This is a genomic window from Variovorax beijingensis (genome assembly GCF_003951285.1).
GTDB classification, from domain to species: Bacteria; Pseudomonadota; Gammaproteobacteria; order Burkholderiales; family Burkholderiaceae_C; genus Variovorax; species Variovorax beijingensis.
Window position 1 is genome coordinate 222285 of sequence record NZ_RXFQ01000009.1, and the last position, 40503, is coordinate 262787.

The window sequence follows — 40503 nt, forward strand, 5'->3', positions numbered from 1 at the left end:
AACGTGACCGGCGACGACAGCTGGATCCTGGAGATTGCGGTCATCGACGTGAGCCATCTCGATGCGGTGGTCACCAAGTTCTGCATCCTCACCGAGACGGCCACCTCGATCATCCTGAACCCGGCGCGCGAGCACCAGCCGATGTTGCCGCCTCAGCGCTCGGACGTGAAGCCGCCGATCAGGAAGGTGCTCAACGCGTAGCCGGCTTCCGTTCGCGCACCAGGTAGGCCATGACCAGATCGACGAGCTGCCGGCGAAACGCGGCTGAAGCGACCAGCCCGGCGCGAGCCGCTGCGTGAATCGCGCCCTCCACGGCGCCCGACAGCACCAGCGCCATGGCCTGCGCCCGCGTTGCAGACTGCCGCCCCCGCAACGCCTTCACGACCTCCACATAGGCATCGGCGTACGCCTGCTCGAAACCGTCGGCCGCCTGCGCCCCGGCCGCGTGCGCAGGCGCAAGCTCCAGCAGCGCGCGATGCAGGCCCGGCTTGCCCGCGTGCACCGCGACCAGGCCATCGACCAGCGTCTCGGCGCACGTCCTTGGCGCACCCCGGCATGCGCTGGCGGCGCGCAGCGCAGCAAGCACTTCGTCGAGATGCTGTCTTCGGATGGCCTCGACGATGGCATGCTTGTCGGGAAAGTACTGGTAGAGCGAGCCGATGCCCACGCCCGCGGCCTGCGCCACCTGGTTGGTCGAGAAGCCGGCCGCGCCACCGGTCGCAAGAATGCGAGCAGCCGCCTCCACGATGGCATCCACCATGGCCTTCGAGCGCGCCTGGCGCGGCGCTTTGCGCAGGGCGGCTCGGGGTCTGGCAATGCGAGTAGACATGATGCACGGGCGAAGCGACGATGCGGGCAGATTACTCGCATTTCAATTCAGCACCAGGAAGGAGCTTCCCCATATGCCGTCCCGCACGCTTCTCCAGCGGCTCTTCGCCTATCGGCGCTGGGCAGACAACGAACTCCTGGCCTGCCTCGAAGGCCTGGACGCGCAAACGCATGGCGTCACCAGGGACGCATCGCTGCGCCTGGTTCACCACAACCACCTGGTGGACCGCGTCTTCGCCGCCCATCTGGCCGGCGAGCCGCACGGCCTGGCTTCGGTCGGCGCCACCGGCACGCCCCTGCTGCACGAGCTGCGCGAGCGCAACGATGCCAGCCTGGACTGGTACCAAGGCTACGTCGACACCGCCTCGCCCGAAGCGCTGGCCGAGGCCCTGCCCTTCGTCTTCACCGATGCGGACGCAGGCTGCATGTCGCGTGAAGAGATGCTGCTGCACGTGCTGACACACAGCAGCTATCACCGCGGCGAGGCGGGCCGCCTGCTGTCGGCAGCGGGCATCGAGCCGCCCTGGGACACCTTCGCCGTCTTCCTGCACCGGAGCGAACCGGCGCGCCGTGACCTCAGGGCTGGCGCGCCAGCGCGCTGAAGGCGCTCACCACCTCGGGCGGCGCCTGCACCATCTCGATCAGCACACCCTCGCCCGCGATCGGGAATTCGTCGTTCGCCTTCGGATGCAGAAAGCAGATGTCGAAGCCCGCGGCACCCTTGCGGATGCCGCCGGGTGCAAAGCGCACACCCTGTGCTGTGAGCCACTCCACGGCCCTGGGCAGGTCGTCGATCCACAGGCCCACGTGGTTGAGCGGCGTGGCGTGCACGGCCGGTTTCTTCTCGGGGTCGAGCGGCTGCATCAGGTCGACCTCGACCTTGAACGGCCCGCTGCCCATCGAGCAGATGTCCTCGTCGACATTCTCGCGTTCGCTCTTGAAGGTGCCCGTGACCTCGAGCCCCAGCATGTCGACCCAGAGCTTCTGCAGGCGCAGCTTGTCGGGCCCGCCGATGGCGATCTGCTGGATGCCCAGCACCTTGAAGGGGCGTGCGGCGGCGGTGGTCATGCAGTGCAACCTTCCGGCTGCTCCTGCACCTGCCGCGCATTGAGGCCGAGCTTGCGCAGCAGCACCGTGTCGGCTTCGACGTCGGGATTGCCGGTAACGAGCAGCTTGTCGCCATAGAAGATCGAATTCGCGCCCGCCATGAAGCACAGCGCCTGCACCGCGTCGCCCATCTGCTGGCGCCCCGCCGACAGGCGCACGCGCGCGGTCGGCATCGTGATGCGCGCGACTGCGATCATGCGCACGAAGTCGAAGGGATCGACCGGCTCCGAATCGGCCAGCGGCGTGCCCGGCACGCGCACCAGGCTGTTGATCGGCACCGACTCCGGGTACGGATTCAGATTGGCCAGCTGCGCGATCAGTCCCGCGCGGTGCACCGGCTGCTCGCCCATGCCGACGATGCCGCCGCAGCACACGCTGATGCCGGCGCTGCGCACATGGGCCAGCGTGTCGAGCCGGTCCTGGTAGGTGCGCGTGTCGACCACGTCGGTGTAGTACTCGGGCGCGGTATCGAGGTTGTGGTTGTAGTAGTCCAGGCCCGCGGCCTTGAGCTGGTGCGCGTGGTGCGGCTCCAGCATGCCGAGCGTGGCGCAGGTCTGCAGGCCCAGCCCCTTCACGGCCTCGACCAGCACCGCCACCTTCTCGACGTCGCGGTCCTTCGGCGCACGCCATGCGGCGCCCATGCAGAAGCGCGTGGCGCCGGCGTCCTTGGCGGCCTGCGCGGCGCGCACCACCTCGTCGACCTCCATGAGCTTCTGGGCCTTCACGCCGGTGTCGAACTCGGCCGACTGCGGGCAGTAGCCGCAGTTCTCGGGGCAGCCGCCGGTCTTGACCGAGAGCAGCGTCGCCAGCTCGATGTCGCCCGCCGGAAAGTGCCGGCGATGCACCGTCTGCGCCTCGAACAGCAGGTCCATCAGCGGCTTGTCGAGCAGCGCCTGTATCGCCTCGATCGTCCACGGGCCTTGCGGCGTGACCGGCTTTGCGGGCCGGTGCAGCGTGACAGGCGCCGAGATGGGCGCTTCAAAAAAAAGATCGGAGGTCGTCATATCAATGAGTCTTTCATAACTGCCCGAGGCGTTGTCTGTTCGGGAAACACCGCGGAACCGGCTTCGCCGGTCCGCAGGTGTTGCCCCCGGAAGGGGGGTGGAGAAGCGACACGAAGTGCGCGAAGCCTGGGGGTGAGCTTTATTCAAACTCCAGAATGATTTGATCGACGGCGAGCGATTCGCCCTTGCCCGCCGAAATCTTGCCGACCACGCCGTCCTGCGTGGCGAACAGTACGTTTTCCATCTTCATGGCCTCGATCACGGCCAGCTTCTCGCCGGCGCGCACCTGCTGCCCCGGCTGCACCGACACCTCGACCAAGAGGCCCGGCATCGGCGACATCAGGAACTTGCTCAGGTCGGGCGGCGCCTTGTAGGGCATCAGCTCGAGCAGGCGCGCGCACCGGGGCGACAGCACCATCGCCTCGACCTGCGTGCCGTCGTGCGACACCCGCAGCGCCAGCGGGTTCTTGCCGGCCCCGCGCTCCACCTGGGCGGTGAAGGGCCTGTCGTTGACCGTGCCCTGCACGCGAATGGCGCCGAGCGCAAAGCCGCTGTCGATCTTGTAGTTCTTGCCGCCCACGGCCACGGCGCTGGCGCCGGTCTTGCCGTGGAAGTCGGTGACCGAAACAGGATGGTGCACGTGCTTGCCCTCCGGCCCCAGCTCCACCACCACGAACTGCTCGCCCACCTTCACGCCATGGCCTTCGAGCTGTCCGCTGATGCCCGAAGCCCGCGCGCGGTAGCGGCGGTGCACGTAGGCCGCGAGCGCAATCAGGAACGAAGGATCGGCGTGCGGCACGTCCTCGGCATGGAAGCCCTTGCCGTAGTGCTCGGCGATGAAGCCGGTGTTGAAATCGCCCGCCACGAACTTCGGATGCGCGAGCAGCGCGGCCTGGAACGGGATGTTGCTGCTGATGCCGCGGATCACGAAGCCGTTGAGCGCCTCGCGCATGCGGGCAATCGCATGCTGCCGGTCCTTGCCGTGCACGATGAGCTTGGCGATCATCGAGTCGTAGTACATCGGGATCTCGCCGCCGTCGTACACGCCGGTGTCCACGCGCACCCCGTTCAGGCGCTCGGTGTCGGCCGCGAACATGGTCTCGGCCGGCGGCTGGAACTTCACCAGGCGGCCGGTCGAAGGCAGGAAATTGCGGAACGGGTCCTCGGCATTGATGCGGCACTCGATGGCCCAGCCGTTGCGCTTCACCTGTTCCTGCGTGAGCGGCAGTTCTTCGCCGGCCGCCACGCGGATCATCAACTCGACAAGATCGAGCCCCGTGATGCATTCGGTCACCGGGTGCTCCACCTGCAGCCGCGTGTTCATCTCCAGGAAGTAGAAGCTCTGGTCCTTGCCGACCACGAACTCCACCGTGCCCGCGCTCTGGTACTTCACGGCCTTGGCCAGCTGCACTGCCTGCTCGCCCATCGCACGGCGCGTGGCATCGCTGATGAAGGGCGAAGGCGCCTCCTCGATCACCTTCTGGTGGCGGCGCTGGATCGAGCATTCGCGCTCGTTCAGGTAGATGACGTTGCCGTGCGAATCGCCCAGCACCTGGATCTCGATGTGGCGCGGCTCCTCGACGAACTTCTCGATGAACACGCGGTCGTCGCCGAAGCTGGCGAGCGCCTCGTTGCGGCACGAGGTGAATCCCTCGAAGGCTTCCTTGTCGTTGTAGGCCACGCGCAGGCCCTTGCCGCCACCGCCGGCCGAGGCCTTGATCATCACGGGGTAGCCGATGTCCTTGGCAATCTCGACCGCGCGCTCGGCCGTCTCGATGGCGTCGTTCCAGCCCGGGATGGTGTTGACCTTGGCCTCGTTCGCGAGCTTCTTGGAGGCGATCTTGTCGCCCATCGCCGCGATCGAATAGTGCTTCGGTCCGATGAAGGCGATGCCCTCTTCCTCGACCTTGCGTGCGAAGGCTTCGTTCTCCGAGAGGAAGCCGTAGCCCGGGTGCACCGCCTCGGCGCCGGTCTTCTTGCAGGCCTCGATGATGCGGTCGGCCTGCAGGTAGCTCTCGCGGCTCGGTGCAGCGCCGATGTGAACGGCCTCGTCGGCCAACTCGACGTGGCGGGCTTCCTTGTCGGCGTCGGAATAGACGGCGACGGTGAGGATGCCCATCTTCTTGGCCGTTTGAATCACGCGGCAGGCGATTTCGCCGCGATTGGCGATCAGGATTTTTTTGAACATATTGTTGTCCTGCGCTCCTCAGAGCGGAATGTTCCCGTGCTTGCGCCACGGGTTCTCGAGCTTCTTGTCGCGCAGCATCACGAGCGAGCGGCAGATGCGCTTGCGCGTCTCGTGCGGCAGGATCACGTCGTCGATGTAGCCGCGGGCGCTCGCCACATACGGGTTGGCGAAGCGCGCCTTGTACTCGGCCTCGCGGGCGGCGAGCTTCTCGGGGTCGTTCTTGTCCTCGCGGAAGATGATTTCCACCGCGCCCTTGGCGCCCATCACCGCGATCTCGGCGCGCGGCCAGGCCAGGTTGACGTCGCCGCGCAGGTGCTTGGAGGCCATCACGTCGTAGGCGCCGCCGTAGGCCTTGCGCGTGATGACGGTGATCTTGGGTACCGTGCACTCCGCGTACGCGTAGAGCAGCTTGGCGCCATGCTTGATGATGCCGCCGTACTCCTGGCCGGTGCCGGGCATGAAGCCGGGCACGTCGACGAAGGTGACCACGGGAATGTTGAAGGCATCGCAGAAGCGCACGAAGCGCGCGGCCTTGATGCTGCTCTTGATGTCCAGGCAGCCCGCCAGCACCAGCGGCTGGTTGGCCACGATGCCGATGCTCTGGCCTTCCATGCGGGCGAAGCCGATCACGATGTTCTTCGCGTAGTCGGGCTGCAGCTCGAAGAAGTCGCCGTCGTCCACCACCTTGAGGATCAGCTCCTTGATGTCGTAGGGCTTGTTCGGGTTGTCGGGCACCAGCGTGTCGAGCGAGTAGTCGGGCCGGTCGGCCGGGTCGCCCTGGCCGTTGTTGCCCAGGCGCACCGGCGGCTTCTCGCGGTTGCTGAGCGGCAGGTAGTTGTACAGGCGGCGCAGCATCATCAGCGCCTCGACGTCGTTCTCGAACGCCATGTCGGCCACGCCGCTGCGCGTGGTGTGGGTGACGGCACCGCCGAGCTCCTCGGCCGTGACGCTCTCGTGCGTCACGGTTTTCACCACCTCGGGGCCGGTGACGAACATGTAGCTGGAGTCCTTCACCATGAAGATGAAGTCGGTCATGGCGGGCGAGTACACCGCGCCGCCCGCGCACGGCCCCATGATCATGCTGATCTGCGGCACCACGCCCGAGGCCATCACGTTGCGCTGGAACACGTCGGCATAGCCGCCGAGCGAAGCCACGCCTTCCTGGATGCGCGCGCCGCCCGAATCGTTGAGGCCGATGACGGGCGCGCCGACCTTCATGGCCTGGTCCATCACCTTGCAGATTTTTTCGGCATGCGCTTCGCTGAGCGCGCCGCCAAAGACGGTGAAGTCCTGGCTGAAGACGAAGGCGAGACGGCCGTTGATCATGCCGTAGCCGGTGACCACGCCATCGCCCGGGATCTTCTGCTCGGCCATGCCGAAATCGACCGAGCGGTGCTCGACGAACATGTCCCATTCTTCAAAGGTGCCGTCGTCGAGCAGCAGCTCGATGCGCTCGCGCGCCGTGAGCTTGCCCTTGGCGTGCTGCGCGTCGATGCGCTTCTGCCCGCCGCCCAGGCGCGCCTGGGCGCGGCGCTTTTCGAGTTGTTCGATCAGTTCTTGCATGGTGTGCTTCCGAGGCTGTGGTCCTGAATTTCGTGTGTGGTCATGGCCTGGCGGTGATGGCGGCCGCCGCAAGCAGCTGGCGCGCCGCCGTCGATGCGGGCAGCGCGCCCTGCGCCACCTGCTGCGTGAGCTGCGGCAGCAGTTCGCGCACCTGCGCGTGCTGCCTGAAGGCCTGCTTGAGGCCCGCGTCGATGCGCTCCCACATCCAAGCGGTGGCCTGTTTTTCGCGGCGCCTGGCGAGCTTGCCGCTGGCGCTCTGCAACTGCCTGAATTGCGTGACGGCATCCCAGAAGGCGTCGACGCCGGTGCCGGCCAGCGCGCTGAGCTGCAGCACCCTGGGCAGCCAGAAGCGCACCTCTGCGCCGCTGTGCGCGTCGTGCACCGCGTGCGCGTGCTCCGGGTTGCCCTGGTGGCCGAGGAGGCGCAGCGCCGAGGTGATCTGTGCCTGCGCGCGCGTCGCGGCGTCCTTGTCGATGTCGGCCTTGTTGATGACGACCAGGTCGGCCAGTTCCATCACGCCCTTCTTGATGGCCTGCAGGTCGTCGCCCGCATTGGGCAGCTGCATCAGCACGAACATGTCGGTCATGCCGGCCACGGCGGTTTCGCTCTGGCCCACGCCCACGGTCTCGACGATCACGATGTCGTAGCCTGCGGCCTCGCACACCAGCATGGCCTCGCGCGTCTTCTCGGCCACGCCGCCGAGCGTGCCGCTCGAGGGACTGGGGCGGATGTAGGCGCGCTCATGCACCGAGAGCCGCTCCATGCGCGTCTTGTCGCCGAGGATGGAGCCGCCCGAGACAGTGGACGAGGGATCGATGGTGAGAACCGCCACGCGGTGGCCCTTGCCGATCAGCAACAGGCCCAGCGTTTCGATGAAGGTCGACTTGCCGACACCCGGCACGCCAGAGATGCCGAGGCGAAACGAATTGCCGGTGCGCGGCAGCAGCGCGGTGAGCAATTCGTCGGCCTGCGCGCGATGGTCGGCGCGCGTCGATTCGAGCAGCGTGATGGCCTTGGCGATCGCGCGGCGCTGCGCCATGCCGTCCGATTCGGCAATCGCGCGCTCCAGTGCGGCCGCCGGCTTGTTCAGCACGCGTCCTCCTGGGACGACACGCGCCAGCGGTAGTGCAGGTCGACGCTCTCTTCGCCTTCGAGCACGAAGCCGTGCCGCAGGTAGAAGCGGTTGGCATCGCTCTGCACGAGCGCGGTGAGCTTGATGTCCAGCTGCTGTTCGCGCGCCTGCGACTTGGCCCACTCGAGCACCCACTCCCCGATGCCCAGGCCCTGGAATCCGGTGCGCAGGTAGAGATGGTCCAGGCGCAGCGCATCCGCGCCCTCGGGCTTGAGCGTGACGAAGCCGATGCGCAGCTCGCCGTCGAGCACGATGTGGTGCATGAAGGGCACGACGAAACCGGCCTGCAGCCGCTCGCGCGAGCGCGCGGGATCGAAGCGCCCCACGCGCTCCAGGCTGGGGCGCATCGCATCGACGCGCAGGGCCAGCATGGCCTCGAAATCGCTGGATTCAACCGGCTGCAGCGACAGCCGCGACAAGAGATCGCCCACGCTCTGCTTCTCAGGCCGAAACCGCCGCGCGGATCTGCTCCAGCACGTCCTTGGCGCTGGCCGGGATGGGCGTGCCCGGACCGTAGATGCCCTTGACGCCGGCCTCGTAGAGAAAGTCGTAGTCCTGCCGGGGAATCACGCCGCCGACGAACACGATGATGTCGTCCGCGCCCTGCTTCTTGAGCTCGTTGATGATGGCGGGAACCAGCGTCTTGTGGCCGGCCGCGAGCGTGCTCACGCCGACGGCATGCACGTCGTTCTCGATCGCCTGGCGCGCGCATTCCTCGGGGGTCTGGAACAGCGGCCCCATGTCGACGTCGAAGCCCAGGTCGGCGAACGCGGTGGCCACCACCTTGGCGCCGCGGTCGTGCCCGTCCTGGCCCAGCTTGGAGATCATCACGCGCGGGCGGCGACCCTGCTCCTCGGCGAAGGCGTTGATTTCGGTCTTGAGCGTTTCCCAGCCTTCGGCCGAGTCGTAGGCAGCGGCGTACACACCGGTCACCTTTTGCGTGTCGGCCCGATGGCGGCCGAATGATTTTTCGAGTGCATCCGAAATCTCGCCCACCGTGGCGCGCAGGCGCACGGCGTCGATGCTCAGCGCGAGCAGGTTGCCGGTGCCGTTCTCGGCGGCTTCGGTGAGCGCGTCGAGCGCGGCCTGCACCTTGGCGCCGTCACGCGAGGCGCGGATCTTCTGCAGCCGCGCCACCTGCTGCTCGCGCACCATCACGTTGTCGATGGAGAGGCTGTCGATCGCGTCTTCGGTCTTGAGCTTGTACTTGTTGACGCCCACGATCACGTCCTTGCCCGAGTCGATGCGCGCCTGCTTCTCGGCGGCAGCGGCCTCGATCTTGAGCTTGGCCCAGCCGCTGTCCACCGCCTTGGTCATGCCGCCCATGGCCTCGACTTCCTCGATGATCTCCCACGCCTTGTCCGCCATGTCCTGCGTGAGCTTCTCCATCATGTAGCTGCCCGCCCAGGGGTCGACCACGTTCGTGATGTGCGTTTCTTCCTGGATGATGAGCTGCGTGTTGCGCGCGATGCGGGCGCTGAACTCGGTGGGCAGCGCAATCGCTTCGTCGAGCGCGTTGGTGTGCAGGCTCTGCGTGCCGCCGAAGACCGCGGCCATCGCCTCGATGGTGGTGCGCACGATGTTGTTGTACGGGTCCTGCTCGGTGAGCGACCAGCCCGAGGTCTGGCAGTGCGTGCGCAGCATCAGGCTCTTGGGGTTCTTCGGGTTGAACTCCTTCATGATGCGGCACCACAGGAGGCGCGCGGCGCGCATCTTGGCCACTTCGAGATAGAAGTTCATGCCGATGGCCCAGAAGAAGGACAGGCGCCCGGCAAAGCCGTCGACGTCCAGGCCCTTGGCCAGCGCGGTCTTCACGTACTCCTTGCCGTCCGCCAGCGTGAACGCGAGCTCCAGCGCCTGGTTGGCACCCGCCTCCTGCATGTGGTAGCCGCTGATCGAGATCGAGTTGAACTTGGGCATCTTCTGCGCCGTGTACTCGATGATGTCGCCGATGATCCGCATGCTCGGCGCCGGCGGAAAGATGTACGTGTTGCGGACCATGAACTCCTTGAGGATGTCGTTCTGGATGGTTCCGCTCAGCTGGTCCTGGCTCACGCCCTGCTCTTCGGCCGCGACCACGTAGCCCGCGAGCACCGGCAGCACGGCGCCGTTCATCGTCATGGACACGCTCACCTTGTCGAGCGGGATCTGGTCGAACAGGATCTTCATGTCCTCGACCGAATCGATCGCCACGCCGGCCTTGCCGACGTCGCCGGTCACGCGCGGATGGTCGCTGTCGTAGCCGCGGTGGGTGGCCAGGTCGAAAGCCACGCTCACGCCCTGCCCGCCGGCGGCCAGCGCCTTGCGGTAGAAGGCATTCGATTCCTCGGCGGTCGAGAAGCCCGCGTACTGGCGGATGGTCCAGGGGCGCACCGCGTACATGGTGGCCTGCGGGCCGCGCAGGTAGGGCTCGAAGCCGGGCAGCGTGTCGGTGTACTGGAGGCCCTGCAGGTCGGCCGCGGTGTAGAGCGGCTTCACGCTGATGCCGTCCGGCGTGAGCCAGTTGAGCGCGCCCAGGTCGCCGCCCGGCGCCGACCTGGCGGCGGCCTTGGCCCAGTCGTCGAGGTTGGCCGGCTTGAAGGTGGGTTCGGGTTTGCTGCTCATGAGGGGCTTTTCGCAGTGTCTTGCAGGGTAGTCGCAAATTCGCCTGCAAGGGATTTGCAAGCCGGCCGCGAGTCTAACCCATCCATAATTATTAATTCAAACCCGTTTTTGCGGTACAGTCCGCCCCATGTCCGCCCTCACCCTCACCCCGCGCGCCCTCTATGAAGAGGTGGCCGAACTGCTGCGCCAGCGGATCTTCCGCCGCGAGCTCGAGCCGGGCAGCTGGATCGACGAACTCAAGCTGGCCGAGGAATACGGCATCAGCCGCACGCCGCTGCGCGAAGCCCTGAAGGTGCTGGCGGCCGAAGGCCTGGTGACCATGAAGGTGCGGCGCGGCGCCTACGTCACCGAGGTGTCCGAACAGGATCTGGCGGACGTCTACCACCTGCTCTCGCTGCTGGAAAGCGATGCGGCCGGCGTGGTGGCCGAGCGCGCAAGCGAGGCCCAGCGCGCGGAGCTGAAGGCGCTGCATGCCGAACTCGAAGCGGCAGGCGCCCCCGGCAAGGAAGACCGCGAGCATTTCTTCGCGGTCAACGAGCGCTTCCACATGTGCCTTTTGGCCATTGCGAACAACAAGTGGCGCGACCAGATGGTGGCCGACCTGCGCAAGGTGATGAAGCTCAACCGCCACAACTCGCTGCTGAAGGCGGGGCGCATCGCGGAATCGCTCGCGGAGCACCGGTCGGTGATGGCGGCCATCGAGGCGCGGGATGCCGCGGCGGCGATGGCCCGGATGCGCGAGCATTTCACCAACGGCCTGGAAGCCGCGAACTAGGCTCTCCCCCAGGCTGCGCGCACTTCGTGTCGCTTCGCCCACCCCCTCACCGGGGGCAACACCAGGGGACCGGCGGAGCCGGATCCCCGGTGTTTCACGAATGGATCCGGGGCACCGTCGCAGGTCAGTCGGTATTGGTAGTGCCGGTTTCCTGGGAGATTCGCTGGGCTGTTTCCAGCAGCCTGGGGGCCACGCGGCCGAGCATGACGTCCTTGGGCAGCAGGTAGGCGGGGCCGCCGCAGCTCACGCCGTAGCGTTCGCCGCGCGGGCCCTTGAGCGCAAAGCCCAGGGCGTGGATGTGCGGATGCCACTCGCCGAACGAGCTGCAATAGCCCAGGCGCGCGTATTCGTCGAGCCCGGCCATCAGGCGCGGTTCGATCGAGGGCCAGTTCTCGCCGCTTTCCAGGCGGATCTGCTCCAGCACTTCGGCGCGCTCGGCGGCGGGTAGCGCGCCAAGGTAGGCGCGGCCCGCGGCCGAGGTGGCGATGGTCATGCGCGAGCCCACTTCGATGCGCGAGCTGATCAGCGCGGAACGGGGGCGCAGCGAATCGATGATGAGCATGTCGAGCTCGTCGCGAACGCCCATGTGGACACTGGCGCCGGCAAATTCGGACAGCTCCGCGAGATGCGGCCGTGCCACCGTCCGCAGGTCGAAATGGCGCAGGTAGCGGCTGCTCATGTCGAGCAGCGCCGGCCCAAGGCTGAAGCGGTCGCTGTCCTGCGACTGTTTCAGGTAGCCCGCCGCCACCAGCGTGGCCGTGAGGCGGGACACGGTGGCCTTGGGGATGCCGGTGGTTTCGGCCAGGTCGCGATTGCTGATGGGTGCGGCTGCCATTCCGATGACCTTGAGCAAGGCCAGCCCCCTGGCAAGCGCGCTGACTTCTTCTTTGCCGCCAATCGCGTCATTCATGTATCCAAACCCTTTTTTTTTGATGTTCGTTCATTCTTCAGCAAAAAGCTGTTGACGTGCCGGCGCTCGGGAATCATTATTTCGGAACAATGTTCCATTTATACAAAAATCCGAGACATTCCGCTGGCGGTCCACTCCCCCTTCTTCGTCCCTCTCGAGACCGGCGCCTGCTCCTGCTGGCGGGAAGCGGCCTGGCGCTGTCCGGCTTTGCGGCTGCCGCCCCGTCTGCAACCGCGGTCGACGCGAGCGGCTACCCCAAGGGCCCCGTCAAGCTCATCGTCCCCTTCGCGCCCGGCGGGCCGACCGACACGGTGGCGCGCCTCGTCTCGCTCAAGCTGCAGGAGATGTGGGGCCAGCCGGTGCTCGTCGACTACAAGCCGGGGGCCGGCACCGCCATCGGCGTCGACTTCGTCGCCAAGGCGCCGGCCGACGGGCTGACCTTCGGCATGGTGAATTCGTCCTTCGCGGTCAATCCATCGCTGCGCAGGAGCCTTCCGTACGACATAGTGAAAGACCTGGCGGGCATCACGCAGATCGCCAACCTGCAGCTCGCGATCGTCGCGCGGCCCGATGCGCCCTTCGGCACGCTGGCCGAACTCGTCGCCTACGCGAAGAAGAACCCGGGCAGGCTCAGCTACGGCACGCCAGGCGCCGGCAGCACCACGCACCTGGGTGCCGAACTGCTCAAGCGCGAAGCGGGCTTCGACATGCTGCACGCGCCCTTCAAGGGCAGCGCGCCGGCCCACACCGAACTGCTGGGCGGGCGGCTCGACCTCGTGTTCGACCCCTTTCTTTCGGTGCTGCCGTACGTCAAGGCCGGCCGGATGAAGATGATCGCCACGCTCGGCGAGAAGCGGATTCCGGGCTATGGCTATCCGACCGTGGCCGAGACCCTGCCGGGATTCCACGTGAGCGCCCTGCTCGGCTTCGTCGCGCCGCGCGCCACGCCACCGGCGGTGGTCACGAAGATCCAGGCCGACACCGCAAAAGTGCTGCACGACGCCGAGATGCGCCGCCGCGTCGAGGAACAGGGCATGGAAGTGGTGGCGTCCACGCCCGCGCAATTCGACGCGTTCGTCCAGGGCGAAATGAAGCGCTGGTCGCGCGTGATCGCCGAAGCCGGCATCCAGGCCGAATAGGCATCGCCATTTCCCATCCTCATAGACCGCTCATGTCCCTTGAACTCACCCCCTTGCACCCGCTCTTCGCCGCCGAGGCGCGCGGCATCGACATCACGCAACCGCTCTCGCCTGCCGAGGTGAAGCAGATCAATGCGGCCATGAACCGATATGCCGTGCTGGTGTGGCGCGGACAGCCGCTCACGGGCCGCCAGCAGATCGATTTCGCGAAGTCGTTCGGCCCGCTCGACCTGGGCCTGAAGAAGGTCTTCAAACGCCCGGAGCGGCTGGAAGACGAACGGCTGATCGACATCTCCAACGTCGATGCGGAAGGCAAGGTGGCGCGCCGCGATTCGCCCAAGAACCTGTCGAACTTCGCCAACCAGCTCTGGCACAGCGACAGCTCCTTCCAGGACCCGCGCGCCGCCTATTCGATGCTGCATGCGCTGGTGCTGCCGAGCTGGGGAGGCAACACCGAGTTCGCGGATCTTCGCGCCGCCTACGACGCACTGCCCGAACGGACCCAGTCGGAGATCGAGGGTCTGTGCGCCGAGCACTATGCGCTGCACACCCGTATCCTGCTGGGCGACGAGGCCTACACCGACGAGCAGAAGAAAGCCATTCCGCCAGCCGTGTGGCCCTTGGCGCAGACGCATCCGGGCTCGGGGCGCAAGCTGCTGTTCGTGGGCGTGCATGCACGCGAGATCATCGGCTGGCCGGTGGCCGAGGGGCGCATGTTCCTATCGGACCTGCTCGAGGATGCAACCCGCCGCGAATTCGTCTACACGCACGAATGGCAGGTGGGCGACCTCGTGATGTGGGACAACCGCAGCACCCTGCACCGCGGCCGGCGCTACGACATCGGCGAGCGCCGCGAGCTGCGCCGCACCACCATCGAGGACGTGCCCGAGGCCACGCTGATGGCCGCTTGACGCCGCCCCCGGCTTCAGGCCTCCTGCGCCGCGGGCTCGTGCGCCAGCGCCATCACCTCGTGCGGCGGGCGCGCCTTGAGCCGATGGTCGCTCCATACCTGGCGCCAGCGGCGTGCGCCGGGCAGGCCGTTGCGCAGGCCCAGCATGTGCCGCGCAATCGACGACCACTGCGTGCCGTGTTCGGCCGCCTCCCGGACCATGTAGTCGCACATCAGCGCCTCGACGTCCTCGCGCGTGAGCGGCTGCGGCGCGGCGCCGTAGAACTCCGCGTCCCACTCGGCCAGCCACCAGGGGTTGTGGTAGGCCTCCCGGCCGACCATCACGCCGTCGAGCAGCCGCAGATGCTCATGCACCTGCGCGTTGGCCGAGATGCCGCCATTGATCGAGAAATCCAGCGCCGGAAACTCGTGCTTCAGGCGGTGCACGAGCTCGTAGCGCAGCGGCGGAATCTCGCGGTTCTGCTTGGGGCTCAGGCCCTGCAGCCACGCGTTGCGCGCATGCACGATGAAGCCCCGGCAGCCGGCCTCGCTCACCGCACCGACAAAGTCGCGCACGAATTCGTAGCTCTCGATCCTGTCGATGCCGATGCGGTGCTTGACCGTCACCGGCAGGCGGGTGGCGTCGACCATGGCCTTCACGCAATCGGCCACCAGCGCCGGCTCGGCCATCAGGCAGGCACCGAAGGCGCCGCGCTGCACGCGCTCGCTGGGACAGCCGCAGTTGAGGTTGATCTCGTCGTAGCCCCACTCTTCGCCAAGCCTGGCGCAATGCGCGAGGTCGGCCGGCTCGCTGCCGCCCAGCTGCAGGGCCACGGGATGCTCTTCCTCGTTGAAGCGCAGGTGCCGCGGGACGTCGCCATGCACCAGCGCGCCGGTCGTGACCATCTCCGTATAGAGCAGTGCATGGCGCGACATCAGGCGATGGAAGTAACGGCAATGGCGGTCCGTCCAATCCATCATGGGCGCGACGGAAATGACTTTTTCTTTCAAATTCAACAGCTTGGCGCTTTCGTTCATACAGATGGCCTTCAGCTGTAGTTTCTCATGCAGCGGCCGCACGGGCGCGGTTCACCGCCCCATCAGGCGCCGGGCGATGTAGCTCGCGGCGTCCACCAGGCTGACCAGCACGATCATGGCCAGCAGCACCGCGCTGGTCTCGCGCATCTGGAACAGGCCCAGGTGGAAGGCCAGCATCTGGCCCAGCCCGCCGGCGCCGACCACGCCCAGCACGGCCGCGGCGCGGATGTTGTTCTCCCAGCGGTAGAGCGCATAGCTCATCAGTTGCGGCAGCACCTGCGGCAGCGTCGCATAGAGGAACACCCGCCCTTCCGGCACGCCGCGCACGCGCAGCGCGAAGGCCGGGCCCTGCGCCGCGTTCTCGATGCTCTCGGCGAACAGGCGGCCCAGCACGCCGCAGGTGTGCACCGCCAGCGCCAGCGTGCCCGCGAAAGGCCCGAGGCCCGCGGCGATCAGCAGCAGCGCGGCCCACATCAGTTCCGGCACGCTGCGCAGGGCGTTGAGCAGCAGCCGCGTGGGACCGCGCCAGCGCGCTGGATCGCCCGCGTGCAGCTTGCTCGCGGGCAGCGCGAGCAGCAGGCCGGCCACGACGGCCAGCAAGGTGCCGACCACGGACATTGCCAGCGTCTCGAGCGCGGCCGGCAGCAGCTTCTGCAGGAACGCCGCGCCAAGGGCCGGCTTCGCAAGCTCGCCGGCGAAGCGGCCCATGCGGGCCAGCGAATCGATCGAGAAGAAGCGCGCCCACTGCAGGTCGAGCGACCAGAAGCTCGCCACCACCAGCGCCACCATGGCAGCGACCATCCAGCAGGCGCGGCAGCGCGCATCGAACAGCGGCGGCGGCAGCCGGTAGACCTCGTTGGCGGCGGATGATTGCGGCTCGATCCTGGGCATGGCGAGGCTCTCAGGCCAGGGCGCGCCGCAGCCAGGCGCTCAGGCGGTCGGTGGCGGCGACCAGCAGCACGAACACCAGCAGCATGGTGCTGACCTCGGCGCCGTTGAACATCTTCATCGACGCATCCATCTGCTGGCCGAGGCCGCCCGCGCCCACAAAGCCGAGCACGGCGGACGAGCGGATGGCGCACTCCCAGCGGTAGACGGTGTAGCTGGTGAGCTCTGCCGCGTTCTGCGGCAGCAGGCCGTAGAAAAAGGCCTGGATGCGGCCGGCGCCGTTGCGCAGCAGCGTCTCGGTGGGATGGGCATCGCCGCTCTCCAGGATCTCGCCGTAGACCTTTCCCAGCATGCCGGCATAGGTCAGCGCGATGGCCAGCACGCCGGCCGTGACGCCCAGGCCGACCACGCGCACGAACACCAGCGCCCAGATGAGTTCCGGCACGCTGCGCAGCACGATCAGCAGGCCGCGCACCGAAAAGCGCAGCAGCGCCGGCAGCGCCGCCATGCGGCCGGCCAGCCCGGAGATGGAGAGCGAGCGCACCGACAGCAGCGTGAGCGGAACCGCCAGCACCATGGCCAGCGTGAGCCCGGCCGTGGCAATGGCCACCGTGCGCCAGGTCTCCCGTGCCACCAGCGCCAGGAACTCCGCGTCCATGCGCGGCGGCACGAAGCCCGCGAGGAAGCGCAGCGCCGGCTCCAGGCTGCCGGGCGCGAACAGCAGCCAGGGCTTGAATTCGGTCAGCACGAGCATGGGCCACAGCACCACGGCCGCGGCCAGCAGCCAGAACACGCGGTGCGCCCAGGCGGGGTCGCGCTGCGCCGGTGTGGTTGGCAGATCGGTGGCCATGGTCAGCGGCAGTGCATCACGACAGGAGCCGCTTCGACCGGGCTCTCATCGATGACACCGGCCTGCGCCGGCTCCTGCCCATACAGCTCGCGCAACAGGTCGGGCGTCACCTGCGCAGTGGGCAGGTCGAAGGCCAGCGACCCGTCGCGCAGGCCGATGATGCGCGGGAAGTGCTGCAGCGCGAGCGGCACGTCGTGCAGCGTGGCCACCAGCGTCGCCCCGCTCTCGCGCGCCCACTGCGTGAGGGTGTCCAGCGCCTGCCCGGCGCGGGCCGGGTCCAGCGCCGACAAGGGCTCGTCGACCAGCAGCAGCTGCGCCTCGGACAGCAGGCCGCGCGCCAGTCCCACGCGCTGCCGCTCGCCGCCGGACAGGCGGTCGACGCGCGCGAAGAGCTTGTCCGCCATGTCGAAGCGCGCCAGCGCGGCGTCGGCCTGCGCAATGCCGGTCGGATAGAACAGGCTGCGCAGCGCCTGCCACAGCCCGATGCGCGGCAGCCGGCCGGCCAGCACCGCGGTCACCACGCGCTGGCGCGGCGGCAGCGGCGGCACCTGGGGTGCCAGGAACAGCCGGCCGCGCAGGCGCTGCAGTTCGCGCCGGGGCAGCCGCCACGGATCGCGGCCGTCGAGTTCGATGCTGCCGGCCGCGGGCGCGAGCGCGCAGGCCATCAGGTGCAGCAGCGTCGTCTTGCCGGCGCCCGAGGGCCCGATCACCGCGGCCTGCTCGCCCGCCGCCACGTGCAGGTCCAGCGCCCGCAGTGCCGGCGCCGCCGCGGCGGGCGCCGCCGGATGACGGCCGGACAATGACCGCAGCTCGATGTTCACCGGCCTGGCTCCTGCGTGACGATGGCGTCGGTCAGTTCAGCAGCCCGGCGTTGCGCGCCGCGGCCTCGATGCCCTTGTAGTTCTCGGCGCGCGTCGGGACGAAGCGCGTGGCGCGCTGCAGCGCAAGGATGTCCTTGCCCTCAGGCGTGGCCGGGCTCAGCTCGACGAATGCACGCACCAGCTGCTCGCGCCTGGCGGCCGGCATATCGGCATGCACGGTCCAGTTGTAGTCGTAGTAGGCGGGCGTGGTGTAGAACACCCGCACCTTCGCCGGATCGACCTTCTTGTCGGCCACGAGCTTCTCCCACACCGAGATGTTCAGGGCCCCGGCGTCCACCTTGCCGGATGCGACCGCGGCCACCGTGGCGTCATGCGCGCCCGAGTAAGCCACGCGCTTGAGGTCGCGGTCGGGGTCGATGCCGGCCGCCAGCAGGAAGCTGCGCGGCATCAGATGGCCCGAGGTGCTGGACTGCGAGCCGAAGCTCAGATTGCGGCCCTTGAGGTCGGCGAGCGAGCGGATGTCCGGGTTCGTCGTGATGAACACCGAGCGGAATCTCTCGTCTTCCTCGCGCTGCACCAGCGGCACCACCTTGCCGCCCGAACGATGGCTGGCCTGCACGAAGGTGAAGCCGCCGAGCCAGGCCAGGTCCACCTGCTTGTTGGCCAGCGCCTCGACCGCGGCCGCATAGTCGGTGACCGGCGTGAACTCGACCTTCACGCCCAGCTTGCGCTCCAGGTAGGCGGCCAGCGGCGCCGACTTGCGCGCGAGCTCGGTCGGCGACTCGTCGGGAATCGCGGTGATGCGGAAGGTTTGTTGGGCCTGCGCGGCCACGGCACAAGCCAGCATGGCCAGCGCCAGCACGAAGCGCGGCAAGACAGCAAATTTCATGGGACTCCCGAAAAGCGAAGAACAAGGCGGGGATTAGACCGCAAGAGCCCGGTCACCCGCCGGCGGCGCGGCTGCTGCGGAAGCCGGCGAAGATGTCGCGGCGGTGCGGCTCGAAGAAGTTGCGGTAGCGCGCATGCGCGAGCGCCGCCGACGTGGCGTGGCAGGCGCCGCGCAGCACGCGCCGGGTGCCGAACCACGGCGCCGAGTAGTCGCGGTAGGGATGGGGCGTGAAGCCTGGGTAAGGCCCGAACGGGCTCGAGGTCCATTCCCAGACCCGGCCCCAGGCGAAGCCCGGCAGCGTGAGCGCCGCGCACTCCCATTCGGCCTCGGTCGGCAGCCGCCGCCCGGCCCAGCGGCACCAGGCGTCTGCTTCATGTGCGTTCAGGTGAACCGCTGCGCCCAGCGGGTCGAGCGGCAGCCAGTGGCCGCCGCGCCGCTGCTGCCAGCCGGTGCTCGCCGCAAGGAGGTGGGCGGGCTGGCGCATCGGCTGGTGCGCGAGCCAGTCGCGGCCCGCGTCGGACCACCACGCCGGGTTCTCGTAGCCGCCGCCTTCCACGAACGGCAGGAAGCGCGCCCAGGTCACGGGCTGCGCGTCGATGCGCAGCGGCTCGATGGTGACGTCGTGCGGCGGCAGCTCGTTGTCGAACGCAAAGCCGCTGCCGGCATCGGAACCGATGCGGAAGCGCCGGGCCGGCAGTTCCATTTCGGCATCCGCGGCCGGTAGCGGCGCGGCCCCGCTCTCGCGCAGCGCGATGCCCAGGCCGTCGGCCATGTAGGCCGCCGCTTCCGCATGCATGGCCTCGTGCAGGGCGACCAGGCGGAAGAAGTACAGCGCATCGTCGTGCGCATCGGACGGGAGTTCGTCCAGCAGTGCCAGCGTTTGCGCGAGCGTGCGTTCGAGGTAGCCGCGCGTGGCCTCGGCGTCGGGCAGCGGGAGCGCCCAGCGGGTGCGGTGCGCCACGCGGCCGGAGTCGTACCAGGCGTCGGCCTGCGGCAGCAGCGAGGGCTCGCGCGCATGGTCCGGCTCGCAGGCCACGCCGCGCGCGCGCTGCCGGTTGCGGCCGATCCACCATTCCTGGAACCAGGCCACGTGGCCCAGCTCCCACAGCGGCGGATTGAGCTCGGGCGCGTAGCCGATGCCGGGATAGGCGCCTCCCAATGCGGCCTGGAAATCGTCGGCAAGATCGAGCGTGCGCCGCCGTGCGGCCAGCAGCGCCGCTCGCACCGATGCCGGCGGCCCCGCGCGCAGCGCCAGCGCCTCGGGCGCGGCGGCCACGCTATAAACAGGCAATGTCGAATCCATCGGTTGTCATCGTAAGCCCGGCGTTGCCCGGCGCCAACAACGGCAACTGGCGCACCGCCCAGCGCTGGAAGACTCTGCTGTCGCCGGCCTGCAGCGCACGCGTGGTGCGGCAATGGCCCGATGCAGGCGCGTCGGCCGACACCGTGATGCTGGCGCTGCACGCGCGGCGCTCGGCGCAATCCATCGCGCACTGGGCGAAGGCCCGCCCCGACCGCGGCCTGGCCGTGGTGCTCACCGGCACCGACCTGTACCAGGACATCGGCAGCGACCCGCAGGCGCAGCGCTCGCTGCAGCTGGCGCAGCGCCTGGTCGTGCTGCAGGCGCTGGGCGCCGAGGCCCTGCCGCCGGAGTGCCGGAGCAAGGCACGCGTGGTGTACCAGTCGACATCCGCGCGCGCCGAGCTGCCCAAGTCCGAACGCCACCTGCGCGCGGTGATGGTCGGCCACCTGCGGCAGGTCAAGTCGCCGCAGACGCTGTTCGAGGCGGCGCGCCTGCTGTGCGGGCGCGAGGACATCCGCATCGACCACATCGGCGACGCGGGCGATGCCGGCCTGGGCGAGCTCGCGCGCGCACTCGCAAGCGACTGCCCGGGCTACCGCTGGCTCGGTGCCCTGCCCCATGCGCAGACCCGCCAGCGCATCCAGCGCGCCCACGTGCTGGTGCACACCAGCGCGCTGGAAGGCGGGGCCCACGTGATCATGGAGGCGTTGCGCAGCGGCACGCCGGTGCTGGCATCGCGCGTGCCCGGCAATGTCGGCATGCTCGGCGACGACTACGCGGGCTACTTTCCGCACGGGGATGCCGCCGCGCTGGTGGCGCTGCTCGAGGCCTGCCGCGCGGGCCAGGGCTCCAAAGACCGCGCGGCCGGCCTGCTCGATGGCCTGCGCACACAATGCGCGTTGCGCGCGCCGCTGTTCGACCCCAGGGCCGAGCAGGCCGCACTGTTCCAACTCCTGAACGAACTCCAGCCACCACCATGAACGCTGCCCTCCCGCAAGCCCCCGCCACCGAGCCCCGCCTCACCTCGCTGTCGCACGGCGGCGGCTGCGGCTGCAAGATCGCGCCCGGCGTGCTGTCGGAAATCCTCAAGGGCACCGCGCGCATGCCGATGCCGCCCGAGCTGCTGGTCGGCATCGAGACGGCCGACGACGCGGCCGTCTACCAGCTCAACGACGAGCAGGCGCTGATCGCCACGACCGACTTCTTCATGCCGATCGTCGACGATCCGTTCGACTTCGGCCGCATCGCGGCCACCAACGCGATCTCCGACGTGTATGCGATGGGCGGCAAGCCGATCCTGGCGCTCGCGCTGGTCGGCATGCCGATCAATGTGCTCAGCACGGCGACCATCGGGCGCATCCTCGAAGGCGGCGAATCGGTGTGCCGGGCGGCGGGCATTCCGATCGCGGGCGGCCACACCATCGATTCGGTCGAGGCCATTTACGGGCTGGTCGCGCTCGGGCTGGTCCATCCGAAGCGCGTCAAGCGCAATGCCGGCGCCAAGGCCGGCGATGTGCTGGTGCTGGGCAAGCCGCTGGGCGTGGGCATCCTGTCGGCGGCGCTCAAGAAGGAAGCACTCGATGCGGCCGGCTACCAACGCATGATCGCCACCACGACGCAGCTGAACACGCCCGGCCCCGAACTCGCGGCGCTCGACGGCGTGCATGCGCTGACCGACGTGACGGGCTTCGGCCTGGCCGGCCATGCGCTGGAACTGGCACGCGGCGCGAACCTGTCGCTGGAGATCGACTGGCAGCAGGTGCCCGTGCTGGAAGGCGTGCGCAACCTGGTGCGGTCGGGGCATGTCACCGGCGCGTCCGGCCGCAACTGGGCCGGCTACGGGTCCGACGTGGCGCTGCCGCAGAACTTTCCCGAGGAGGAGCGCGCCCTGCTCACCGATCCGCAGACCAGCGGCGGACTGCTGGTTTCGTGCGCGCCCGAGGCACTCGACGAGGTGTTGGCCATCTTCCACCGGCATGGCTTCGACGGCGCCGCGGTGATTGGCGGTGCCAGCCCGCAAGGCAGCGCGCCGCGCCTGGTGATCCGCTGACGCGCCGGCGCGTGGGCCGCGCTGCCGAGACCGCGGCTCAGGCGGGCGCAAGCTACATCGCGCCCAGTCTCTGGCGGATCGCGTTCATCTGATCGATCTCCCTGCGAATTGCCATTTCAGCCCGGCTGTCGCCTATCCTCGGACCCGCGTTGCAGCATTCCAGAGAGACCTGTCCCTTGCCCTCGTCCAAAGCATCCTCCCCTCTGCTTCGTCCGGCGACGATGGCCGACGTCGCCGCCCGCGTGGGCGTCTCGAAGATGACGGTGTCGCGCGCGCTGAACCGCCGCACGGGCAGCGACCGCGCGACCTCGGAGGCGCTGCGCCAGCGCATCCTCCAGGCATGCGAGGAGATGGGCTACGTGATCGACCAGACCGCGCGCACCTTCTCCAGCAAGCGCTCGGGCTTCGTCGCGGTGCTGATTCCGTCGCTGAACAACTCCAACTTTTCCGAGACGGCGCAAGGCATCGCCGCCGCCCTGGAGGCGCGCGGACTGCAGCTGCTGCTGGGCTACACCGACTACCGGGTGGAAACCGAGGAGCGCCTGCTGCGCGCCATGCTCGCGCGCCGGCCCGAAGGCGTGATCCTGACCGGCGGTTCGCATACTCCGGCCGCTCGCGCGATGCTGCAGGCAGCCGGCGTGCCGGTGATCGAGACCTGGGACCTGCCTGCCACGCCCATCGAGCACACGGTCGGCTTCTCGAACGCGGAAGCCGCGGCCGCGATGGTGCGGCACCTGCACGGCAAGGGCTACAGGCGCATTGCCTTCATCGGCGGCACCTCCAACCGCGACACGCGCGGCGCCGACCGCCAGCGCGGCTACGTGGAGGCGATCCGCGAACTGGGCCTGCCCGACGGCCGCGTGATCAGCTTCGGCCAGCCGCCCATTTCGATGGAACAGGGCGGCGAGGCCGTCTCGCAACTGATCCGCCAGTGGCCCGACGTGGACGCGGTGCTCTGCGTGTCCGACCTCTCCGCCTTCGGTGCGCTGATGGAATGCCGGCGCCGCGGCTGGGACGTGCCGGGCCGCCTCGCGATCGCGGGCTTCGGCGACTTCGAGGTGGCGCGCGCCTGCCACCCGCGCATCACCACCGTGGCCATCGATTGCGTGGCCATCGGCAAGGCGGCGGGCGAACTGCTGCTGCGCGTGATCGACGGCGCACGCGAGGGGCATCGGCCGCCGGCCGAGACGGTGCTGATCCCGTTTCGCATCGAGCAGCGCGAGAGTTCGTAGGCCCCTTCTTCGGGAAGCCCGCGCAGGCCGAAAAGATCGGCCCATGGCCGCGCGGGACACCTCGTCGATACCCCTGCCCATGTGCGGCACGAGCCCGTCGGCCGTCTCCGGCGGCATCCCCGCACAGCCGCGCACGAAGCCGTTGCAGGGCGCGCCGGCAGTGTCCGGCAGGCAGAACGGGCCCAGCGGACGCAGCCCAGTCCCTGCACCCGCGCCGCCCGAGACCGTGACGACTCCGCCCAGGTGCCGCCGCAGCGCCTCCTGCAACGCCTCGCGCCGCCGGGCAAGTGGAGCCCGGCGCTGGTCTCGCAGCTGCTCTACGGCGGCGTGTTCGGCATCGCGCCGGCCTCATGGGCCATGACCACCATCAACCGCGCGCTGCCCGCCGCGACGACTTCGCTCGGGCTGCCGGGCTTGCCAGTGATCGGCATCGTCTGCTCCGCCTTGTGGCTGGGGGAGCGCATCGGCATGGCGCTGGTGGGGCGCTCGCGCTCATCCTCGTCGGCATCACGCTCGGGATGGTGCGCAGCGCAGACTGAACGCACGGCGCGCTCAGGGTACGTACACCATATGCACCTCGAACGCGAAGCCGCCTTCGGCTTCCGACACGTGAAGATGCAGCACCAGATCGCTGCGCCCCTCGGAGACCGTCCAGAGATCGACCAGCGCGTCCCATCGCGTGCCGAGCCAGATGCAGACCGACGAATCCCACGTGTCGTCGGGCAGGTCGACCAGCGTCTCGCCGTAGTCGCGGATGTAGTCCTCGATCTGCCGGGCATCCTGCGCCGGTATGGGCCGCACTCCCGCGATGGGAGTGCCGATGCGATAGTCGCCAAGCACGAAGGCGTGGACGATCTCCCGAATGGTCGAGCGCCAGGCCGAAGGTATGGGTTGCTGGGCGTTCCCATCCTTGAGCACCGGCACGTCGGCATGTCCGTCAGCAAAAGTCATCGGTTCAGTCTCCGGAAAAAATCGCGGTCATTCTGCGCGGCCGAGATGACGAGCGAAGAACAGGCCAGCCGCCCACTTCATCTCTTGCGGGCCACGATGCAGGGACGGTTTTCCCTGCCCTTCGTCGCGTGGTCCTCGACGGCAAGAATCTCGAAGCCCGCGGCCTCCATGTGCCGCTGCAGCTGCGCTTCGCGGAAGGCGCTTGCATAAGGCGCCGCGCCAGTCGCACGCATCGCGGGCAGCAGGAGCCGTATCAGCGGGTTCATGTCACCGACGCAAGGCGTCTTCGAGATGAACAGGCCTTGCGCCGCAAGCAGGCCGTGAATGCTGCGCAGCGTGCCGGGCAGGTCGCGCACGAGGTGGAGATAGTTGAACCCCAGGACGACGTCGAACCGCGCGGCTTCCTGCGCGAGCGCTTCCGCCGTCGCGATGCGGAAGGCAAGCGCGGGCACGGGGCTGGCCGTGAGCTTCTCGTTGGCGATCGCGATCATGCCGGCGGAAATGTCCGTCGCGAGGTAGCTCCCCGCATCGGCCGCGAGCCGCAACGCTGTCGTGCCCGTTCCGCATCCCAGCTCGAGCACCCTCGAGTCCGGCCGCAGCAGCCCGCAGGTGCGTTCCAGCGTGCGCTCGTAGCCGGCCGGATCCCCGACCGCGCTCTTCGCGTACCGGCGTGAAGTCCGGTCCCAGAACCTGGCGTCGCTCGCTGTGTCCATGATGGAAAGATCATCGCACTCGCCCGCGGGCGGCATAATCGCGCCCCTTTTGTCCTGGGGGGTTTCGATGGAACTGGAGATCGCGCAATCCACGCCAACCGCCGCCGGCATCGCGAAGTTCGTGCAGGCGCACTACGACCTGGGCGAGGTGCTCGAGAGCGAGTTCCTGCGGCGCAGCTTCAACCAGGTCTACAGGCTCGGCTTTGCCGACGGTCGCCGGGTGGTGGCGCGGCTCTCGGCCGAACGGCCCCGAGGCGATCCCAACGTGCTGTTCGAGGCGGCCGCGCTGGAGCATCTGGCCCGCGCCGGGTGCCGCGTATCGCGCTGCCTGCCGGCCGCGAACGGCGAGGTCGCGGTGCGGCTTCCCCTGCCGGAGGGGTCTCGGCCGCTGATGCTGTTCGAACACCTCGACGGCGAGTTCGCCGGCGACGCGGCCGATGACATCCGGGTTTTCGCACAAGGCCTGGCCACACTGCACGCCGCGGGCAAAAGCTACGAGGGGCCGGACAGTGTCTATCGCCTCGACCTCGACTACCTGCTCCTGCAACCGCTGCAAGGCCTGCTGCGCGCCCCGACCATGACTGCGGAGCTGCGCCCGCAGTTCGAGCAACTGGGCGAGCGCCTGCACGCGGCCATCTCCGCCCTGGGCACTCTGAGCCAGGTGCCGTGCCATGGCGATGCCCACGGCAGCAACAACTTCATCGTGGCCGATGCGCAGGGCCGGCGCGAAGCCGTGTTCTTCGACTTCGACGAAGCGGGTCCCGGCTACCTTGCCTACGAACTGGCTGTCTATCCGTGGATCCTCTACCCGCGCGCGCCCGACGAGGTGCTGAGCGACAAGCCCAAGGCACAGTGGCAACACTTCATCTCGGCCTATCGCGAGGCGCGTCCCGTCGCCGACAACGACCTGGCCGCCATCGCGCGCTTCATGGCGGTCAGACAGTTCTGGCTGCTGGGCGAGTACGCCGGGCGCATCCAGGTCTGGGGCTCCCAGGCCATGCCGACCAGCTACCTCCGCAAGCAGGTGGCGATGCTCCGCGCCTGGGAGACGCTGGAGCTGCCCCTGTAACGTCCACCCATCAGACGTTGTGGAAGCTGCCGGACTACAGGCCTCTCGACCCCGCAGCCGATACGCCGGCCGGCGACGGATCGCCGAGGACACGGAAGGTCATTGCCGCTGGCCCCTTGAGCCATGAGCTGCCGGCACCCCTGCAAGTGCCGCCCCATCCATCAGGCCGCGACGCTCTCCGCCCCCGCGTCCGCGAAATCGATCAGCACCTTCATCGCCTTCTGCCTGTCGCTCGCCAGCTCGAAGGCCTGGCGCGCCTGAAGCATCGGGAAGGTGTGCGACACCACCGGGGAAAGATCGACCCGCCCTTCGTTGATGAGCCGCACCGCCAGCGCGAATTCCGCATGGAAGCGGAACGAGCCGCAGATGCTGAGCTCCTTGGCCACCACCATGTTCTGCGGAATGCTCACGTCGCCGCCCAGGCCCAGCTGCACCACCACGCCGCGCGGGCGCATCACCTCGAGCCCGTCGCGCAGGGCGCGTTCGTTGCCCGAGCATTCGAGCATCACGTCGAAGGTGCCCTTGTCGGCCGAATAGCGCGACACCCAGCCCTTGTCCTGCGCAACGTTGATGGCGTGGTCGGCGCCCATGGCGCGCGCGATGGCGAGCGGCTCGTCGACCACGTCGGTGGCGGTGATCTCGGCCGCGCCGTGCGCGCGCGCGGCCGCAATGGCCAGCACGCCGATGGGTCCGCAGCCCGACACCAGCACGCGCTTGCCCAGCAGCGGGCCTGCGCGCGACACGCCATGCAGCCCGACCGAGAACGGCTCGGCCAGCGCCGCCAGCCGCAGCGGCACGTGGTCAGCCACCTTCACGCACTGGGTGGCCTCGCACAGCAGCATGTTGCGGAATGCGCCCTGCACATGCGGCATGCGCATGGCGCTGCCGTAGAAGCGCATGTCCAGGCACTGGTTGGGCAGGCCTTCGAGACAGAACTTGCAGGCGCCGCACGGGCGGCTCGGGTTGATGGCCACCTTGTCGCCGATGCGCACGCTGTCGACACCGGGCGCCGTGGCCACCACGGTGCCGGCCACCTCGTGGCCCAGCACCATCGGCTCCTTGATGCGCACGGTGCCGAAGCCGCCGTTGTGGAAGTAATGCAGGTCGGAGCCGCAGATGCCGCCCATGCCGACCTTCACCAGCACCTGGCCCGGGCCGATGTCTCCGGCGTCCTGTTCCTCCAGGCGCAGGTCGTCGGGGGCATGGATCACGAGGCACATACAGCGCATACGCATGGGGTTCTCCTTCAGGCCGTCAGGCGACCGGGGTGACGAGGGGCCGGCCGCCGAAGTGGGCCTGCAGGTTGCGGCGGACCAGCTCGCCCATGGCGCGGCGGGTCTGCTCGGTGCCGCTGCCATGGTGCGGATGCAGCACCACATTGTCGAGCGCCGCAAAGCGCGGGTCGATGCACGGCTCGTTCTGGAACACGTCGAGTGCCGCGCCCGCGATGCGGCGCTGCTCGAGCGCCTGCAGCAGCGCGCCCTCGTCCACCGTGGTGCCGCGCGACACGTTCACGAGCCAGCCCTTCGGGCCCAGCGCCTGCAGCACCTTCGCATCGACGATGCCGCGCGTGGCCTCGCCGCCGGGCAGGATGACGATCAGCACGTCGCACCATTCGGCCATGGCCGCGAGGCTGCCGAAGTGGCGATGCGGGCTGTCCTCGCGCGCCGTGCGGCTGAAGTAGCCCAGCTCCATCTCGAAGCCCGAGAGCCGCCGCGCGATGGTGCTGCCGATGCGCCCGAAACCGGCGATGCCCACGCGCTGGCCGAAGAAGCGGGTGGCCAGCGGCATCGGGCCCCTGGCCCACTCGCCGCTGCGCACGAAGCGGTCGCCGGCCGGAATGGACCGCTGCAGCGCGAGCGTGAGGCCCACGGCAAGGTCGGCCACGTCGCCATTGAGCACGTCGGGCGTGTTGGTGACGCGGATGCCGCGCGCACGGCAGGCCGCAAGGTCGATGCCGTCGGTGCCCACGCCATAGCAGGCGATCAGCTCCAGGGCCGGCAGCGATGCGATGAGCTCGGCGCTGGCACCGAGCTCGCCGCGCGTGGCCACTGCGCGGATGTCCGCGGCGTGCTCGGCGATGAAGGCCTGCCGATCCGGCGCCTCCCACCAGCGAAGCAGCGTATAGCTCGCCTGCATCGGCTCCATGTCCCATTCCGGATAGGGGCCGGGCATCAGCACGTGCGGGGGTCGGGGGGCAGCGGTCAAGCGGATCTCCTGCGGATGGCGCGGCTGCGCAAAATAGATACCGGTAACTTTAACTGTGATCCTGCGCTGCTGGAGGGAAGCCCCACGAAGGTTTTCGCCATTGACGGCACAATAAGATACCGGTAACGTATTTGCATTGCCACCGCGCCTGCGCATCCCGCCATCCCTCCTGGAGCTCCGCTTGAAACTGTTCGACCTGACCGGGCGCACCGCCCTCATCACCGGCTCCAGCAAGGGCATCGGCTTCGCGCTGGCCGCGGCGCTGGGCTCGGCCGGCGCGCGCATCGTGCTCAATGCGCGCGATGCCGTTGCACTTGAAGCCGCGCGCGACGCCCTGCGCGCCCGGGGCATTGCGGCCGAAGCCATGGCCTTCGACGTGACCGACGCCGCGGCGGTGGAGGCCGGCGTGGCGCGCATCGAAGCCGACATCGGCCCCGTCGACATCCTGGTCAACAACGCCGGCATGCAGCATCGCGGCGCGTTCGCGGAGTTTCCGATCGACGCCTGGCACAAGATCACCACCACCAACATCGACAGCGTGTTCTTCGTCGGCCGCTTCGTGGCGCAGCGCATGATCGAGCGCAAGCGCGGCAAGATCATCAACGTCTGCTCGGTGCAAAGCGAGCTGGGCCGCCCGGGCATTGCACCCTATGCCGCCACCAAGGGCGCGGTGAAGATGCTCACCAAGGGCATGGCAATCGACCTCGGCAAGCACGGCATCCAGGTCAACGGCCTGGGCCCGGGCTATTTCAAGACCGAACTGACGCAATCGCTGGTGGCCGATGAAGCCTTCACGGCCTGGCTCTCCGGCCGCACGCCCGCGGGGCGCTGGGGCGACGTGGAAGAACTCGGCGGTGCGGCGATCTTCCTGGCGTCGGACGCATCGAGTTTCGTCAACGGCCACATCCTGTACGTGGACGGCGGCATCACCGCCAGCCTCTGATCCATGGCCATGCAGCCAGGCCAGCGCGTGGCAGTGATCGGCGTCGGCATCATGGGCTCGGCCATTGCGCGACGCCTGCTCGAATGCGGCCACGCGGTGTGCGTGTTCGACCTCGACGCCGCCAAGGTCGCCGCGCTGGCGCAGCAAGGCGCGCACCCCGCCGGCACCGCGGCCGCGGCCGCGGCGGCGAGCGACTTCGTCATCACCAGCCTCAACTCGGCTGCGGTGCTCGAGCGCGCGCTCTTCGGCGAAGCCGGCGTGGCGGCCGCTGCGCCCGCCGATCCGCAACGGCTGCTGATCGACATGTCTTCCATCGACCCGGCCTCCACGCGCCGGCTCGCACAGTCGCTGCGCGAGCGCACGGGCATGGGTTTCGTCGACGCGCCGCTGTCGGGCGGCGCCCCCAAGGCCCTGCTCGGGCAACTGACGGTCATGGCGGGCGGCAGCGAGGACGACGTGGCGCGCGCACGCGCCGTGATGGACAGCCTGTGCGCCAACTACACCCGCATGGGCGAAAGCGGCGCGGGCCAGACCACCAAGCTGGTCAACCAGCTGCTTTGCGCCATCGGCTTCCAGGCCGTGGCCGAGGCTGTGCGGCTGGCGGAGGCCGGCGGCGTCGATGCGTCGAAGCTGCACACCGCGCTGGCCGGCGGCCGGGCCGACAGCCAGATCCTGCGCGAGTTCGGCCCCAAGATGGCCGCGCGCGACTTCACGCCCACCGGCCGCATCGACAACATGCTCAAGGACCTCGAGGCCGTGCAGGCCTTTGCACAGGGCGAACGCCTGCCGCTGCCGCTGGCGGGCGCGGTCTCCGAGCTGCATCGCGCCTTCGTCGCGGCCGGGCTCGGGGCAGAAGACACGGCCGCCATGATGCGGCAGTTCAACGGCTACGCGCGCGACTGAAGCGCGTGTTGGCTGATATTGGCCACCCACAGAAAGAAGTCACCATGTTCATCCGTTGCGCGTTTTTCCGGGGCCGGGTCAAGGCCGGCATGGAAGAGGCTTTCGACCGGCACGTGCACGAAAAGCTGGTGCCGCTGTGGACCCGCTTTCCTGGCGTGCTCGAAGTGCGCGTACTGCGCCAGATCGAAAGTGACGTGAGCGATCCCGAACTGGCCATGGTGCTGTCGACCCGCTATGCGAGCCGCGAAGACATCGCGCATGCGCTCGATTCGCCGGTGCGCTACGAAAGCCGCGAGGCCTCCAAGCACCTGTTCGAGATGTTCGACGGCACGGTCTTTCACACGGTCTTCAGCGCCGAGGAATTTCCGCTCGCCAACCGTTGATGCGGCAGTAGCCGGCGCGCGAAGCCGCCTCAGAGCAATTCGAACGCAATGTCCTGCGCGCCCTGCCACAGCACCTTGTTGCCGAGCGCGCGCAACTGCTCCTTGCCTTCGACAATCGTCAGGAAGTGATTGCCCGCGAGCGGCCCCATCTTGCTGGCGAAGCTGCAGCTGCCGTAGGCCAGGATGATCTCGGTTTCGCTGTAGCCGCCGGGGTAGAACAGGATGTCGCCGACGGAAGGATGGCTTGTGTGGTTCTCGAACCCGACGCCCAGTTCGAAGTCGCCAAGCGGAATCCAGCAGCCTTCGCCGCTCCAGCGCACATGGATGATCTTCTGCCGGTAGGGCAGCAGCCTGGTGAACGCAGCGACGGTCTTCGGTGCTTCCGGATTCGTTTCCGCGACGAAGCGCATGCCCGCCGCCTCAATGCCGATTCTTGCCATGAGTGATTGAAATTAGGGTTGATCAGTGCAGCAGCTGGCTCAGGAAAAGCCGGGTGCGTTCGTGTTTGGGGTTTGCGAAGAATTCCTGCGGCGCGGCCTGCTCGACGATGGCGCCCTGGTCCATGAAGATCACGCGATTGGCAACCTGGCGCGCGAAGTTCATCTCGTGCGTCACCGACAGCATGGTCATGCCGTCATCGGCGAGCGAGACCATGGTATCCAGCACTTCCTTGACCATCTCGGGGTCGAGCGCCGAGGTCGGTTCGTCGAACAGCATGACCTTGGGACCCATGCACAGCGCGCGCGCTATGGCCACGCGCTGCTGCTGGCCGCCCGAGAGCTGCGACGGATACTTGTTGGCCTGCTCCGGAATGCGCACGCGCTCCAGGTACGACATGGCCACTTCCTTCGCCTCCTTGGGCGTGTACTTCTTGCTCCACACCGGCGCCAGCGTGCAGTTCTCGAGGATGGTGAGATGCGGAAACAGGTTGAAGTGCTGGAACACCATGCCGACGTCGCGCCGCACCGCGTCGATGCGCCGCATGTCGGCGGTGAGCTCGGCACGGTTCACCACGATCTGCCCCTGCTGATGCTCCTCGAGCCGGTTGATGCAGCGCAGCAGCGTCGATTTTCCCGAGCCCGAGGGCCCGCAGATCACGATGCGTTCGCCGCGCTGCACTTCGAGATCGATGTCGCGCAGCACCTGGAAGTCGCCGTACCACTTCTGCACGCCGACCATGCGGATGACGAGTTCAGGCCGGCTGTCGGTGGTCGACGCAGGCGTGTTCGGTTGCAAGGCGCTCATGGGGACTCCTCAGGCGGTGGCGGTTTGAATCTTCAGGCCGAGCTCGTCGACCAGGCGCTTCGCGGCGGCGATGCCCTCGGCGCCCATCGGCAGGCGCGGCGGGCGCGGTGCGCCGACCGGCAGGCCCATGGCCGCGAGCAGTGCCTTGGTGCCCGCCACATAGGACTGGCCGGCAACGAAGTCGATCATTGGAAAGTGCTTGAACGCCAGTGCGCGCGCTTCGGCCAGCTGGCCGGCCATGACGAGGTCGTACAGCCGTGCCATTTCGCCCGGTGCGCCATTGGAAGGCACGGCGGCCCAGCCCACGGCGCCTTCGACATACGACTCGAAGCCCATGATGCCGCCGAACACCGCCATGCGGCCTTCGGACAGCCGCATGATGTCGCGCACGCGGGTCACCTCGAGCGTCGATTCCTTGATGTAGCGGCAGTTGTCGATCTGCGAGAGCCGCGCCACCAGCGGCGGCTTCAGGTCGACGTTGGCGACGGCCGGGTTGTTGTAGACCATGATCGGAATGCCGATGGCGTCCGAAATGGTCCTGTAGTGCAGGAACAGCTCGTCGTCGGTGGGTGTGCAATAGAAAGGCGGCAGCACCATCACGCCGTCGGCGCCTTGTGCCTCGGCGCGGCGGCTCAGGCGAACGGCGGCGCGCGTGTCTTCGGCGGTGGTGCCGATGAGCACCGGCACGCGGCCCGCGGCGCGGTCGATCACGGTCCGGGCGACGAGCGCGATCTCGTCGTCGGACATCGACATGAATTCGCCCGTCGAGCCGAGCGGGATCAGGCCATGGATGCCGGATTCGATCTGCCAGTCCACATAGCGTTCGAGGGTGGGTACGTCGACGTTGCCTTCGGCGTCGAAGGGCGTGACCATGATGGTGTAGGTGCCGCGGAAATCAGCCATGGAATGGATCGCTCAGGGGGACGGGAAAGAAGAATGGCCGGCACCCAGCAAGCCTGAGGCCAGCAGCGCCGCGCGAATGCGCGCCGTGTCGTCGGCCGGCACGGGCAGGAGCGGTGGGCGCGGGTCCGGATGGGGCAGCCGGCCGAGAAGATGCAGCGCCGTCTTCATGCGGTTGTGGGCGTCGAGGTAAGGCGCGCGGTAGAAGGCCCGGCACAGCGGCACCAGCCGCTCGTTGACCGCGCGTGCGGCCGCCAGGTCGCCGCGCGCGACGGCTTCGTGCAGCGCCACCAGCAGCCCGGCGGCCACGCTGCCCAGGCCCGAAAGAATGCCGTCCGCGCCATAGGCCAGCGAAGCGAACAGCCAGCTGTTGCTGCTGCTCAAGAGCGTGACCGGGCGCGGCAGCGCGCGCAGGGCCCGCAGGTTGTCCTCGTAGAGCTCGGGAATGTCGCTGCCCTCCTTCACCGCCACGATGGCCGGCACATCCGCGCAAAGCTGCGCCAGCGTGTCCGTCGAGTAAGCGAGGCCCGAGGCGCGCGACAGCTGGAACAGCACGATCGGCAGGCTGCTCGCAGCGGCCACCTCGCTCACGAAGCGGCGGGCCATGTCGGGGCGCGCCCCCGCGCCCTGGGCGAATACCGCGGGCGGAAACAGCAGCAAGGCCGAGGCCCCGGCCTGCGCCGCGTCCCGCGCCAATGCGCAGGCCTGACGGGTGTCGTCGGCCACCACGCCGGCCACGACGGGCACTTCGCCGGCTGCAGCCACCGCAACCCGCACCACCTGGGTGCGCTCGGCGCGATCGAGCGATGTCGCCTCGCCCGCGTGTCCGTTGACCACCACCGCGCGCACGCCGGGCGTGCCGGCGAGGTCGCGCACATGGGCGGCCAGCGCGTCGTCGTCGACGCGGCCGTCCGGCGTGAAGGGGGTCAGGGTGGCGGGCCAGATGCCGCCGACTCCGGAAATGTGCATGGCCATCCTGGTTGTCTAGTCGCGAAAGCCGGCAGTATGCAATAAAATTGGAATCGATTGCAATCATTCCCGGCCATACTGGTCAGATTGCGATTTCTTCTTGACCACCCGCCTCCTGCAGAACTACGATAAAAAAATGCAATCGTTTACAAAACAATGCTTTGACGAGGCCATGCCATGGCGGTGACGCTGCGCGACGTGGCCCGTGCCGCCGACGTTTCCATTGCCACGGCCTCGCGTGCGCTGGCCGGCTCCAGCCTGACCAACCACGCCACGCAGCGGCACGTCATCCAGGTTGCCGCCGCCCTCGGCTACCGCACCAACACCTTCGCCCGGGCGCTGAAGACCAAGCGCTCGCGGCTCATCGGCCTCACCGTGCACAACCTGGAGAACGCCTCGTTCCAGGTGCTCGCATCGGTGGTGCAGACGCGCATGCAAGCGCTCGGCTACCAGGTCATCCTGAGCATCAGCGCCGACGACCCCGAGCAGGAACGCGACATCTTCAAGACCCTCGTCGACCACAGCGTCGACGGCCTGATCGCCGTGCCCAACGGCGCCAACGGCGCCCAGCTGCTGGCCATGGAGCACGCCGACATCCCCGTGATCTGCGCGGTGCGCCGCGTCGAGGGCGCGACGCTCGAATCGGTGCTCGCGGGCGACCTCGACGGCGCCTACGCCGGCACCAGGCACCTGCTGGACCTCGGACACCGGCGCATCGGCCTGATCGTGGGCATGAGCGACACCACCTCCGGCAAGGAGCGCCTCGCGGGCTACAAGCGGGCCATGCAGGAAGCAGGCCTGCCCATCGATCCGGCGCTGATCCAGGCCGGCCGCTATGCGCCCGAGACCGGCGTGGTGGCCGCCAACGCGCTGCTGTCGATGTCCACGCCGCCCTCGGCCCTTTTCGTGGCCAACCACGAGTCCTCGCTCGGCGTGCTGCGCGTGGTGTCGGAGCGCGGGCTGCTGATTCCCGACGACCTGTCGCTGCTGTTCTACGAAGACTCGCCGTGGTTCGAGTGGCAGCGGCCCGCCATCAGCGTGGTGGACAGCGGCGCGGTCGAAATGGCCAACCTCGCGGTCGACCGGCTGGTACAGCGCCTGGGCGGCGTGGCCAACAGCGGCCGCGAATACCGGGTCGGCTCGCGGCTGATCCAGCGCGCCTCCTGCCGCGCCATCGCGCCGAACTGAAACAGCCTCTCCTCGACATGCCCTATCTCGAAATCCTGGCGCCGAGCGCCCCCGAAACCCGCAAGCGCGCCGCCAGCCGCGCGCTGACCGACGGCGTCGTCACGTCATTCGGCGTCGAGCCCTCGACCGTCACGCTGTACTTCATGCCGGTTGCGCCGCACGACTACGCCCACGAGGGCCAGTTGGGCCACGACGGCGCCGGCGAGGGCACGCGCGTGTTCGTCAAGGTGCACGCCTACCGCCGCACGCCGGCCCAGCGCCGCGCGCTGGCGGCCGCCATCACGCCCGCGCTGGCGGCCTGCTTTGCCACCAGCGGCGGGAACGTCGCCGTCTATTTCCTCGACCGCGAACGCGACGAAGTCGCGCACGACGGCCATCTGGCCAGCGACGAAGCCGAGCAACCCGATCACACCGCCTGAAGACCATGACCCATTTCCTCACCGAAGACCAGATCTCGCTGCGCGACACCGCGCGCCGTTTCGCCGAGGGCGAAGTGCTGCCGCGCGCAGCGGCCATCGACCGAGAAGACAAGTTCGACCGCGTGCTGTACCGCGGCATGGCCGAGCTCGGCCTGTTCGGCGTGAGCCTGCCCGAGGCGGCCGGCGGCTCGGGCTTCGACACCGTCAGCACCTGCCTCGTGATGGAAGAGCTGGCGCGCTGCTCGGGCGCCATCGGCAACGCGTTCGCGATTCCCGTCGAGGCGGCGCTGTTCCTGCACCACCACGGCAACGAGAGCCAGAAGGCGCTGATCCCCGGCATCCTCGACGGCTCGATCGTCATGGCCACCGCCATGTCGGAGCCCGACTTCGGCTCCGACGTGGCCAGCATCACCACCACCGCGCGCGCCGTGGACGACGGCTGGGTGCTCAACGGCACCAAGGCCTGGGTCACGCTCGGCGGCGTGGCCGATCGCATCATGGTGTTCGCGCGCACCGGCAAGGAAGCCGGCCACAAGTCGATCAGCTGCTTCATGGTCGATGCGCACCAGGCCGGCGTGAGCCGCGGCAAGAACGAGGAACTGCTCGGCATGCACGGCCTGGAAGACTGCCAGATCGTGCTGCAGGACGTGCATGTGCCCAAGACGGCTCTGATCGGCGCCGAAAACCAGGCCTTCAAGACGGCCATGGGCAACTTCAACTTCAGCCGCCTGCTGATGTCGTCCATGGCGCTGGGCATGGCGCAGGCCGCGATGGAAGACGCCGTGGCCTACGCCACCACGCGCAAGCAGTTCGGCGAACCGATCATGAACTTCCAGGCCATTCAGTTCATGGTGGCCGACATGGCCACCGACATCGCCGCGGCGCGCCTGCTGATCCATCACGGCGCGCGCCTGCAGGACGCCGGCCACTCCATCGCCAAGGAAGGCGCGCAGGCCAAGCTCTTCACCACCGACATGGCAATGCGCCACGTGTCGAACGCGCTGCAGATCCACGGCGGCAACGGCTACTCGCGCGACTACCGCATCGAGCGCATCTTCCGCGACGTGCGCCTGGCGCAGATCTACGAAGGCACCAACCAGATCCAGCGCCTGATCATCTCGCGCCAGGTCGTGAAAGAACTGGCCTGAGGACGCGGCCATGATCGACTGCATCACCCCCGACGACGCCGCCGCGCTGCTGCGCGATGGCGACATGGTGCTGGCCGGCGGCAACGGCGGCTCGGGCGTGCCCGAAGCCGTGTTCGAAGCCATCGAACGGCGCTTCACGGCCGGCGACGGTCCGCACGACCTCACGCTGTTCCACGTCACCGGCGTGGGCGCACTCACCGAAAAGGGCCTGTGCCACTTCGCGCACCCGGGCCTGGTTCGCCGCGTGATCGGCGGCAACTTCGGCATGCAGCTGCCGTTCATGAAGATGATCCTCGCGCAGGACGTGGAGGCCTACAACTTCCCGCAGGGCGTCATGACGCACCTGTGCCGCGCCATGGCGGGCCGCCAGCCCGGCGTGCTCACGCACGTGGGCCTCGAAACCTACATGGACCCGCGCCAGGACGGCGGCCGCATGAACGCGCGCACCACCGAGGCGCTGGTCGAGCTGGTGCACGTGGCCGACCGCGACTGGCTGTTCTACCGTGCGCCCGGCGTGCCGAACGTGGCGCTGATCCGCGGCACCTCGGCCGACGAAGACGGCTACGTGAGCATGGAACATGAAGCCACCGCGCGCGAAGACCTCTCGATGGCACAGGCCGTGCACAACGCGGGCGGCATCGTCATCTGCCAGGTCAAGCGCATCGTGAAACGCGGCACGCTGCATCCGCACATGGTCAAGATCCCGGGCTTCCTGATCGATCACTTCGTGGTCGAGCCCGGGCAGATGCAGACCTATACCACGCGCTACGACCCGGCGCGCTGCGGCGAGATCGTGGTGCCCGCCTCGAGCATCGCGCCCGACCCGCTCGACGTGCGCCGCGTGGTGGCAAGGCGCGCAACCTTCGAGCTGCGACCGCGCGACGTGGTGAACCTCGGCGTGGGCATCTCCGCGATGATTCCCAACGTGGCCTCGGAAGAAGGCATCGCCGACCTGATCACGCTCACGGTCGAGTCGGGCGTGGTCGGCGGCGTGCCCGGCCACGCACGCGAATTCGGCACCTCGGTCAACCCGCGCGCGATCCTCGACCAGTCGTACCAGTTCGACTTCTACGACGGCGGCGGCCTGAGCTGCGCGTTCCTCTCGTTCGCGCAGGTCGATCCGCAAGGCAACGTCAACGTCACGCGCTTCGGCAAGCGCTACGACGGTGCGGGCGGCTTCATCAACATCACCCAGAACACGCAGCGCCTGGTGTTCAACGGTTCGCTCACCGGTGGCGACTTCGACATCGGCGTGGCCGACGGCGAACTCAAGATCCGCCGCGACGGTGCATTCAAGAAGTTCGTGCCGGCGGTCGACCAGATCAGCTTCTCGGGACGGCTCGCGCGCGAGCGCGGCCAGCAAGTGAGCTTCGTGACCGACCGCGCCGTGTTCGAGCTCGAAGCCGACGGGCTCGTGCTCACCGAGATCGCGCCCGGCGTGCGCCTGAAGGAAGACGTGCTCGAGAAGATCGGCTTCGAGGTGCGCGTCAGCGAGCAGTTGCGCACCATGGATGCACGCATCTTCCGCAGCGGCCCCATGGGCGTGCACGACGAGTTCGTCGCGAAGGCACCGCGCCACGCGGGCAATGCAGCACAGGGGGAACGGTCATGAGCGCAAGCACGCAGGACGTCTACTTCGAAGACGTGGCGATCGGCACCGAACTGCGCAGCGAAAGCCACGTCGTGAGTGCCGAAGACATCGGCCGCTTCTGCGATCTCACGCACGACCACCACCCGCTGCACACCGATGCTGGCTATGCGCAGTCGCGCGGCTTTCCGGGCGTCATTGCGCACGGGCTGTTCGGCCTCTCGCTGATGGAAGGGCTGAAGACCGCCTTGAAGATCTACGAGAACAGCTCCATCGCTTCGCTCGGCTGGGATCAGGTCCGATTCTTGCGGCCCGTGGTTGCAGGCGATGCGGTGCACGTGGTGTTCCGCTTCACCGACAAGCGTCTCTCGGCGCGTGGCGGCCGCGGCGTGGTGACCGAGAGCCTGCAGCTCGTCAACCAGCGCGCGGAGCCCGTGATCGAGGCCGTGCACATGGCGCTGGTCGCATGCCGGCAAGTGGTCGATGTGGCCGATGCGACGACCTGACTTCGATTGCCCCGAGTTCTTCTCCTTTCATTCCTTTCCTGTCTTCAACGAAAGCATCTCATGCACATGATCAAACTGTCCCTGGGTTTCATCGTCGGCCTCGTGCTGAGCGGCTCGGTCCTTGCCCAGACCTGTACGCCCAAGGTCTCCGCCGAACACCTGACCGCGCCCGGCAAGCTCCAGATGTCCACCAACCCGACGCTGCCGCCGCAGCAGTTCGTCGACAGCAAGGGCGAGCTCCAGGGGCTCAACATCGAGCTCGGCCGCGCCATTGCAAAGAACCTGTGCCTCGAACCCGTCTTCGTGCGCATGGACATGCCGCCGATGGTGCCCGCGCTGCAGGCCGGCCGCTTCGACGTGATCAACACCGGCCTGTTCTGGACCGAAGAGCGCTCCAAGCTGATGTTCCAGGTGCCGTACGGCCAGCAATCGATGAGCATCTACACCGTGCCGAACAGCAAGCTCGCGGTGAGCAAGTTCGAAGACCTCTCGGGCCACGTCGTCGGCATCGAGACCGGCACGTACGCCGAGCGCAAGTCGCGCGAATCGAATGCGGCCATGGTCGCCAAGGGCATGGCGCCGATCGACTTCCGCACCTTTGCAACGGCCTCCGAAACCACGGCCGCACTGCGCGCCGGACAGCTCGAAGCGGGCATCAACATCGACGAGACGGCCATTGCCTTCGAGGAGCGCGGCATCGTCAAGATCCGCGCGAGCGGCCTCTACGGCACCGACATCACGCTGTCGTTCCGCGACCGCGCGGTCGCCGAAGCCGTTGCGCAGGCCCTGACCGACCTGAAGGCCGACGGCACCTACGACAAGCTGTTCGACAAGTTCCGCATGACGCGCCTGAAGGACACCACCAAGTTCGCGATCCGCGGCCCCGGCCCGGCACCGAAGTAAGAAAGTCGAGCAAAGGGCCCGGCCGTGTTCAATTTCGATGCCTTCCTGTCCTACTTCGTCAACCCGTTCCTCCTGGGGGGCGTGGGAATCACGATCGGACTGACCATTGCGACCATCGCGATCGGTCTTGCCCTGGCGCTGCCGCTGGCACTGGGCAGCATGTCTTCGCATCGATTCCTGTCGGCGCCGGCGCGCTTCTACATCTGGGTGTTCCGCGGTACGCCGCTGCTGGTGCAGATCGTCATCATCTACACCGGCCTGCCGCAGCTGGGCCTGCGCTTCGACGTGCTGACCTCCGCGGTGCTGGCACTGAGCCTGAACGAAGCGGCGTACCTTTCGGAGACGATCCGCGGCGGCTTCTCCGCCATCGCCAAGGGGCAGGTCGAAGCGGCCAAGGCGCTGAGCCTGTCGCGCTTTGCCACCCTGCGGCTGGTGACGCTGCCGCAAGTGCTGCGCGTGATCATTCCGCCGCTGGGCAATTCGGTGAACGGCCTGCTCAAGGCCACGTCGCTGGCCTCGGTGATCTCGATGGAAGAGCTGATGCGCCGCGCGCAGGTGCTCATGCAGGAGAAATTCGAAGTGCTCGAACTCTATTGCGTCGCGGCCTGCTTCTACCTGGTGCTGACCACGCTCTGGGACCGTGTGCAGGTGCGCCTCGAACGCCACTACGGCAGGGGCTACGCGGCGGCGCGCGGCGCGGCCTGACCCAGGGCGGTGCGCAACGCTTTTCCAGTTCGAACCAGGCTCACCCGAACCATGTCCAACCCAACCATTGACTTTGACCTTGTCGTGCGCAACTCGCGCGTCGTCACCGCTTCGGACACCTTCGACTGCGACATCGGCATCAGCGGCGGGCGCATCGTCCAGCTCGGGATGAAATTGGGTGCCGGCGCGCGCGAGATCGATGCGGCCGGCCGCACCGTCACGCCCGGCGGCGTCGACGCCCACTGCCACCTCGACCAGCCGATGCCGCCGCCGACGCGCAACGCCGACGACTTCGACACCGGCACGCGAAGCGCGGCCTGCGGCGGCACCACCACCGTGATCCCGTTCGCCGCGCAGCAAAAAGGCCAGTCGCTGCGCGCCGCGGTCGAGGATTACCGTGCCCGCGCGGCCGGCAAGGCGCATGTCGACTACGCCTTCCACCTGATCGTGAGCGACCCGACGCCCACGGTGCTGCGCGAGGAGCTGCCGGCGCTCATCCGCGAGGGCTTCACCTCGTTCAAGATCTACATGACCTACGACGACATGAAGCTG

The 40503-nt window shown here is 68.3% G+C and carries 44 protein-coding genes (1 of these 44 cut by a window edge); 20 read left to right on the top strand and 24 right to left on the bottom strand.

Annotation, left to right across the window (positions count from 1 at the left end):
• Nucleotides 1-201: the 3' portion of an Lrp/AsnC family transcriptional regulator gene (locus EJO66_RS17930; RefSeq protein WP_124957629.1), read on the top strand. The gene continues 297 nt to the left of window position 1, outside the view; only the last 201 of its 498 coding nucleotides appear in the window; the start codon falls outside the window, past its left edge; its stop codon occupies nucleotides 199-201.
• Here EJO66_RS17930 and EJO66_RS17935 read toward each other — a convergent pair.
• Nucleotides 191-829 carry a TetR/AcrR family transcriptional regulator gene (locus EJO66_RS17935; protein ID WP_125965714.1) on the bottom strand — a complete coding sequence of 213 codons (639 nt, stop codon included), beginning with the start codon at nucleotides 827-829 and terminating at the stop codon, nucleotides 191-193. The two genes, EJO66_RS17930 and EJO66_RS17935, sit on opposite strands and share 11 nt — an antisense overlap.
• Before the next feature lie 73 nt (nucleotides 830-902).
• Between EJO66_RS17935 and EJO66_RS17940 the strand changes: the two genes are divergently transcribed.
• Nucleotides 903-1430, top strand: coding sequence for a DinB family protein (locus EJO66_RS17940; protein WP_124957627.1), 528 nt, complete (start codon nucleotides 903-905; stop codon nucleotides 1428-1430).
• Here the strand turns inward: EJO66_RS17940 and EJO66_RS17945 are convergent.
• From EJO66_RS17945 to scpA, 7 genes are all read right to left on the bottom strand, one after another.
• Entirely contained in the window at nucleotides 1405-1896 is a 492-nt protein-coding gene (locus tag EJO66_RS17945) for a VOC family protein (RefSeq protein WP_124957626.1), read from the bottom strand. The two genes, EJO66_RS17940 and EJO66_RS17945, sit on opposite strands and share 26 nt — an antisense overlap.
• Nucleotides 1893-2939, bottom strand: a complete 1047-nt coding sequence (bioB, locus tag EJO66_RS17950) for a biotin synthase BioB (protein ID WP_125965715.1) — start codon at nucleotides 2937-2939, stop codon at nucleotides 1893-1895. The genes EJO66_RS17945 and bioB overlap by 4 nt, the downstream gene beginning before the upstream one ends.
• Nucleotides 2940-3078: 139 nt before the next feature.
• The gene (gene accC / locus EJO66_RS17955; RefSeq protein WP_124957624.1) at nucleotides 3079-5127 is read right to left on the bottom strand and encodes an acetyl-CoA carboxylase biotin carboxylase subunit; all 2049 of its coding nucleotides are present in this window, start codon (nucleotides 5125-5127) and stop codon (nucleotides 3079-3081) included.
• Nucleotides 5128-5145: 18 nt separating this feature from the next.
• The gene (locus EJO66_RS17960) at nucleotides 5146-6690 is read right to left on the bottom strand and encodes an acyl-CoA carboxylase subunit beta (protein ID WP_124957623.1); all 1545 of its coding nucleotides are present in this window, start codon (nucleotides 6688-6690) and stop codon (nucleotides 5146-5148) included.
• Between the two features lie 40 nt (nucleotides 6691-6730).
• Nucleotides 6731-7783: a methylmalonyl Co-A mutase-associated GTPase MeaB gene (meaB, locus tag EJO66_RS17965; RefSeq protein ID WP_125965716.1), complete on the bottom strand. Its 1053-nt coding sequence runs from the start codon at nucleotides 7781-7783 to the stop codon at nucleotides 6731-6733.
• Nucleotides 7777-8253: a GNAT family N-acetyltransferase gene (locus EJO66_RS17970; RefSeq protein ID WP_125965717.1), complete on the bottom strand. Its 477-nt coding sequence runs from the start codon at nucleotides 8251-8253 to the stop codon at nucleotides 7777-7779. Before EJO66_RS17970 ends, meaB begins: the two co-directional genes overlap by 7 nt.
• A 10-nt stretch (nucleotides 8254-8263) precedes the next feature.
• The gene (gene scpA / locus EJO66_RS17975; RefSeq protein WP_124957620.1) at nucleotides 8264-10426 is read right to left on the bottom strand and encodes a methylmalonyl-CoA mutase; all 2163 of its coding nucleotides are present in this window, start codon (nucleotides 10424-10426) and stop codon (nucleotides 8264-8266) included.
• 127 nt (nucleotides 10427-10553) lie between these two features.
• Here scpA and EJO66_RS17980 point away from each other — a divergent pair, with 127 nt between their 5' ends.
• Nucleotides 10554-11201 (top strand): GntR family transcriptional regulator, encoded by a 648-nt coding sequence (locus EJO66_RS17980; RefSeq protein WP_012747247.1) that lies wholly within the window; start codon nucleotides 10554-10556, stop codon nucleotides 11199-11201.
• 124 nt (nucleotides 11202-11325) lie between these two features.
• Here EJO66_RS17980 and EJO66_RS17985 read toward each other — a convergent pair whose 3' ends face one another.
• Nucleotides 11326-12111, bottom strand: coding sequence for an IclR family transcriptional regulator (locus tag EJO66_RS17985; protein WP_125965718.1), 786 nt, complete (start codon nucleotides 12109-12111; stop codon nucleotides 11326-11328).
• Between the two features lie 89 nt (nucleotides 12112-12200).
• On the opposite strand from EJO66_RS17985, the gene EJO66_RS17990 reads away from it, so the two are divergent.
• Both EJO66_RS17990 and EJO66_RS17995 read left to right on the top strand, forming a co-directional pair.
• Complete coding sequence (locus EJO66_RS17990) at nucleotides 12201-13250, top strand: tripartite tricarboxylate transporter substrate binding protein (RefSeq protein WP_240648600.1); 1050 nt, start codon at nucleotides 12201-12203, stop codon at nucleotides 13248-13250.
• Nucleotides 13251-13282: 32 nt separating this feature from the next.
• Nucleotides 13283-14161 carry a TauD/TfdA dioxygenase family protein gene (locus EJO66_RS17995; RefSeq protein ID WP_124957618.1) on the top strand — a complete coding sequence of 293 codons (879 nt, stop codon included), beginning with the start codon at nucleotides 13283-13285 and terminating at the stop codon, nucleotides 14159-14161.
• 14 nt (nucleotides 14162-14175) lie between these two features.
• Here EJO66_RS17995 and dusA read toward each other — a convergent pair whose 3' ends face one another.
• From dusA to senA, 6 genes are read right to left on the bottom strand one after another with little or no spacing between them, the layout of a single operon-like run.
• On the bottom strand, nucleotides 14176-15177 hold the full coding sequence (gene dusA, locus EJO66_RS18000) for a tRNA dihydrouridine(20/20a) synthase DusA (RefSeq protein ID WP_125965719.1): 1002 nt from the start codon (nucleotides 15175-15177) through the stop codon (nucleotides 14176-14178).
• 51 nt (nucleotides 15178-15228) lie between these two features.
• Entirely contained in the window at nucleotides 15229-16068 is an 840-nt protein-coding gene (phnE, locus tag EJO66_RS18005; protein ID WP_124957530.1) for a phosphonate ABC transporter, permease protein PhnE, read from the bottom strand.
• A gap of 10 nt (nucleotides 16069-16078) precedes the next feature.
• The gene (locus EJO66_RS18010) at nucleotides 16079-16915 is read right to left on the bottom strand and encodes a PhnE/PtxC family ABC transporter permease (protein WP_125965720.1); all 837 of its coding nucleotides are present in this window, start codon (nucleotides 16913-16915) and stop codon (nucleotides 16079-16081) included.
• Between the two features lie 2 nt (nucleotides 16916-16917).
• Nucleotides 16918-17736 carry a phosphonate ABC transporter ATP-binding protein gene (locus tag EJO66_RS18015; RefSeq protein WP_125965721.1) on the bottom strand — a complete coding sequence of 273 codons (819 nt, stop codon included), beginning with the start codon at nucleotides 17734-17736 and terminating at the stop codon, nucleotides 16918-16920.
• A 31-nt stretch (nucleotides 17737-17767) separates the two neighbouring features.
• Nucleotides 17768-18625, bottom strand: a complete 858-nt coding sequence (locus EJO66_RS18020; protein WP_125965722.1) for a putative selenate ABC transporter substrate-binding protein — start codon at nucleotides 18623-18625, stop codon at nucleotides 17768-17770.
• 52 nt (nucleotides 18626-18677) lie between these two features.
• A complete protein-coding gene (gene senA, locus EJO66_RS18025) occupies nucleotides 18678-19928 on the bottom strand; it encodes a selenoneine synthase SenA (RefSeq protein WP_125965723.1) in 1251 nt (416 codons plus the stop codon).
• On the opposite strand from senA, the gene senB reads away from it, so the two are divergent.
• From senB to EJO66_RS18040, 3 genes are all read left to right on the top strand, one after another.
• Nucleotides 19916-20908, top strand: coding sequence for a selenosugar synthase SenB (gene senB / locus EJO66_RS18030; RefSeq protein WP_124957525.1), 993 nt, complete (start codon nucleotides 19916-19918; stop codon nucleotides 20906-20908). The genes senA and senB overlap by 13 nt on opposite strands.
• On the top strand, nucleotides 20905-21978 hold the full coding sequence (gene senC / locus EJO66_RS18035; protein WP_125965724.1) for a selenophosphate synthetase SenC: 1074 nt from the start codon (nucleotides 20905-20907) through the stop codon (nucleotides 21976-21978). The genes senB and senC overlap by 4 nt, the downstream gene beginning before the upstream one ends.
• Nucleotides 21979-22199: 221 nt before the next feature.
• Nucleotides 22200-23210, top strand: a complete 1011-nt coding sequence (locus EJO66_RS18040; protein ID WP_124957523.1) for a LacI family DNA-binding transcriptional regulator — start codon at nucleotides 22200-22202, stop codon at nucleotides 23208-23210.
• A 317-nt stretch (nucleotides 23211-23527) separates the two neighbouring features.
• Here EJO66_RS18040 and EJO66_RS18045 read toward each other — a convergent pair whose 3' ends face one another.
• The 3 genes from EJO66_RS18045 to EJO66_RS18055 all read right to left on the bottom strand — a co-directional run bounded on the left by EJO66_RS18045 (nucleotide 23528) and on the right by EJO66_RS18055 (nucleotide 24874).
• Nucleotides 23528-23755 (bottom strand): hypothetical protein, encoded by a 228-nt coding sequence (locus EJO66_RS18045; protein ID WP_124957522.1) that lies wholly within the window; start codon nucleotides 23753-23755, stop codon nucleotides 23528-23530.
• Between the two features lie 7 nt (nucleotides 23756-23762).
• A complete protein-coding gene (locus EJO66_RS18050) occupies nucleotides 23763-24161 on the bottom strand; it encodes a DUF7668 domain-containing protein (RefSeq protein ID WP_124957521.1) in 399 nt (132 codons plus the stop codon).
• Nucleotides 24162-24238: 77 nt separating this feature from the next.
• Nucleotides 24239-24874, bottom strand: a complete 636-nt coding sequence (locus EJO66_RS18055; RefSeq protein WP_125965725.1) for a class I SAM-dependent methyltransferase — start codon at nucleotides 24872-24874, stop codon at nucleotides 24239-24241.
• A 67-nt stretch (nucleotides 24875-24941) separates the two neighbouring features.
• Between EJO66_RS18055 and EJO66_RS18060 the strand changes: the two genes are divergently transcribed.
• Entirely contained in the window at nucleotides 24942-25943 is a 1002-nt protein-coding gene (locus EJO66_RS18060; RefSeq protein WP_125965726.1) for a phosphotransferase enzyme family protein, read from the top strand.
• Nucleotides 25944-26104: 161 nt separating this feature from the next.
• On the opposite strand, the gene EJO66_RS18065 is transcribed toward EJO66_RS18060, so the two are convergent.
• Nucleotides 26105-27178, bottom strand: a complete 1074-nt coding sequence (locus tag EJO66_RS18065; RefSeq protein ID WP_125965727.1) for an L-idonate 5-dehydrogenase — start codon at nucleotides 27176-27178, stop codon at nucleotides 26105-26107.
• Between the two features lie 19 nt (nucleotides 27179-27197).
• Nucleotides 27198-28118, bottom strand: a complete 921-nt coding sequence (locus EJO66_RS18070; RefSeq protein ID WP_124957934.1) for a 2-hydroxyacid dehydrogenase — start codon at nucleotides 28116-28118, stop codon at nucleotides 27198-27200.
• Nucleotides 28119-28332: 214 nt separating this feature from the next.
• Here EJO66_RS18070 and EJO66_RS18075 point away from each other — a divergent pair, with 214 nt between their 5' ends.
• The 3 genes from EJO66_RS18075 to EJO66_RS18085 are packed head-to-tail and all read left to right on the top strand — an operon-like array spanning nucleotide 28333 to nucleotide 30380.
• On the top strand, nucleotides 28333-29094 hold the full coding sequence (locus EJO66_RS18075; RefSeq protein ID WP_124957517.1) for an SDR family oxidoreductase: 762 nt from the start codon (nucleotides 28333-28335) through the stop codon (nucleotides 29092-29094).
• A 3-nt stretch (nucleotides 29095-29097) separates the two neighbouring features.
• Nucleotides 29098-29997: an NAD(P)-dependent oxidoreductase gene (locus EJO66_RS18080; protein ID WP_240648601.1), complete on the top strand. Its 900-nt coding sequence runs from the start codon at nucleotides 29098-29100 to the stop codon at nucleotides 29995-29997.
• 44 nt (nucleotides 29998-30041) lie between these two features.
• Nucleotides 30042-30380 (top strand): antibiotic biosynthesis monooxygenase, encoded by a 339-nt coding sequence (locus EJO66_RS18085; protein WP_124957516.1) that lies wholly within the window; start codon nucleotides 30042-30044, stop codon nucleotides 30378-30380.
• Between the two features lie 29 nt (nucleotides 30381-30409).
• On the opposite strand, the gene EJO66_RS18090 is transcribed toward EJO66_RS18085, so the two are convergent.
• Genes EJO66_RS18090 through EJO66_RS18105 form a run of 4 tightly spaced genes read right to left on the bottom strand, consistent with a single transcriptional unit; the run spans nucleotide 30410 to nucleotide 33494 of the window.
• Nucleotides 30410-30820, bottom strand: coding sequence for a DUF3830 family protein (locus EJO66_RS18090; RefSeq protein ID WP_041946080.1), 411 nt, complete (start codon nucleotides 30818-30820; stop codon nucleotides 30410-30412).
• 22 nt (nucleotides 30821-30842) lie between these two features.
• Nucleotides 30843-31625, bottom strand: coding sequence for an amino acid ABC transporter ATP-binding protein (locus tag EJO66_RS18095; protein ID WP_125965728.1), 783 nt, complete (start codon nucleotides 31623-31625; stop codon nucleotides 30843-30845).
• A gap of 9 nt (nucleotides 31626-31634) precedes the next feature.
• The gene (locus EJO66_RS18100; RefSeq protein WP_124957513.1) at nucleotides 31635-32528 is read right to left on the bottom strand and encodes a dihydrodipicolinate synthase family protein; all 894 of its coding nucleotides are present in this window, start codon (nucleotides 32526-32528) and stop codon (nucleotides 31635-31637) included.
• A 12-nt stretch (nucleotides 32529-32540) separates the two neighbouring features.
• Nucleotides 32541-33494, bottom strand: coding sequence for a dihydrodipicolinate synthase family protein (locus EJO66_RS18105; RefSeq protein WP_164547848.1), 954 nt, complete (start codon nucleotides 33492-33494; stop codon nucleotides 32541-32543).
• 177 nt (nucleotides 33495-33671) lie between these two features.
• Between EJO66_RS18105 and EJO66_RS18110 the strand changes: the two genes are divergently transcribed.
• The 8 genes from EJO66_RS18110 to EJO66_RS18145 all read left to right on the top strand — a co-directional run.
• Nucleotides 33672-34682, top strand: a complete 1011-nt coding sequence (locus EJO66_RS18110) for a LacI family DNA-binding transcriptional regulator (RefSeq protein WP_124957511.1) — start codon at nucleotides 33672-33674, stop codon at nucleotides 34680-34682.
• Between the two features lie 17 nt (nucleotides 34683-34699).
• The gene (locus EJO66_RS18115) at nucleotides 34700-35101 is read left to right on the top strand and encodes a tautomerase family protein (RefSeq protein ID WP_124957510.1); all 402 of its coding nucleotides are present in this window, start codon (nucleotides 34700-34702) and stop codon (nucleotides 35099-35101) included.
• 5 nt (nucleotides 35102-35106) lie between these two features.
• Nucleotides 35107-36249: an acyl-CoA dehydrogenase family protein gene (locus tag EJO66_RS18120; RefSeq protein ID WP_124957509.1), complete on the top strand. Its 1143-nt coding sequence runs from the start codon at nucleotides 35107-35109 to the stop codon at nucleotides 36247-36249.
• A gap of 10 nt (nucleotides 36250-36259) precedes the next feature.
• Nucleotides 36260-37861: an acyl CoA:acetate/3-ketoacid CoA transferase gene (locus EJO66_RS18125; protein ID WP_125965730.1), complete on the top strand. Its 1602-nt coding sequence runs from the start codon at nucleotides 36260-36262 to the stop codon at nucleotides 37859-37861.
• Complete coding sequence (locus EJO66_RS18130; RefSeq protein WP_125965731.1) at nucleotides 37858-38343, top strand: MaoC family dehydratase; 486 nt, start codon at nucleotides 37858-37860, stop codon at nucleotides 38341-38343. Before EJO66_RS18125 ends, EJO66_RS18130 begins: the two co-directional genes overlap by 4 nt.
• 66 nt (nucleotides 38344-38409) lie before the next feature.
• Nucleotides 38410-39246 (top strand): ABC transporter substrate-binding protein, encoded by an 837-nt coding sequence (locus EJO66_RS18135; RefSeq protein WP_206168859.1) that lies wholly within the window; start codon nucleotides 38410-38412, stop codon nucleotides 39244-39246.
• Between the two features lie 24 nt (nucleotides 39247-39270).
• Nucleotides 39271-39951, top strand: coding sequence for an amino acid ABC transporter permease (locus tag EJO66_RS18140; RefSeq protein ID WP_125965732.1), 681 nt, complete (start codon nucleotides 39271-39273; stop codon nucleotides 39949-39951).
• A gap of 51 nt (nucleotides 39952-40002) precedes the next feature.
• The coding region (locus EJO66_RS18145) for an amidohydrolase family protein (RefSeq protein WP_164547849.1) at nucleotides 40003-40503 on the top strand (501 nt) is incomplete at its 3' end.

What these genes read in the sequence shown, in the direction of transcription:
- EJO66_RS17935 (WP_125965714.1), bottom strand. Translation starts at nt 829, where the DNA reads ATGTCTACTCGCATTGCCAGACCCCGAGCCGCCCTGCGCAAAGCGCCG.
- EJO66_RS17940 (WP_124957627.1), top strand. Translation starts at nt 903, where the DNA reads ATGCCGTCCCGCACGCTTCTCCAGCGGCTCTTCGCCTATCGGCGCTGG.
- EJO66_RS17945 (WP_124957626.1), bottom strand. Translation starts at nt 1,896, where the DNA reads ATGACCACCGCCGCCGCACGCCCCTTCAAGGTGCTGGGCATCCAGCAG.
- bioB (WP_125965715.1), bottom strand. Translation starts at nt 2,939, where the DNA reads ATGACGACCTCCGATCTTTTTTTTGAAGCGCCCATCTCGGCGCCTGTC.
- accC (WP_124957624.1), bottom strand. Translation starts at nt 5,127, where the DNA reads ATGTTCAAAAAAATCCTGATCGCCAATCGCGGCGAAATCGCCTGCCGC.
- EJO66_RS17960 (WP_124957623.1), bottom strand. Translation starts at nt 6,690, where the DNA reads ATGCAAGAACTGATCGAACAACTCGAAAAGCGCCGCGCCCAGGCGCGC.
- scpA (WP_124957620.1), bottom strand. Translation starts at nt 10,426, where the DNA reads ATGAGCAGCAAACCCGAACCCACCTTCAAGCCGGCCAACCTCGACGAC.
- EJO66_RS17980 (WP_012747247.1), top strand. Translation starts at nt 10,554, where the DNA reads ATGTCCGCCCTCACCCTCACCCCGCGCGCCCTCTATGAAGAGGTGGCC.
- EJO66_RS17985 (WP_125965718.1), bottom strand. Translation starts at nt 12,111, where the DNA reads ATGAATGACGCGATTGGCGGCAAAGAAGAAGTCAGCGCGCTTGCCAGG.
- EJO66_RS17990 (WP_240648600.1), top strand. Translation starts at nt 12,201, where the DNA reads ATGTTCCATTTATACAAAAATCCGAGACATTCCGCTGGCGGTCCACTC.
- EJO66_RS17995 (WP_124957618.1), top strand. Translation starts at nt 13,283, where the DNA reads ATGTCCCTTGAACTCACCCCCTTGCACCCGCTCTTCGCCGCCGAGGCG.
- dusA (WP_125965719.1), bottom strand. Translation starts at nt 15,177, where the DNA reads ATGAACGAAAGCGCCAAGCTGTTGAATTTGAAAGAAAAAGTCATTTCC.
- phnE (WP_124957530.1), bottom strand. Translation starts at nt 16,068, where the DNA reads ATGCCCAGGATCGAGCCGCAATCATCCGCCGCCAACGAGGTCTACCGG.
- EJO66_RS18010 (WP_125965720.1), bottom strand. Translation starts at nt 16,915, where the DNA reads ATGGCCACCGATCTGCCAACCACACCGGCGCAGCGCGACCCCGCCTGG.
- EJO66_RS18020 (WP_125965722.1), bottom strand. Translation starts at nt 18,625, where the DNA reads ATGAAATTTGCTGTCTTGCCGCGCTTCGTGCTGGCGCTGGCCATGCTG.
- senB (WP_124957525.1), top strand. Translation starts at nt 19,916, where the DNA reads ATGTCGAATCCATCGGTTGTCATCGTAAGCCCGGCGTTGCCCGGCGCC.
- senA (WP_125965723.1), bottom strand. Translation starts at nt 19,928, where the DNA reads ATGGATTCGACATTGCCTGTTTATAGCGTGGCCGCCGCGCCCGAGGCG.
- senC (WP_125965724.1), top strand. Translation starts at nt 20,905, where the DNA reads ATGAACGCTGCCCTCCCGCAAGCCCCCGCCACCGAGCCCCGCCTCACC.
- EJO66_RS18040 (WP_124957523.1), top strand. Translation starts at nt 22,200, where the DNA reads ATGGCCGACGTCGCCGCCCGCGTGGGCGTCTCGAAGATGACGGTGTCG.
- EJO66_RS18050 (WP_124957521.1), bottom strand. Translation starts at nt 24,161, where the DNA reads ATGACTTTTGCTGACGGACATGCCGACGTGCCGGTGCTCAAGGATGGG.
- EJO66_RS18055 (WP_125965725.1), bottom strand. Translation starts at nt 24,874, where the DNA reads ATGGACACAGCGAGCGACGCCAGGTTCTGGGACCGGACTTCACGCCGG.
- EJO66_RS18060 (WP_125965726.1), top strand. Translation starts at nt 24,942, where the DNA reads ATGGAACTGGAGATCGCGCAATCCACGCCAACCGCCGCCGGCATCGCG.
- EJO66_RS18065 (WP_125965727.1), bottom strand. Translation starts at nt 27,178, where the DNA reads ATGCGTATGCGCTGTATGTGCCTCGTGATCCATGCCCCCGACGACCTG.
- EJO66_RS18070 (WP_124957934.1), bottom strand. Translation starts at nt 28,118, where the DNA reads ATGCCCGGCCCCTATCCGGAATGGGACATGGAGCCGATGCAGGCGAGC.
- EJO66_RS18080 (WP_240648601.1), top strand. Translation starts at nt 29,098, where the DNA reads ATGGCCATGCAGCCAGGCCAGCGCGTGGCAGTGATCGGCGTCGGCATC.
- EJO66_RS18085 (WP_124957516.1), top strand. Translation starts at nt 30,042, where the DNA reads ATGTTCATCCGTTGCGCGTTTTTCCGGGGCCGGGTCAAGGCCGGCATG.
- EJO66_RS18090 (WP_041946080.1), bottom strand. Translation starts at nt 30,820, where the DNA reads ATGGCAAGAATCGGCATTGAGGCGGCGGGCATGCGCTTCGTCGCGGAA.
- EJO66_RS18095 (WP_125965728.1), bottom strand. Translation starts at nt 31,625, where the DNA reads ATGAGCGCCTTGCAACCGAACACGCCTGCGTCGACCACCGACAGCCGG.
- EJO66_RS18100 (WP_124957513.1), bottom strand. Translation starts at nt 32,528, where the DNA reads ATGGCTGATTTCCGCGGCACCTACACCATCATGGTCACGCCCTTCGAC.
- EJO66_RS18105 (WP_164547848.1), bottom strand. Translation starts at nt 33,494, where the DNA reads ATGCACATTTCCGGAGTCGGCGGCATCTGGCCCGCCACCCTGACCCCC.
- EJO66_RS18110 (WP_124957511.1), top strand. Translation starts at nt 33,672, where the DNA reads ATGGCGGTGACGCTGCGCGACGTGGCCCGTGCCGCCGACGTTTCCATT.
- EJO66_RS18115 (WP_124957510.1), top strand. Translation starts at nt 34,700, where the DNA reads ATGCCCTATCTCGAAATCCTGGCGCCGAGCGCCCCCGAAACCCGCAAG.
- EJO66_RS18120 (WP_124957509.1), top strand. Translation starts at nt 35,107, where the DNA reads ATGACCCATTTCCTCACCGAAGACCAGATCTCGCTGCGCGACACCGCG.
- EJO66_RS18125 (WP_125965730.1), top strand. Translation starts at nt 36,260, where the DNA reads ATGATCGACTGCATCACCCCCGACGACGCCGCCGCGCTGCTGCGCGAT.
- EJO66_RS18130 (WP_125965731.1), top strand. Translation starts at nt 37,858, where the DNA reads ATGAGCGCAAGCACGCAGGACGTCTACTTCGAAGACGTGGCGATCGGC.
- EJO66_RS18135 (WP_206168859.1), top strand. Translation starts at nt 38,410, where the DNA reads ATGATCAAACTGTCCCTGGGTTTCATCGTCGGCCTCGTGCTGAGCGGC.